This window comes from Streptomyces sp. NPDC086080 (assembly GCF_044540255.1).
Classification (GTDB): Bacteria; Actinomycetota; Actinomycetes; order Streptomycetales; family Streptomycetaceae; genus Streptomyces.
Genome location: NZ_JBITRU010000049.1, coordinates 1 through 42,379, shown reverse-complemented (window position 1 = coordinate 42,379; position 42,379 = coordinate 1). Strand labels below are relative to the sequence as shown.

Annotated in this window: 41 protein-coding genes and 2 pseudogenes; 26 read left to right on the top strand and 17 right to left on the bottom strand. The window is 72.7% G+C overall.

What is annotated here, in order from left to right; all coding sequences use genetic code 11:
• The first annotated feature begins 741 nt into the window (after window positions 1-741).
• Window positions 742-1,506 carry a GAF and ANTAR domain-containing protein gene (locus ACIF9R_RS34990; RefSeq protein WP_399986612.1) on the top strand — a complete coding sequence of 255 codons (765 nt, stop codon included), beginning with the start codon at window positions 742-744 and terminating at the stop codon, window positions 1,504-1,506.
• Window positions 1,507-1,532: 26 nt separating this feature from the next.
• Window positions 1,533-1,808: a hypothetical protein gene (locus tag ACIF9R_RS34985; protein ID WP_399986610.1), complete on the top strand. Its 276-nt coding sequence runs from the start codon at window positions 1,533-1,535 to the stop codon at window positions 1,806-1,808.
• A gap of 5 nt (window positions 1,809-1,813) precedes the next feature.
• Here ACIF9R_RS34985 and ACIF9R_RS34980 read toward each other — a convergent pair whose 3' ends face one another.
• On the bottom strand, window positions 1,814-2,641 hold the full coding sequence (locus tag ACIF9R_RS34980; protein WP_399986608.1) for a hypothetical protein: 828 nt from the start codon (window positions 2,639-2,641) through the stop codon (window positions 1,814-1,816).
• A 299-nt stretch (window positions 2,642-2,940) separates the two neighbouring features.
• Here ACIF9R_RS34980 and ACIF9R_RS34975 point away from each other — a divergent pair, with 299 nt between their 5' ends.
• Together ACIF9R_RS34975 and ACIF9R_RS34970 are read left to right on the top strand one after the other, a co-directional pair.
• Window positions 2,941-3,924, top strand: a complete 984-nt coding sequence (locus ACIF9R_RS34975; RefSeq protein ID WP_399986606.1) for a nucleoside hydrolase — start codon at window positions 2,941-2,943, stop codon at window positions 3,922-3,924.
• 147 nt (window positions 3,925-4,071) lie between these two features.
• Window positions 4,072-5,775: a glycoside hydrolase family 13 protein gene (locus ACIF9R_RS34970; RefSeq protein ID WP_399986604.1), complete on the top strand. Its 1,704-nt coding sequence runs from the start codon at window positions 4,072-4,074 to the stop codon at window positions 5,773-5,775.
• 336 nt (window positions 5,776-6,111) lie between these two features.
• Here ACIF9R_RS34970 and ACIF9R_RS34965 read toward each other — a convergent pair whose 3' ends face one another.
• Window positions 6,112-6,483 carry a DUF6479 family protein gene (locus ACIF9R_RS34965; protein ID WP_399986602.1) on the bottom strand — a complete coding sequence of 124 codons (372 nt, stop codon included), beginning with the start codon at window positions 6,481-6,483 and terminating at the stop codon, window positions 6,112-6,114.
• A gap of 1,344 nt (window positions 6,484-7,827) precedes the next feature.
• On the opposite strand from ACIF9R_RS34965, the gene ACIF9R_RS34960 reads away from it, so the two are divergent.
• From ACIF9R_RS34960 to bla, 4 genes are all read left to right on the top strand, one after another.
• Window positions 7,828-8,208, top strand: coding sequence for a MerR family transcriptional regulator (locus ACIF9R_RS34960; RefSeq protein WP_399986600.1), 381 nt, complete (start codon window positions 7,828-7,830; stop codon window positions 8,206-8,208).
• Between the two features lie 241 nt (window positions 8,209-8,449).
• Window positions 8,450-8,653 (top strand): cold-shock protein, encoded by a 204-nt coding sequence (locus ACIF9R_RS34955; RefSeq protein ID WP_004985680.1) that lies wholly within the window; start codon window positions 8,450-8,452, stop codon window positions 8,651-8,653.
• A gap of 188 nt (window positions 8,654-8,841) precedes the next feature.
• The gene (locus ACIF9R_RS34950; protein ID WP_399986598.1) at window positions 8,842-10,482 is read left to right on the top strand and encodes a penicillin-binding transpeptidase domain-containing protein; all 1,641 of its coding nucleotides are present in this window, start codon (window positions 8,842-8,844) and stop codon (window positions 10,480-10,482) included.
• Window positions 10,483-10,524: 42 nt separating this feature from the next.
• Window positions 10,525-11,457 (top strand): class A beta-lactamase, encoded by a 933-nt coding sequence (bla, locus tag ACIF9R_RS34945; protein ID WP_399986596.1) that lies wholly within the window; start codon window positions 10,525-10,527, stop codon window positions 11,455-11,457.
• A gap of 56 nt (window positions 11,458-11,513) precedes the next feature.
• Here the strand turns inward: bla and ACIF9R_RS34940 are convergent, their stop codons facing one another.
• A complete protein-coding gene (locus tag ACIF9R_RS34940; protein ID WP_399986594.1) occupies window positions 11,514-11,834 on the bottom strand; it encodes an antibiotic biosynthesis monooxygenase family protein in 321 nt (106 codons plus the stop codon).
• 55 nt (window positions 11,835-11,889) lie between these two features.
• Here ACIF9R_RS34940 and ACIF9R_RS34935 point away from each other — a divergent pair, with 55 nt between their 5' ends.
• From ACIF9R_RS34935 to ACIF9R_RS34910, 6 genes are all read left to right on the top strand, one after another.
• Window positions 11,890-12,012, top strand: coding sequence for a hypothetical protein (locus ACIF9R_RS34935; RefSeq protein WP_399986593.1), 123 nt, complete (start codon window positions 11,890-11,892; stop codon window positions 12,010-12,012).
• An 87-nt stretch (window positions 12,013-12,099) separates the two neighbouring features.
• Window positions 12,100-13,044, top strand: a complete 945-nt coding sequence (gene sigJ / locus ACIF9R_RS34930) for an RNA polymerase sigma factor SigJ (RefSeq protein WP_399986591.1) — start codon at window positions 12,100-12,102, stop codon at window positions 13,042-13,044.
• Between the two features lie 105 nt (window positions 13,045-13,149).
• Window positions 13,150-14,463 (top strand): NAD(P)/FAD-dependent oxidoreductase, encoded by a 1,314-nt coding sequence (locus ACIF9R_RS34925; protein WP_399986589.1) that lies wholly within the window; start codon window positions 13,150-13,152, stop codon window positions 14,461-14,463.
• Between the two features lie 257 nt (window positions 14,464-14,720).
• Window positions 14,721-17,015, top strand: coding sequence for a histidine kinase (locus ACIF9R_RS34920; protein WP_399986587.1), 2,295 nt, complete (start codon window positions 14,721-14,723; stop codon window positions 17,013-17,015).
• Window positions 17,012-17,695: a response regulator gene (locus tag ACIF9R_RS34915; RefSeq protein WP_399986585.1), complete on the top strand. Its 684-nt coding sequence runs from the start codon at window positions 17,012-17,014 to the stop codon at window positions 17,693-17,695. Before ACIF9R_RS34920 ends, ACIF9R_RS34915 begins: the two co-directional genes overlap by 4 nt.
• 291 nt (window positions 17,696-17,986) lie before the next feature.
• A complete protein-coding gene (locus ACIF9R_RS34910) occupies window positions 17,987-18,331 on the top strand; it encodes an SCO4225 family membrane protein (RefSeq protein ID WP_399986583.1) in 345 nt (114 codons plus the stop codon).
• A 22-nt stretch (window positions 18,332-18,353) separates the two neighbouring features.
• On the opposite strand, the gene ACIF9R_RS34905 is transcribed toward ACIF9R_RS34910, so the two are convergent.
• The 3 genes from ACIF9R_RS34905 to ACIF9R_RS34895 form a co-directional block, all read right to left on the bottom strand.
• Window positions 18,354-20,447: a SpoIIE family protein phosphatase gene (locus ACIF9R_RS34905; protein ID WP_399986581.1), complete on the bottom strand. Its 2,094-nt coding sequence runs from the start codon at window positions 20,445-20,447 to the stop codon at window positions 18,354-18,356.
• A 237-nt stretch (window positions 20,448-20,684) separates the two neighbouring features.
• On the bottom strand, window positions 20,685-21,269 hold the full coding sequence (locus tag ACIF9R_RS34900) for a TerD family protein (protein ID WP_399986579.1): 585 nt from the start codon (window positions 21,267-21,269) through the stop codon (window positions 20,685-20,687).
• A 136-nt stretch (window positions 21,270-21,405) separates the two neighbouring features.
• Window positions 21,406-21,981, bottom strand: coding sequence for a TerD family protein (locus ACIF9R_RS34895; protein ID WP_399986577.1), 576 nt, complete (start codon window positions 21,979-21,981; stop codon window positions 21,406-21,408).
• A 336-nt stretch (window positions 21,982-22,317) separates the two neighbouring features.
• Between ACIF9R_RS34895 and ACIF9R_RS34890 the strand changes: the two genes are divergently transcribed.
• Window positions 22,318-23,829, top strand: coding sequence for a phosphatase PAP2 family protein (locus ACIF9R_RS34890; RefSeq protein WP_399986616.1), 1,512 nt, complete (start codon window positions 22,318-22,320; stop codon window positions 23,827-23,829).
• 185 nt (window positions 23,830-24,014) lie between these two features.
• On the opposite strand, the gene ACIF9R_RS34885 is transcribed toward ACIF9R_RS34890, so the two are convergent.
• Complete coding sequence (locus tag ACIF9R_RS34885; RefSeq protein WP_399986575.1) at window positions 24,015-24,788, bottom strand: polysaccharide deacetylase family protein; 774 nt, start codon at window positions 24,786-24,788, stop codon at window positions 24,015-24,017.
• A gap of 526 nt (window positions 24,789-25,314) precedes the next feature.
• Here ACIF9R_RS34885 and ACIF9R_RS34880 point away from each other — a divergent pair.
• On the top strand, window positions 25,315-26,586 hold the full coding sequence (locus ACIF9R_RS34880) for a peptidase (protein WP_399986573.1): 1,272 nt from the start codon (window positions 25,315-25,317) through the stop codon (window positions 26,584-26,586).
• Between the two features lie 186 nt (window positions 26,587-26,772).
• Here ACIF9R_RS34880 and ACIF9R_RS34875 read toward each other — a convergent pair whose 3' ends face one another.
• Complete coding sequence (locus tag ACIF9R_RS34875; protein ID WP_103543168.1) at window positions 26,773-26,943, bottom strand: hydrophobic protein; 171 nt, start codon at window positions 26,941-26,943, stop codon at window positions 26,773-26,775.
• A gap of 141 nt (window positions 26,944-27,084) precedes the next feature.
• Between ACIF9R_RS34875 and ACIF9R_RS34870 the strand changes: the two genes are divergently transcribed.
• Both ACIF9R_RS34870 and ACIF9R_RS34865 read left to right on the top strand, forming a co-directional pair.
• Entirely contained in the window at window positions 27,085-27,258 is a 174-nt protein-coding gene (locus ACIF9R_RS34870) for a CsbD family protein (protein ID WP_399986571.1), read from the top strand.
• A gap of 310 nt (window positions 27,259-27,568) precedes the next feature.
• Window positions 27,569-27,904, top strand: coding sequence for an SRPBCC family protein (locus ACIF9R_RS34865; protein WP_399986569.1), 336 nt, complete (start codon window positions 27,569-27,571; stop codon window positions 27,902-27,904).
• Window positions 27,905-27,946: 42 nt separating this feature from the next.
• On the opposite strand, the gene ACIF9R_RS34860 is transcribed toward ACIF9R_RS34865, so the two are convergent.
• Genes ACIF9R_RS34860 through ACIF9R_RS34850 form a run of 3 tightly spaced genes read right to left on the bottom strand, consistent with a single transcriptional unit; the run spans window position 27,947 to window position 30,807 of the window.
• Window positions 27,947-28,639 carry a response regulator gene (locus ACIF9R_RS34860; RefSeq protein WP_399986567.1) on the bottom strand — a complete coding sequence of 231 codons (693 nt, stop codon included), beginning with the start codon at window positions 28,637-28,639 and terminating at the stop codon, window positions 27,947-27,949.
• A gap of 3 nt (window positions 28,640-28,642) precedes the next feature.
• Complete coding sequence (locus ACIF9R_RS34855) at window positions 28,643-29,884, bottom strand: sensor histidine kinase (protein ID WP_399986614.1); 1,242 nt, start codon at window positions 29,882-29,884, stop codon at window positions 28,643-28,645.
• A gap of 53 nt (window positions 29,885-29,937) precedes the next feature.
• On the bottom strand, window positions 29,938-30,807 hold the full coding sequence (locus ACIF9R_RS34850) for a lysostaphin resistance A-like protein (protein WP_399986565.1): 870 nt from the start codon (window positions 30,805-30,807) through the stop codon (window positions 29,938-29,940).
• A gap of 282 nt (window positions 30,808-31,089) precedes the next feature.
• On the opposite strand from ACIF9R_RS34850, the gene ACIF9R_RS34845 reads away from it, so the two are divergent.
• The 5 genes and pseudogenes from ACIF9R_RS34845 (at window position 31,090) to ACIF9R_RS34825 (ending at window position 36,931) form a co-directional block, all read left to right on the top strand.
• Window positions 31,090-31,425: an ArsR/SmtB family transcription factor gene (locus ACIF9R_RS34845; protein WP_399986563.1), complete on the top strand. Its 336-nt coding sequence runs from the start codon at window positions 31,090-31,092 to the stop codon at window positions 31,423-31,425.
• A complete protein-coding gene (locus ACIF9R_RS34840) occupies window positions 31,422-31,703 on the top strand; it encodes a hypothetical protein (protein WP_399986562.1) in 282 nt (93 codons plus the stop codon). Before ACIF9R_RS34845 ends, ACIF9R_RS34840 begins: the two co-directional genes overlap by 4 nt.
• 192 nt (window positions 31,704-31,895) lie before the next feature.
• A pseudogene (locus ACIF9R_RS34835) lies at window positions 31,896-32,096 on the top strand (hypothetical protein); the annotation flags it as partial.
• A 237-nt stretch (window positions 32,097-32,333) separates the two neighbouring features.
• On the top strand, window positions 32,334-34,307 hold the full coding sequence (locus ACIF9R_RS34830; protein ID WP_399986560.1) for a YncE family protein: 1,974 nt from the start codon (window positions 32,334-32,336) through the stop codon (window positions 34,305-34,307).
• A 170-nt stretch (window positions 34,308-34,477) separates the two neighbouring features.
• The gene (locus tag ACIF9R_RS34825; RefSeq protein WP_399986558.1) at window positions 34,478-36,931 is read left to right on the top strand and encodes an SCO7613 C-terminal domain-containing membrane protein; all 2,454 of its coding nucleotides are present in this window, start codon (window positions 34,478-34,480) and stop codon (window positions 36,929-36,931) included.
• Window positions 36,932-37,307: 376 nt separating this feature from the next.
• On the opposite strand, the gene ACIF9R_RS34820 is transcribed toward ACIF9R_RS34825, so the two are convergent.
• Window positions 37,308-38,141 (bottom strand): PIG-L family deacetylase, encoded by an 834-nt coding sequence (locus ACIF9R_RS34820; RefSeq protein ID WP_399986556.1) that lies wholly within the window; start codon window positions 38,139-38,141, stop codon window positions 37,308-37,310.
• A 332-nt stretch (window positions 38,142-38,473) separates the two neighbouring features.
• Window positions 38,474-38,668, bottom strand: a complete 195-nt coding sequence (locus tag ACIF9R_RS34815; protein WP_399986555.1) for a winged helix-turn-helix transcriptional regulator — start codon at window positions 38,666-38,668, stop codon at window positions 38,474-38,476.
• Window positions 38,669-38,673: 5 nt separating this feature from the next.
• Here ACIF9R_RS34815 and ACIF9R_RS34810 point away from each other — a divergent pair, with 5 nt between their 5' ends.
• Window positions 38,674-38,982 (top strand): enoyl-CoA hydratase/isomerase family protein, encoded by a 309-nt coding sequence (locus tag ACIF9R_RS34810; RefSeq protein WP_399986553.1) that lies wholly within the window; start codon window positions 38,674-38,676, stop codon window positions 38,980-38,982.
• A 133-nt stretch (window positions 38,983-39,115) separates the two neighbouring features.
• Here ACIF9R_RS34810 and ACIF9R_RS34805 read toward each other — a convergent pair whose 3' ends face one another.
• Together ACIF9R_RS34805 and ACIF9R_RS34800 are read right to left on the bottom strand one after the other, a co-directional pair.
• Complete coding sequence (locus ACIF9R_RS34805; protein ID WP_399986551.1) at window positions 39,116-39,547, bottom strand: ester cyclase; 432 nt, start codon at window positions 39,545-39,547, stop codon at window positions 39,116-39,118.
• A 199-nt stretch (window positions 39,548-39,746) separates the two neighbouring features.
• A complete protein-coding gene (locus ACIF9R_RS34800) occupies window positions 39,747-39,935 on the bottom strand; it encodes a hypothetical protein (protein WP_399986549.1) in 189 nt (62 codons plus the stop codon).
• Window positions 39,936-40,264: 329 nt separating this feature from the next.
• On the opposite strand from ACIF9R_RS34800, the gene ACIF9R_RS34795 reads away from it, so the two are divergent.
• Together ACIF9R_RS34795 and ACIF9R_RS34790 are read left to right on the top strand one after the other, a co-directional pair.
• A complete protein-coding gene (locus ACIF9R_RS34795) occupies window positions 40,265-40,696 on the top strand; it encodes a DUF6973 domain-containing protein (protein ID WP_399986547.1) in 432 nt (143 codons plus the stop codon).
• Complete coding sequence (locus tag ACIF9R_RS34790; RefSeq protein ID WP_399986545.1) at window positions 40,693-41,139, top strand: hypothetical protein; 447 nt, start codon at window positions 40,693-40,695, stop codon at window positions 41,137-41,139. Before ACIF9R_RS34795 ends, ACIF9R_RS34790 begins: the two co-directional genes overlap by 4 nt.
• 80 nt (window positions 41,140-41,219) lie before the next feature.
• On the opposite strand, the pseudogene ACIF9R_RS34785 reads toward ACIF9R_RS34790, so the two are convergent.
• Together ACIF9R_RS34785 and istB are read right to left on the bottom strand one after the other, a co-directional pair.
• Window positions 41,220-41,520: pseudogene (locus ACIF9R_RS34785) on the bottom strand (transposase); the annotation flags it as partial.
• A gap of 76 nt (window positions 41,521-41,596) precedes the next feature.
• Window positions 41,597-42,379: IS21-like element helper ATPase IstB (gene istB / locus ACIF9R_RS34780; RefSeq protein WP_399986543.1), on the bottom strand; the 783-nt coding region annotated here is incomplete at its 5' end.

Sequence of the window (42,379 nt, the reverse complement as noted above, 5' to 3'; positions counted from 1 at the left end):
GCTCCGACGCGTCCCCGCCTCAGCTGTATCCGCTCCGACGCGTCCCCGCCTCAGCTGTATCCGCTCCGACGCGTCCCCGGCCCAGCTGTATCCGCTCCGACGCGTCCCCGGCCCAGCTGTATCCGCTCCGACGCGTCCCCGGCCCAGCTGTATCCGCTCCGACGCGTCCCCGGCCCAGCTGTATCCGCTCCGACGCGTCCCCGGCCCAGCTGTATCCGCCCCGACGCGTCCCCGCCTCAGCTGTATCCGCCCCGACGCGCCCCCGGCCCAGCCTCAGATGTATCCGCCCCGACGCGCCCGCCCCCTCCGAAGATCACCCCGCCGGGCCCGCCCCCCCCGGCTCCGGACGCGGCGGGCCGTGCACGGCGGCGGCTCGCCGAGGCACCCGGCCCACCCCCGCGCGGCCGGTTCGCGGTCGTGCGGTGGGATGCAGCGGCGGGTCGGAGCATCTTCACCCGGGTACACCTGGCGCTCCCGCTACCCAGGCGTACCCGCCGGTCCCGCTCCCGCTGCTTCGGTCGGCTCGTTCGTGCCGGGCTGCATCGGGTTCCGCTCCGGCCGACCTGCCCTCGGTCGGCTGCGGTGGGACGGCGCGGCAGCGTGGGAGCGTCCTTGCCCGTGCAGCCGCCGCCCCCGCATCTGCTCCCGCTTCGTCTTCCGCCCACCCCGGGCCGGCGGGCGGACGTGTTTCGGAGGTGGGGCGGAGGGTAGTCGGGGCGTCTTCGGAGGTGGTGGGAGGCGGTGGGTGTGCGGCCCGGGGACGACCCTGGGGGTAACCCGGACGACCCGGGCCGGCGCGCCGGCAGCGGTGCGTACGAGCAGGTCGCCGAGGCGATCGCGGCGGGACTGCGCGGGGCCGTGCCCGCCGCCGTGCCCGGACGGCTCTGCGCGGTGGCCGTCGCCCTGCTGCCGGTGAGCGGCGCGAGCGTGTCGCTGCGCGGCGACGGCATGCCCGTGCACCTCGCCGCCTCCAGCCCGTACGCCGCACATCTTGCCCAGCTCCAGGCGACGTTGGGCGACGGCCCCTGCCGGAACGTGCTGCAGACCGGTCGCCCCGTGCTCGCCCGCGACCTCGCCGCAGCCGACTGCGCCCGTCGCTGGCCCGTCTTCGCCCAGCAGGCGCTCGGTGCGGGTCTCCGGGCCGTGTACGCACTGCCCCTCGGCAGCGACGACACGTGCGTCGGCACCCTCGACCTCTACCGTGACATGCCCGGCGGACTCACCACGGGCCAGCGCCGCACGGCTCGCCTGGTCGCCGGTGCCATGACCGTGGCGCTGATGGATCTGCCGTACGGCGTGCCCGACGGGGACGAGCCCTGGCTCAGCGGGCTGGCCGCCGACCACGACCGCGTCCACCAGGCCATCGGCATGATCATGGTCCAGCTCGGCATCGGAGCCGACGAGGCCCTGGCCCGTCTGCGCGGCGACGCCTTCGCCCGCGGCCGTACCGCTCTCGAGGTGGCCCTGGACGTCGTCTCCCACCGCCGCCGCTTCGACTCGCCCTGACCGCACGGCACTTACCCTTGGCGACCATGGACACAGCCATTCTCCTGCTCACCTGCCTCGTGGTGCTCGGCACGATGACGCTCCAGAACCACCTCTCCCGGGTCAACCGCCGTGCCGCCCGCGTCGAGCGCAAACTCGACCTGATACTCGGCCACTTGGGCATCGAGGAGGAGATCCCGAGAAGGGATGAGATCGTCGGCCTGGTCCGCCAGGGCAAGCAGGTTCAGGCGGTCAAGCTGTACCGCGAGTCGACGGGCGCGGACCTTCTGGAGGCCAAACAGGCGGTGGACCGCATGGTCTGAGTCGTTCAGACCTGCGCCCGCCCCTGGCGGGCGACCTCCGCCAGGCGGTCCGCGCCGAGTTGGGTGACGGCCCGGGTGACCTCCGGGAGGACCGCGCCGAAGCCGGCGTTGGTGACGATGAGGGTGTCCTCGCCGACGCGGACCGCCGCGAGGTCCACGGTGAGGGCGGTCCGTGCCCCGTCGGCGGCCTCCCCGGTCATCCGCAGGCGCAGACCGGACCGCGCGTCGCCGGCCTCAGGCAGCGAGAGCCGGGTCACCTCGACGAGCTGGGTGCCGGCCCGCGTGGTCGTCGCCTCGAAGCGTTCGCACTCCTCGGGGAGGGTGCCCAGCCAGTCCAGGACGCGGTCCACGTCGGCCGGACGGTACGCGGCGACCTGGTAGCGCAGCTGGGTGTCGTTGGAGGCGTCGTCGAGGGTGGCCGTGGCGCGCGGCCCGGCCGGGGTGCCGAACAGTTCCTCCGTGTAGAGGGTGTCGAGGAGGCGGTGGCAGTCGGGGTTGGTGGTGGTCGCCTTGAGCACTCCGTCCCGCCAGGTCGCCGTGCCGCGGCTGGTCATCCAGGGCTCCCCCAGGTCCGTGTCCGTGATCAGCGCCTCCCGCAGCTGCGCCTCGCTCAGCGAGGGCGGGGAGGGCGTGGCCGGCCGCTCGGTGGCGGAGGTGGCGGCGGAGGTGGTGGCGGACGGGGACAGCGGCGGCGGCGGAGGCTGGGAGACGCCTTCGGGCAGGGGGCGGGGTACGTTCCTGTCGTCGGCCATGCACCCCGCCGCGGTGAGCAGGGCCGTCACGGACAGCACGGAGACGAGGAGGGCGCGGGCGGCGGCCGGGGCATGGGTCATCGGGGTGCCTCCTCGGGGGACCGGGCCGTCCACGAGCGGACGTGCTCTTACGGCACCACCGGGCCGGACACCCCACCAGCGCGGCGAGCCGTCCGGGTGAGCCCACCCGCCCGGGCGGGCGGCGGCCGCGTCCCGAGCGGGCCGGAACGTCCGGTCCGGCCGGGCCGCCGTCCCGGCCCGTGGATTCCGCCGCCTCGATCCCCCGCACCACGACGCGGTATCCGGCCGGCGCCCGACGGACCCGTCGCACCCTGCGTAAGGTCGATGCGCAGCCCCGCCTCCCCCGGAAGGAGCGCCCCGTGCCGCACGGCCCGACCGTCCCGGTGATCATCGACTGCGACACCGGTGTCGACGACGCCCTGGCCCTGCTGTTCGCCGTACGCCACCCGGGGATCGACCTGCGCGCCGTCACCTGCGTGGCCGGGAACACGGACGTGGACGGCGTCGTACGCAACACGCTGACCGTGCTGGAGCGGGCGGGCGCGCCGGACATCCCGGTCGCCCGGGGCGCCGAGCGCCCGCTGATCGAGGCACCGCGCTCCGCCCGCCATGTCCACGGCCACGACGGCATGGGCGACCTCGGCCTGCCCGCGCCGCGCCGTGCCCCGGCCGGGGTGGACGCGGTGACCCTGCTGCGCCGGGAGATCCTCGCCTCCCCCCGCCCGGTCACCCTTGTGCCCACCGCACCGCTCACCAACATCGCCCTGCTGCTGCGGGCCCACCCCGAGGTCACCCGCAACATCGAGCGGATCGTGTTCATGGGCGGCGCGGCGGGCGCGGGGAACGCCACGCCGGTCGCCGAGTTCAACGTGTGGCACGATCCGGAGGCCGCCGCGATCCTGCTCACCGCGGGCGTGCCGATCACCATGTACGGCCTGGACGTGTTCACCCGGGTCGTCGTCCCGGGCACGGAGGTGCGACGGCTGCGTGCGAGTGCCGAACCGGGCACCCGGCTGGCCGGTGACCTGCTCGCCCACCGCCCGGCCCACCCGGGCAGCCGCCCCGGCGATCCCGCCCAGGACGCGGGCGGCCTCGGCGACGCGGGCGCGCTGTGCGCGGTCGCCGACCCGGCGGGCCTGACCACCCACCGCCTCCCGGTCGAGGTGTCCCTCGCTCCAGGACCGGCCCGTGGCCAGACCGTGGTCGACCGCCGCCCCCGCGCCGGCGAGTCCGAACTCCACGAGGGCGTCCGCGAGCAGCCCTTGGTGGACGTCGCCCTGGACGTGGACGTGGAGCGTTACGTGCAGCTGTACCTGACGGCGGTCGAACGCACCGCCGTGTAGTCGGACATGCGTTCGCCCCTGGTGGGAGGGCCGAACGTGCCGTCCGCCACACCCGCCGGGAATGGCTCCCCGCTGCCGGTGCGTGCGCTTTTACGGTGTTCCGGACAGATTCTCCACCGGTACCCGCACGCACCCAGAGGAGATCGCGTGACCGACCGCCCCACCACGCCCGACGCCCGGCCGCCGCACCCCGCACCCGACGCCACGCCCGACCTCTCCTCCCGGGACCCCGACTGGTGGCGGCAGGCCGTCGTCTACCAGGTGTACCCCCGCAGCTTCGCCGACGCCGACGGCGACGGACTCGGCGACCTGCGCGGCATCACCCGGCGCCTCACCCACCTCGCCGCCCTGGGCGTGGACGCCCTGTGGCTGAGCCCCTTCTACCCCTCCGAGCTCGCCGACGGCGGATACGACGTCACCGACCCGCGCGACGTCGACCCCCGCCTGGGCACACTCGACGACTTCGACGCACTGGTCCGCGAGGCCCACCGGCTCGGCCTGAAGGTCATCGTCGACATCGTCCCCAACCACACCTCCCACCAGCACGTCTGGTTCCAGGAAGCGCTGCGCGCCGGCCCGGGCTCACCCGCCCGCGACCGCTACGTCTTCCGTGACGGCCGGGGTGAGCGGGGCGAACTGCCGCCCACCGACTGGCAGTCCGTGTTCGGGGGCAGCGCCTGGCAGCGGGTGCCGGACGGGCAGTGGTACCTGCACCTGTTCGCCGCCGAGCAGCCCGACCTCGACTGGGGGCACCAGCAGGTCCGCGACGACCACCGCACCACCCTGCGGTTCTGGTCCGACCGGGGCGTGGACGGCTTCCGGATCGATGTGGCGCACGCCCTCGCCAAGGACCTGAGCGAGCCGCTGCGCGACCTCGGCGACCACGCGCCGGGCGGTGAGGCCGCCCTCGCCGATGTCCCGCCCGGCACCCACCCCTTCTACGACCGCGACGAAGTACACGAGATCTACCGCGACTGGCGCAAGATCCTCGACGCCTACTCGCCACCCCGGATGGCCGTCGCCGAGGCCTGGGTCCCCGGGGCCCGCCGTGCCCTCTACGCCCGCCCCGACGAGCTGGGACAGGCCTTCAACTTCGAGTATCTGCAGACCCCGTGGGACGCGGCGGAACTGCGCCAAGTCATCACCGACTCCCTCGCGACCGCCCACGCGGTCGGTGCCTCGGCGACCTGGGTGCTCTCCAACCACGACGTGGTCCGGCACGCCTCCCGGCTGGCACTCCCGCCGGGCACCGACGAGAACGCCTGGCTGCTGTCCGGCGGCCGCGCCCCCGCCGTCGACCCCGACGCCGGGCTGCGCCGGGCCCGCGCGGCCACCCTGCTGATGCTGGCCCTCCCCGGCTCGGCGTACGTCTACCAGGGGGAGGAACTCGGCCTGCCCGAGGTCGCCGACCTGCCCACCGAGGTACTCCAGGACCCGATCTGGGAACAGACGGGACATGTCCGCAAGGGACGCGACGGATGCCGGGTGCCGCTGCCGTGGACCACGACCGGCCCGTCGTACGGCTTCGGGGCGGCCGGTGCCTGGCTGCCGCAGCCGGCCGGCTTCGCCGCGTACGCCGTCGAGGCGCAGGACGGGGTGGAGGGCTCGACCTTGGAGCTGTACCGCACGGCCCTGCGGCTGCGTCGCAAACTGCTGGACGGCGAGTCGCTGACCTGGGCGGAGGAGACCCCGGCCGGGGTGCTGCAGTTCGAACGCGGCGACGGCTGGCGCTGCGTGACCAACCTGTCCCCCGACCCGGTCCCCCTCCCGGCCGGCGAGATCCTCCTGACCAGCGCACCCTTGCGGGACGGCCGCCTCGCCCCCGACACCACGGCGTGGCTCGGCCGCTGACCGGGCCCCGCCCCGTGCGCGGTGTTCGGCGCCGGAGGAGAGCTGCCGGTGGGGGCGGCCTGTGCCAGTGGTCCGGCGGCCGTGGCTGGGTTCAGGTGCGGCGGTGCGGCGGTGCCGGCTCGGGCGGTTCACGCCGCCGTACGCGGTGTTCCGTCCCGGAAGGGGTCCGCGGACGTGACGTCTCAGAATCCTGCTTCCTCGGCGGCCCGGGATGCCGCCGAGGAAGCGGGCGGTCCGGCGCCGTCCCCGTCGCCGGTGCAGCCGGCCACCGTGCCCACGAGCAGCGCTGTCAGCGCGGCCGCACCCGCGGCCGCGCGACGCCGTCGCCCCGCCCTGTCAGACGTGCCCCGGTCCTCCGCTGCCGAAGGCCCCGCTGGACCCGGGCAGCCAGCGCTTGCGCTGCTGGTCCTTGCCGGTCCTGGACCCGGAGTGATGGATCTCGTAGGGCATGAGCCGGGATCCGGACCGCGCCACCTTCGGCATCTCGTCCGGCTCGCGCATCTCCCGCATCTCGCGGACCGCGCCGCTCTCCGGCAGCTTCGGTTGTTGCTCGGGGGTGGGGCGGGGGGACTCCTGGTCCATGACCCGCATCCCGACACGTACGGCCCAGATCAGCGCGCCGGCCACGATCAGCCCGCCGATGAAGGCCGCGGTCAGGTTCCACACCTGCTGACTGACGGCCAGAAGTTCATACGTTGCGGTGCTCATACGTCCGAGTATGGACGAGGAAATGAGATAAAGCGCCTGGAATGTCCGAATCTTTGGCCAAGGGTGGCGGGCCGCCCGGGAGGCGACCTCCCGATCGGCTCGTCCCGGCGGGCGGTCGGTCCCGTCGCGTGGCAGATTTCGGCCCGAGGGAAGGCCGGGACGGGCCGTCGCGTCCCCACGTGTGCAGCTCGGGGCCCGGCCCGGCCTTCCCGCCTTCCCGCCTTCCCGCCTCCGCGCCTCCGCGCCTCCGCGCCTCCGCGCCTCCGCGCCTCCGCGCCTCCGCGCCTCCGCGCCTCCGCGCCTCCGCGCCTCCGCGCCTCCGCGCCTCTGCGTGTCCGCGCCTTCCTGCCTCCGCGCCTTCCCGCCTCTGCGCCCTTCCGCCTCCGCGCCCTCGCGCCCTCGCGCCTTCCCGTCTCCGCGGCTCCGCGCCCTCGCGTTTTCCCGCCTCCGCGCCCCGCGTCCGCGGGCGTGTCCGCCCCTGTCGGCGGCGGCGTGACGCGCGGTGCGGCGGCCGGGGCGTCTCGTGGAGTGCGGCCGGGGCCGTCTCGTGGAGGCGGCGCTCGCCGTCCGCGCCGGGTGGTGGGGGGCGGCGCCGGGAGGACGGGGCCGCGCGCCCGGGCCGGAGTCGGCGATGCGGCGCTCCACCGGCGCTTCCGCACCCGCGCCGCCCTCGTCGACGCGTCTTCCGCGGCCGGCCGACGGGCAACGTGGCGGTCACCGGGGGCGTGCCCGCACCGCGCCGGAGGCGGACGGGGCTGCTCCCGGTCCACGCCGAGTTCGTCACCCTGGCGGCCGACCGGGGCGCCGACGGCCTCACGATCACCCGTTCGCCCGACACCGAGTGCCTTCAGGACCGACCATGCCCACCACCGCCGGACCGCGGACATCCCGCACGACCGGGCCCGTGACCAGGGCATCGTGCGCCCGGACCGCACCACCGGGGACCCGCTGCCCGCGCCCGTGCCGCCCCGGCCGCGCCGTCCCGCCCCTCACCGCGGCCACCACCCCGACGCGCGGCACCGCCGTCCGGCCCCGCTTCCCCGGAGTTTTCCGCGTCGCCCCGCAGCGCCCCTCCCGGACCGGGCTCCCGCCGAGCCGAACTCGGGGACGTACGCGGCGAGAAGGGGCGGCAGCGCCCCTGCCGGGCCGGCGCTGCGAGGGCGAGAGGGCGCGCGGCGACCGGAGGGGGCGCGAGGTGCACCCCCGCCCTCCCCTCCGCGAGCACGGCCGGCAGGACATCTGCCTCAGCCGCGACAGTTTTTCCGTCGGGGCGACTAGAGTTCCCTTGCGGGGAACCCGTCCCCGTGGCGGACCGTGCCCGCTGTGGTCCGCGGAAAGGTGCGCATGACCCCGGAAAGTCAGCCGTACGACGACGGCAGGCAGCCGGACCGAAACCGGCTCCCCGTCGCCGACCGGCTCGACGACGACCATTTCCCGGCCTACACCATGGGCAGGGCCGCCGAACTGGTCGGAGCCACACCCGCGTTTCTCCGGGCCCTGGGCGAGGCGCGGCTGATCACCCCGACGCGCTCGGGGGGCGGCCACCGCCGCTACTCGCGCCACCAGCTGAGGCTGGCCGTCCGGGCCCGCGAGCTCGTCGACCAGGGCACCCCCGTCGACGCCGCGTGCCGCATCGTCAGCCTCGAGGAGCAGCTGGAGCAGGCCGAACGGGCCAACGAGGAGCTGCGCCGGCAGGAGTCCGGCGCGTCCCAGGGGCACCGGTGAAAATCTGTTCCCGCCGGAACAGTATTTCCGCTCCCGCCGTGGAAAATGTCTTTCCCTAAACACGCCGTCGGGGTTTTATTCCAGTGATTTTCCTCGCTTGCCGCGGATATGGATCGTGCTAGGCTGACGCCAGTTGCAGTTGTGGTTGCCAGTTTGCTACCGGTTCTCCGGGCAGGTGATCATCGCGACGATGTAGGGATTCGTAAAGTGCGAGTTCCGACACTGTCTCAGGAGATTTGATATGGCCACCGGTACGGTGAAGTGGTTCAACTCGGAAAAGGGCTTCGGCTTCATCGAGCAGGACGGCGGCGGCGCTGACGTGTTCGCCCACTACTCGAACATCGCCACCTCGGGCTTCCGTGAGCTCCAGGAAGGCCAGAAGGTGACCTTCGACGTCACCCAGGGCCAGAAGGGCCCGCAGGCGGAGAACATCGTTCCCGCCTGACCTGTACGCAGGGATTCATGAGCAGGGGCTCGCACTTCGGTGCGGGCCCCTGTTCATTTTCCGCAAGAGCCGCACAGCACTCCAGGTGCCGCATCGGATCCACACCCCGTCATCACATCGGGTATTGATCGGTCCACGATCGACAGCGGACTTGGACGGACGGTCCTCACCGCTGCTGTCCTGCGGACATGAACTCCTCCCACCCCTTTCTCGACATCCCGCCCGGCGGCGGCCCCCACCGTCGGCGCCCCCGCGGAGCGGTCAGGTCCCTCACCGCCGTGGCCGCCGTGGCCGCGCTCGCCCTGGGTGGGGCGTACGCGGCGGGCCTCGGCCCCTTCGAGAGCGACACCGGACCCGACCCCGAGGCGGTGGCCGCGGCCCGCGCGTTCCTCGCCGACTGGGCAGCCGGACGACTTCCGCAGGCCGCCGCCCGTACGACCGGTCCCGACCGGGCGGAGCAGGTGCTGGCGAGCTTCACCACCGGACTCGACCTCGGGACACCACGGCTCATGGCCGGGGAACCCGAGGAGTCCGGTGCGGGCGACGGCACCCTCACCGTCCCGTTCACCGCGAAGATGCCCGTCACGGGCCTCGGCACCTGGACCTATGCCTCCGAGCTGCCGCTGCGGAAGCAGAAGGACGGTGCCTGGAAGGTGGAGTGGACACGGTCGCTCGTCCACCCGAGGCTCAGCGGCACCGAGAAGTTCCGCCTGGAACGCGAGGAGACCGCGCCGGTCGAGGCCACCGACCGCTCCGGCGAGACCCTCTCCGCCGCCACCCACCCCCTGCTCACCCCCGTCCTGGCCCAGCTGGCCGAGGGCGGCGGCGGCCCGCGCGGCGCGGTGCTGCTCGTCGACCGGGAGACCGGCGAGGTGCTGCGCACCGAGGCGTCGTTCGGCGGCAGGGGCACCGGTAAGGGCGACAAACCCGTCCGCACCACGCTCCACGCCGGCTGGCAGTCGGCCGCGGAACGCGCCCTCGCGCGGGCCGGCGGCAAGAACGCCGCGCTCGTTGCCCTGCGCATCGACGACGGAGAGATCCTCGCCGTGGCCAACGCGCCCGCCTCCGGTTTCAACCGCGCCGTCTCCGGCACCTACGCGCCCGGCTCCACCTGGAAGATCGTCACCAGCGGCGCCCTGCTGCTGAAGGGCGCGGTCGCACCGGACGACGTGGTGGACTGCCCCAGGTACCAGACGGTGGGCAAACGGTTCCAGAACGTCGAGACCTCCGCACACCCCGGTGCCACCTTCCGCGAGGCCTTCACCGAGTCCTGCAACACCGCGTTCATCGGCCTGCGCGGCCGACTCGGCGAGGGCGAGCTCGGGGATGTGGCGAAGCAGTACTTCGGGGTCGGCCAGACCTGGCACGTCGGCGTGCCCTCGTACGACGGCTCGGTACCCGTTCCGCGCGACGCGACGGAGAAGGCCGCGTCGATGATCGGGCAGGGCCGGGTCCAGGCCAACCCGCTGATCATGGCGTCGGTGACCGCCACGGCCGTATCGGGCACCTTCCACCAGCCCACGCTGGTCCGCGGCGCCGAGGACACCACCGACACGACCCCGCTGCCGCCGGAGGTCGCGCACCGGCTGCGCGCGCTGATGCGGGCCACCGTGACCGAGGGCACGGCGCGTGTCCTGGCCGGCCTGCCCGGCGACATCGGCGCCAAGACCGGCACCGCGGAGGTCTCCGACGACCGGGACAACAACGGCTGGATGGTCGCCCACCGGGGCAATGTGGCCGTGGCCTGCGTGGTCGAGGAGGGTGTCACCGGGGCCGGTTCGGCCGGGCCGGTGATCCGTGCCCTGCTGTCCGCGGTACCCGACTCCTGACCGAACCGTCCTGACCGAACCGTCCGAAAGGGAGCCTCACCCGTGACCTCACGCCCGTCCCGCCGCGCCTTACTGCTGACGGCGGTGACCCTCGCCCCCGTGGCCGGATGCGCCACCGACGACGCACCGGCGCGCGCACGCGGCCAGGGCGGTACGGCGACACCCGCGCCGTCGCCTCCGCCCTCGCCCTCACCCGTCACGATCCGGAGTCTCACCGATCTCGAACGCGAGTACGACGCCCGCCTCGGGGTGTACGCCCTCGCGACCGGCACCGGGGCAAGCGTCGTCCATCGCGCGGACGAACGCTTCGCGTTCTGCTCCACCTTCAAGACGCTCGCCGCGGCCGCCGTCCTGGACAGCAGGCCGCTCGCCCGTCTGGACGAACGCGTCACCTATACGCGGGACGACCTCGTCGACTACTCACCCGTCACCGAGAAGCACACCGCGATCGGCATGACCGTCCGTGACCTCTGCGACGCCGCCGTCCGGTACAGCGACAACACGGCGGCCAACCTGCTGCTGCGCGACCTCGGCGGCCCGCGCGCCCTCACCGCCCACCTGCGCGGACTCGGTGACTCCGTGAGCCGCCTGGACCACCGCGAACCCGAGCTGAACGGCAACCCGCCCGGAGATCCGCGCGACACCACGACCCCCCGGGCCGTTGCCTCCGACTACCGGGACGTCGTGCTCGGCGACGCCCTGCCCGCCGCGAAGCGGAACCTGCTGAGGGACTGGCTGGTCCGGAACACCACCGGCGACCGGCGCATCCGGGCCGGTGTCCCCGAGGGCTGGACGGTCGGCGACAAGACCGGCACCGGTGCATGGGGCCGGGCCCACGACGTCGCCGTCCTGTGGCCCCGCCGGGGCGCACCGCTCGTGCTGGCCGTGCTCACCGATCGTCCCGACCGCGACGCCGATCCCAGGGACCCGCTGATCGCCGAGGCCACCCGCCGCGTCCTGGCCGCCCTGGGCTGAGCCGTCCCCCGGCCCGGCCGTCCCCCGTGGCCGGGCCGGCGGGGCGCTCCGGCCGGTCAGCCCTGCTTGGGCGCGGCCTGCTGGACCACCTCGAAGGACCACAGCGTGGCGTCGGTGGCCGCCGGACGGGGCTTCTCACCCTGCGCCCCGTCGTGCGCGGCCTGGCCCCGGCCGGCCATCCAGCGCTGGAAGTCCTCCTCGGTCCGCCAGCGGGTGTACACGAGGTAGGTGTCGGTGCCCTCGACCGGCCGCAGCAGCTCGAACCACTCGAACCCGTCCGAACTCTCCACCGCCCCCGCCCGCGCGGCGAACCGCTGCTCCAGCGTCTCGCGCTGCTCTTCCGGGACGGTGAGTACGTTGATCTTGACGATGCTCATGTCTCGATTGTCCCGCAGCACCGGCAGGGGACGACCGGGGGGTCAGCCGAGGCAGATGACCAGCAGACAGAGCTGGGAGGAGTCCGGTTCGGCGGCGGGCGGGGCGGTGGAGGGGGCAGGGTCGGGCCCGGTGCTCTCGCCCTGCGAGGACACGGCGCTCGCCGAGGGTGACGCCTGACAGCGACGCCTGACGGCGGCCCGTGGTCCGTAACGCGTGGTCGGTCATCCACGGCCGTCCCGCGCCGTCGGCGTTAGGATCCGGGGCATGCCCCTGAGCGCGAGCGACGTGGAGCGGTTCATGGCCTCCAAGCCCCGGCTGGAGGCCATCGCCTACCGACTGCTCGGCTCCGCGAGCGAGGCCGAGGACGCCGTGCAGGAGACGTTCCTGCGGTGGCAGGGCGCCGACGTCGGGCGCATCCGGGTCCCCGAGGCGTGGCTGACGAAGGTGCTCACCCACCTCTGCCTCAACCAGCTCACCTCGGCCCGCGTGCGACGTGAGACCTACGTGGGCCGATGGCTCCCCGAACCGCTGATCGCCGGCGACCCGATGCTCGGCCCCGCCGACACCGCCGAACAGCGCGAGTCGGTGTCGTACGCGGTCCTCGTCCTGCTGGAGCGGCTCGCTCCGAACGAGCGGGCGGTGTACGTCCTGCGGGAGGCGTTCGACTACCCGCACCGGGAGATCGCGGAGATCCTCGATCTCACCGAGGCCGCGAGCCAGCAGATCCTCCACCGCGCCAAGGAGCACATCGCGCAGGGCAGGACCCGTACGGACATCGACGAGGCCGCCGCCCGGCGGATCGTCGACGAGTTCCTCGCGGCCGCCACCAGCGGACGGACCGAGCCGCTGGTCCGGCTGCTCACCGAGGACGCCGTCGCGGTCGGTGACGGCGGCGGGAAGGTTCCGGCGCGCGCCAAGGCGTTCGAGGGCGCGCTCGCGGTCGCCACGTTCATGCGGGGTCTGTTCACCCCGGGCAAGGCCAAGCGTGCCCTGGTCGGCGGCTCGCCCGGGATCTACGCCACGACCGCCAACGGCGATCCGGCGCTGGTCGCGGTCGTCGACGGCCGGGTCGTCGGCGTCCTGTGCCTGGAGGCCACCGCCGACGGCATCGCGGCGATCCACGCCCAGGTCAACCCCGACAAGCTCGGGCGTCTGACCGAGCGCTGGGCGGCCGAGGACCACGGAGAACCCCTGCTCCACGCCTTCTGACCATCATGTGACGTACGTCACATCGCGCTCCTGTCAGGAAACGGCGGGCTGCCCGGTTCAAGGGGCGGAACCGCAGGCGAAACCCGCAGACGACAGGAGCAGGCCATGCAGCACCGCATCATCGTTCTCGGAGCCGGTTACGCCGGAGCCGTTGCCGCCGGACGCCTGGCCAGGCGGCTGCGCCGCGAGGACGTCGCCATCACCCTGGTCAACGCCGAGCCCGACTTCGTCGAGCGCGTCCGCAACCACGAGCTCGCCGTCGGCCACCGGCTCAAGCACCGCCCCCTCGCCGGCATGCTCGCCGGCACCGGAGTGGACCTGCGGGTCGCGCGGGTCACCGGCGTCGACGTCGACCGCAGGGCCGTCGCCGTCCGGGACGCCGACATGACCGCCGACATGACCGCGGATATGACCGCGGGCATGACCGCGGACGGGGACGGCGACGGGGGTGGCGACAGTGAACTGGAGTACGACACCCTCGTGTACGCCCTCGGCAGCCGCTGGGACGACCAGGGTGTCCCCGGAGCCGCCGAGCACGCCCACGAGATCGCCGGCCGCCCGGGAGCGCTCCGGGTGCGCGAGCGGCTCGCCGTGCTGGACGCCGGACAGCCCGTGGTCGTGGTCGGCGGCGGTCTCACCGGCCTGGAGGCCGCGACCGAGATCGTCGAGGCCCGCCCGGACCTCGACGTCGCCCTCGCCGCCCGCGGCGGCCTCGGCGACTGGCTCTCCCCCAAGGGCCGCCGGCATCTGCGCAAGGTCGTCGACCGGCTCGGCGTCACCGTGCACGAGCACGCCGACGTCACCGCCGTCGGGGCCGACCGGGTCACCACCGCGGACGGCGCGTCCCTCCCGGCCGCGCTCACCGTGTGGACCACCGGCTTCGCCGTGCACCCGATCGCCCGGGCCACCGCGCTGGAGACCACCGGGACAGGACAGATCGTGGTCGACGCGACCATGCGCTCCGTCTCGCACCCCGAGGTGTACGCCATCGGCGACGCGGCCAGGGTGACGGGCCCCGGCGACAAGCCGCTGCGGATGTCCTGCGCCTCCGGCGTGCCCACCGCGTGGCAGGCCGCCGACACCATCGCGGCACGCCTGACCGGCGGAAAGCTCCCGAACATACCGATCCGCTACTTCAACCAGTGCGTCTCGCTGGGCCGCAAGGAAGGACTCATCCAGTACGTCACCGCCGACGACCGCGCCGTCGGCACCGCCCTGACCGGACGGCTCGCCGCCCTCTACAAGGAACTGGTCTGCAAGGGCGCGGCCTGGGGCGTGGCCCACCCGACGCTCGGCATGCCGACCCGGCGCCGCGCCGTACGCACCCCTGCACCCGGGACCCCGACGACGGACCAGGCGACCCCGACGACGGACCAGGCGACCCCGACGGCGGACCCGGCGACCGAGGCGGCGGCCTGACCCACACACCGGCGCGGGGCCCGGGACCGCCGGGAACAGGGAGGGCCGGCCGGTGAGTTGGCACGGGGCGGCGCGGCCAGAACGCCGCGCCGCCGTCCTTCGCCTCCTCGCCGTCGCCCGGACGCACCCGGTCCGGGGCGGGAGAACGCCACCCGGGCGTCCACCCTCCCCGGACCGTCTGCACCCCAGGTAAGAGGACGGAATCCCTCTTCAGCCGGAGCCGGGGCGCTCACCCGCGGCCATAGCCTGAACGCGTCATGAAGCGAATCGACGACCGGCTGCTCCCGGTCCTGCTGCTGTGCGCCCAGGCCGTGGTGTGGCCGGGCGTGCCCCTGGTGCGCGGCGATGTCCCGGCCGCCTCCGCCCTGCTCGTGGCGGTGCTGATCACCGCACCCGTCACGGCCGTCCTCTCCCTGCGGCGTACCCGCCCGGTCGTCACCCTCGTCCTCGTCGCCGCCGGGTGCGCGCTGGGCGCCGGGCCGCTGCCCGCGGGGGCGACGGCGGTGCTCGGCACGGCGGGTGTCGCGCTCGCCCTGTTCACCGTGGCGACCGAACGCGACACGTTCACCACCGTGTTGTGCGTGGTGGCGCTCGCGCTCTGGCAGCTGGTGTACGGGATCACGCTGCACCGGATCAGCGACCGCGACGGACTCGACCTGGTCCTCACCGCCCTGCTGTACGCCGCCACCTGCGGTGTCGGTCTGCTCGTCCGGCGGGCCCGTGGCGCCCGCCGGGCGTCCGAACGGCTGCTGAAACGCGCCGAGTCCGAGCGGCACCGGCTCCCGGCGGTCGAACGTCGGCGCATGGAAAGGGAGTTGCACGACGTCAGCGCCCACCATCTGACGGCCGTGGTGGTCACGGCGGGCGCCGCCCTGGGCCTGCGCGACCGCCGCCCCGAACTCGCCGACGAGGCACTGCGGTTCGCCGTCGACACCGGTCACGAGGTCACCCGCGCGCTCGGCGCGGTACGGGCCCCGGCGCCTTCCGGCGAGGACCTGCCGTCACCGGAGGAACGGCTGCTCGACCTGGTCGCCGGGTTCCGGCGCCTCGACCAGCGGGTGGACTGCGAGATCGACCCGCTGCCGGACGGCGCCGTCGCGGACGCGGCGTACGGCATCGTGCGCGAGGCGCTGACCAACGTGGCGCGGTACGCCCCCGGCGCACCCACGCGGGTGCTGTGCCGGTACGGCGACGACCGTACGGACGTCGTGGTCACCAGCGGCGCACCGCTCCCCGGCACGCCGGCGCACGGCGCGGGCCTGGGCGGGGGACGCGGCCAGGGCTTTCTGCGGTCCCGGGCACGGGAGGCGGGCGGCACCCTGACCACCGGCCCGACGGCGGACGGCGGCTGGGAGGTGCGCGCGGTCCTGCCCGGCCGCAGCGCCACCCTGGTGGAGCGGTCCGGATCACGCGGCTACCGCGCGGCGCAGGTGACGGCGGCCGTCGGCCTCGTGTTCCAGCCGCTGCTGCCGGTCCTGATCATCCGGGCGGAGACCGTGGAGCCCGGGTCGCAGGTGTCGGCGGGCCTGCTCTTCGCGCTGCTGGCCACCGCGCAGGCGGTCACGCTCCTGTGGCTGCGCCGGGCACCGCGCACCGTCCACGGCGTCCTGTTCGCGCTGGCCGCGCTCTGGCCGGCGGCGATGGCCGTGGGCGACTACACGGGGCCGGTCGTCCTCCCGCCGGCGCTGAGCATGCTCGCCACCTGCTTCGCGCTCGCCGCGGACGCGACCGGTCCGGCGGCGGGGGAGCGCCCGCGGGCGCTCCTGGCGGCCACCGCCGTGGCGGTGCACGCGGCGGCCCTGTCCGTCGCCGTCCTGGACCGGGGCACGACGGTGCCCGTCTGGGCGGTCGTCGCGGGGGCCGCGGCCGGGGCGTCCCTGGCGGCCGGCGCGGCCCGCCGGTACGGCGCATCGCGCGGCCGCCGTGAGCGGGCCACCCGGGGCAGCCGGGAGAGACGCCTCGCCGCCTGGACCGAGGAGGCGGTCCGGGACGCCTGGGCGGAGCGCCGCCGGATCGCCGGTGGTCTGGAGACCACCGTGCTGGCGCGCACCGCCGACATGGTCGCGGAGGCGGAGGCGGGCCGGCTCGACGCGACCGCGGAACGCGCCCGCGAGGCGCTGGCCGCGATGCGCGCCCTGCTCGACACCGTCCGGGAGGGCGAGGCTGAGCGCGCACTGCACCCGCAGCCCACCCTCCAGGCGCTGGACCTGCTCGCCCGCCAGTGCCGGGCCACCGGCCGCGAGGTCGAGATACGGCTGTCCGACCGGGTGCCCGAGCGCCTGCCCACCGCCGTCGACCTGGCCGCCTACCACGCCGCCGAGACCCTTCTCGCCACCGGGGGCGATCAGCCCGCGGTGCTCGAACTCGACACCGCGGAGGATACGTTGACGATCACGGCCACGGGGATAGCACCCGCCGCCCACCCGGCCGTACGGGAGCGGCTGGCGGCCCGGCTCGCGGCGCTGGAGGGCACCCTGACCACCGGGCCCGCGGACACGGTCCGCCTCCGGCTGCCGCTGACCACGGGTGGCGGGGAGGAGAGGGAACGATGAGTCTCAGGGTGCTGGTCGCGGACGACCAGGGCATCGTACGGGCGGGATTCGCCGCCGTGATCGACGCCGAGGAGGACATGACGGTCGTCGGTGAGGCGTCCGACGGCGCCGAAGCGGTGCGGCTGGCCGAGGAGCTGGCGCCCGACGTGGTCGTCATGGACGTACGGATGCCGGAACTGGACGGCATCGCCGCCACCCGGATCATCACCGGCCGTCCGGACGCCCCGCGCGTGCTGGTACTGACCACCTTCGACCTCGACGCCTACGTGTTCGACGCGCTGCGGTCCGGTGCGTCCGGCTTCCTGCTCAAGGACGTGTACGCCGCCGAACTGCTGCAGGGCATCCGGGTGGTGGCCGCGGGGGAGAGCGTTCTGGCCCCGTCCGCGACCCGCCGTCTGATCGGCCACTACGCGTCCGGTGCGGTCGGCGTGGCCCGGGGGGAGAGGACCTCCGGCGCACTGGACAGCCTGACCGACCGCGAGCGGGGCGTCCTCGTCCTGGTCGCCTCCGGACTCAACAACGGGGAGATCGCCGCCCAGCTGGGCATCACCGTCGGCACAGTGAAATCCCACGTCAACGCGCTGCTGCGGAAACTGGGGCTGCGCGACCGGGTCCAGGCCACGATTCTCGCCTACGACCACGGACTCACCCGCCCGAACCCACCCGGCTCCCACCTCTGACGGCCCGCCCCCGCCGGACCCCCGTCCCGGACCCCCGTCCCGGACCCCCGTCCCGGACCCCTGGCACCTCCCCGGCGCTCCCGCGCCTCCTTGACCACCCGTGCTCGTCCGACGCCGGAACCCTGCCACCACGCACCCGTTTCCGGCAGCCGGGCGTGCCTGCCCGCCCCCTGATCCGTCCGCCCTGGAAGCCTGCCCGCCATGACCGGCCCACCCACAGAGCCCACCGCCATGACCGGCCCACCCACAGAGCCCACCGCCATGACCACCATCCCCAAGGAGTCCACTGCCATGACCAGCACCCCCGAGAAGCCGACCGCCGTGCCCGAGCCCGGACGGTCCTTCGGCCGCCGTGTGTGGTACGTACTCGGCGACATCGCCGCCCTTGCCTACCTCGGGCTCATCGCCGCCCTGGTCATATGGGTGCTGGTGGACAGCACCGTTGAGCACGAGGACGCGTCCTTCGCGGGTGTCGTCCCGCTGCTCGCCACCTTCCCGGGCAGCTTCCTCGTGCTCGTCCTCCCGGAGCACCCCGCGATGTTCTTCCTCGCCATCGCCTTCGCCGCACTGGTCAACGCGGCGATCATCGGCTGGTGCTCCCGGCGGCTGCGCGGAGGCGGCCGTGTGGCCTCGTAGGGCCGTCGGCCGGCCGGGTCGTTCACAGGTCCTCCGTGCCCGCCAGGTCCATGACGTCCGTCACGGCCGGGCGGCCGGAGGCGGCCCCGCCCAGCAACTGCTCGGACCAGATGGTCTTGTCGCGGCGGCTGTGCCGTACGCCCCAGTGGGCGCTGAGCCGCATCACGATGTAGAGGCCGCGGCCGCCCTCGTCGCTCACCCGGGCGTGGCGCAGGTGGGGGCTGACGCTGTTGGCGTCCGTGACCTCCGCGAGCAGCCGCTCCTGGTCGTGGATGAGCCGCAGCCGTACCGGGCCCTTGCCGTAGCGGATGGCGTTGGTGACGAGTTCGCTGACGATGAGTTCCGTGGTGTAGGCGGCGTCGTCGAGGTGCCAGACGGCGAGCTGCTGTCCGACGAGCCGGCGCGCGGTGCCCACGACCGAGGCGTCGGGGGGCAGGGTCCAGTCCGCGACTTCGTCCGGCGGCAGGACGCGGGTGCGGGCGAGCAGCAGGACGGCATCGTCCGTGCGGGAGGGCGCCATGCGGTACACGCAGGTGTCGCACAACTCCCGCAGGGGCCGGGTGGGTACGGCGAGTACGTGCGCGAGGTCCCGTCGGGCGGCCGCCTCGTCCTTGCCGCCGGAGGTGAGGAGAGCGTCGGTGCCGAGGGCGAGCAGGCTGCCCGGGGCGAGCTGGAGCACCGCCGGGGTGAACACCTGTCCGCCGCCTGTGCCCAGGGGCGGTCCCTGGGGAACGTCCACGTCGAGCGGTGCGCCGTCGGGGTCGACGACGGCGGGGGCCGGGTGTCCCGCGCGGATCATGACGCAGCTGCGGGAGACCGGGTCGTAGACGGCGATCGCGCAGGTCGCCACGTGAGGGTTCGCGGCTTCGGTGTCGGTGACCGGCAGCTGGGCGGCGACCTCGTCCAGATGGGTCAGCAGTTCGTCCGGCTCCAGGTCCTGCAGGGCCAGCGTGCGCAGGGCGACCCGGAGCTGGCCCATGGTGGCCGCCGCCTCGATGCCGTGACCGGCGACGTCGCCGACGACCAGGGCGACGCGTGCGCCGGAGAGCGGGATGACGTCGAACCAGGCGCCGCCCGCGCCCTCGGGCAGATACACATGGGCGGTGTCCACCGCCGAGAGGCGCGGGCTCTCCCCGGGCTGCAGCCGGCGCTGCAGCGTGGCGGCCACGGTGTGCTCGCGGCGGTAGCTGCGCGCGTTGTCCAGGTGCGCGGACGCGGTGCCGGCCACCTGCCGGGCGATGTCCAGATCCGCCTCCTCGAAGAGGTCGGCCCGGCTGCGGTACAGGGTCAGCAGACCCAGCACGGTGTCCCGCGCCATGAGCGGGGCGACGATCATGGAGCGGATGTTCGCCTTGATCAGTGGGGTGAGGTTGTTCCGGTCGGCCGAGAGCCAGGGGTCGTCCGCGGTGACCCGGACGAGGCGGGCCTCGGTGTCGTTGAGCGCCTGGGTGTACGGGGTGGGGTACGGGAAGGGACGGCTGTCGTCCTGCTTCCTGCTCGTCTCGACGGTCGAGGGTGTGAAGGCGACGCGGCGCAGCGGGACGTCCGACGGTACGGGACCGGTCTGGCGCAGACTTCCGGGGGGAGAGTCCTCCAGCAGGTCGACGCTCGCCGCGTCGGTGAACCCGGGCACCAGCGCATGCACCAGTTCCTCGGCCGTGGTGCGTACCTCCAGGGTGGTGCCGACGGTGGCGTGCACCGTACTGAGCACGGCCAGGCGGTCCGCCGAGGCCTGTCTCTCGGTCACGTCCTCGACGACGCCCACCAGGCCGGGGATGCCGCCGTCCCGGCGGGGCAGCGGAAACAGCGACACCTCGACGGACAGGATGCGCTGCGGGTCCGCCGGCGACGGTCCGCGCAGCAGCCTGCCGCGCAGTGGCTCGCCGGTCGTGAGGGCGTCGTCGATCAGCTTCCTGAGCTCGCCCCCGCCGAACCCGGGGACGAAGTCGTCGACGAGGTGCCCGATGATGTCCCCGGCGGGCAGGCCCCGCATGCCCCGTCCGGAGGGGTTGTAGCGGGTGACCCTCTGCTCGGCGTCGATGACGAACAGACCCTGGGGCGAGTCTGCGAACAGCGCGTTCAGCACCGCGTTGTCGTCTACGGGACAGCCGGTCACCGCAAGCTCCCTTCGCGGGTCTCCTTCCTTACTGTCCCGCATCGTCTCCGCACGGCAACTCGGCCGCAGAGGCGAATCCCTGTTCGGTTCGGCGGCCCCGGAGCCGTCGTCCGGTCGCTCCTGTGCCGGCCGGCCGGAGCCGCGCCGGGCGGGCAACGCGTGGACAGGACGCGCGGCGGCCGGCACAGGAGGCATCCCGGACGACGGGACAGGCGTGAACGGTGACTCGTCGCCCTGCTACTTGGTGACGGCGAAGCGCATCAGGGCGTGTTCGTCGCCCTGCTTGATCTTGCCCGTCTCGTTGATCACCTCCAGCTTCCAACCGCCGCCGACCCGCACCGCCTTGGCCACGGCACAGCCGTTGTCCTGGCTGAGCAGGCTGGGCCAGATGTCGGCGACCTGCTGGGTGCTTCCGCCGCTCGCGTCGTAGACCTTGAAGCTGATGTTGCGGGCCTTCTGGAAGTTGCTGCCCTTCTTGTAGGCGGCGGCGACGAACACGATCGACGTGATGGCGCCGGGGAGCCGGGAGAACTCGACGGTCACCGTCTCGTCGTCGCCGTCCCCGTGCCCGGTCTGGTTGTCGCCGCTGTGGAGCAGCGAGCCGTTGCCCATGGGGTCGAGCGAGTCGAGACCGGCGAGACGCACCGGGTCCGAGCCCTGCATGGCGACGGCGATCAGGTCGAGGTCGGTGCCGGTCTTGCGGCGCAGCTTGCCGAGCACCCCGCCGCTGCTGCCGGCGGTGGGGTCCCAGGAGACACCGATGGACAGGTGGGTGACCCCGTCCAGGTCCGCGGGGCCGTCTTCCTTGGTGAGCGTGATCATGCGTGAGTCATCCTCCGTTGTGGAACTACAGGCCCAGAGTCTGCCGGGTGCCGCGAAGATCCGATATGGCGGGTCTGTCACGGCCGCGGCGGGCGGGAGCGGGAGCGGCGGGCGTCTGCCGCCGGGGCGAGCCGGTTCAGACGTTGACCCCGAAGTCGGCGGCGATCCCGGCCAGGCCCGAGGCGTAGCCCTGTCCGACGGCCCGGAACTTCCACTCGGTGCCGCCCCGGTACAGCTCGCCGAAGACCATGGCCGTCTCGGTCGAGGCGTCCTCGGACAGGTCGTAGCGGGCGATCTCCTTGTTGTCGGCCTGGTTGACGACCCGGATGAAGGCGTTGCGGACCTGGCCGAAGCTCTGGCCGCGGTTCTCCGCGTCGTGGATGGAGACCGGGAAGACGATCCGGTCCACCGTGCCGGGCACGGCGGCGAGGTTCACCTTGACCGCCTCGTCGTCGCCCTCGCCCTCACCGGTGAGGTTGTCGCCGGTGTGCTCGACCGAGCCGTCCGGGCTGGTGAGGTTGTTGTAGAAGACGAAGTGCCCGTCCGAGAGCACCTTGCCCGAGGCGTCGAGGAGCAGCGCCGAGGCGTCGAGGTCGTAGTCGGTGCCGGTCGTGGTGCGCACGTCCCAGCCCAGACCGACCAGCACGGCGGTCAGGCCCGGTGCCTCCTTGCTGAGCGAGACGTTGCCGCCCTTGGCCAGAGAGATTCCCATCGCGTACTCCTTCTCGGCAGGTGTGCTTACGGTGTCGGTCCCGACCCTATCTTCTACATGCGTGTAGAGGACATGGGGTACGGGTGGCGGGCACGGAACCCGGGCCGCGCCCGCTTCGTCTTGTTTCCGTCCGACCGTTTCTCGCGGGGGGACGGGGAGGGAACGGTTCCGGCCGGAAGATGGGACGATGCCCGCTCCGACATGAGCACCATCGAACAAAGCTGACAGAAGTTGAGACACATACCGCCGCCGAGCCTTCCGCCCGTACGAATACCTGAGGAATCCGAGGGATCCGCGTCCACCGCGCGGAGCCGGCCACGGACCGTCCTGTGGACCCTGGCCGCCCTGGTGACCCTCGGATTCCTGGTCGCCCTGGAGATCGCCGCGCGTCATTACGGCACGCCGGGACCGATCACCACACAGGCGCGGGAGGTGATCCACGCCCCCAAGTCGGGCGGCATGCTGTACGCCGCCATGGCGTTGATGATGGTGGTGCTCACCTGGCGGCAACGGATCATCGCGCTGGCCGCAGCGATCGGCATCGACCTCGTCTTCCTGGTGGTCCGGTGGGCGGTCGACGCCGACACGGGCGGCGGCCACCTCTTCGGAAACGGCGCCCTGTGGGTGATCCTCGGCGTCGCGGCCGTCGCCGTCACCCGCCGCACCGGCCGGGAACGAGTCCTCCTGCTCAAAGGCGTCGGCCTGGCCCTGCTTCTGATGGCCGGCCGCAAGACGGGCGACACCTGGCTGCTCATCACCTCGAAGACCCGCCCGATGGTGCTCGACCAGTACGTGGCCGCCGCCGACCAGGCGCTCGGCAACCCGTCGTGGCTGGTGGGCCGGATCGTGGAGGCCAGTGGCCCCGTCGGCTTCAACTCGCTCGACTTCGTCTACGGCAATCTCGCGGTCGCCGCGGTCGTCGCCGCGCTGTACCAACTGCGCCATGTCGCGGTCGAGCGCCGCTTCCCGCGCCACCACCTGGTGCGCACGTTCCTGGTGATCGGCCTCGTCGGACCGGCCTTCTACATGATCTACCCGGTGGTCGGGCCGCTCTTCGCCTACGGCACCGGAACCGAGCACTGGTCGGCGGTCAGCCTGTGGGCCCCGGACATGCCGGCCACCGCCCCCTGGGCCGTGGCCGAGTTGTGGCCGGGCACGCTGCCGCCGATCGGCACCCCGCAGCCCATGCCGTTCGACGAGATCACCCCGCGCAACTGCATGCCCAGCCTGCACACCGCCTGGGCGACCGCGATCTTCATCCACTCCCGCAAGGGCCCCCGCCCCCTGCGCTGGGCGGGCACGTTCTGGCTGATCGCCACGCTCTGCGCGACGCTGGGATTCGGCTATCACTACGGGGCGGACCTCCTCACCGGTGTGATCTTCACCCTCACGATCGAGGCGGCCCTGCGCACGTACGACCGCGGCTGGGACCGCTCGGGGCTCCTCCTGGTCGCCTACGGCACCACGGTCTTCACCGCGCTCCTGCTCTCCTACCGCTGGCTGCCCCTGCAGTTGGCCCACCACCCGTGGGTGGGCGGCCCTCTGCTCCTGCTGGCGACGGCCTCGGTGATCTACGGCTACGTACGGACCACCGGGCGGTGGACGCGGGACACCGTGCCGGCCCACCTCCCCGAACCCCGGCCAGAACCGGCCGCCGCGGACCGGCGAGCCCCCGCCCAGGAGGCCGGCGGAGCCGAGGCCGACGAGACCCACCGGGTCCCCGGCCCGCGCAGCGAGACCGGTCGGGCCGACACCCCTTCCGGTGCCGGCGGCGAGCCGCGGCTCGCCGGACGTCCCGCCGCTGCCGCCGATGCCGGGGCCCCGGGAGAGACCGACGCGGCATCCTGATCGCAGCGCCCACGCCCGCCGGCCCCGCCATGGGCCGGGACCGCCGAGCACCCCTGAAGGGGGTGTCCGGCGGATCATGCCGGGGGCGTGGGGCCCGGCACGCTCATCCGCGACGCACCGAACCCCACTCGGCCCAGCCGGCCGGATACCGTCGGGCGCCTCTGACCCGATCCGCCGGGCACCTCCTAGCGCTCCGGGAAACCGAAGGAGTAGCCCTGCTCCTTGAGCCAGGGGAGTACGCGGCGCAGCGCCTCGACGGTCTGCGCGCGGTCGCCGCCCGCGTCGTGGAAGAGGATGGTCGGCCCGTTGGGCAGCTCCCGCTCGACGGTGGCGACGATGGCGTCCGCGCCCGGCTGCTCGAAGTCCTTGGTGTCCACGTTCCATCCCAGGGGCCGCATGCCCCGGGACGCGGCCAGCGACCGGCTGTAGGGAGTGAAGGCCCCGCCGGGCGCCCGGTAGTACATCGGCCGTACTCCCCCGGACGCCTTGGTGATCATGCGTTCGGCGTCGAGGATCTCCTGGGACTGGTAGGCCTCGGGCTTCCTGTCCATGGTGGTGTCGTGCGACACCGAGTGGTCGCACAGCCGGTGCCCGGCCGCGACCACGTCCTTCACCAGGTCCGGGTGGGCCTGCGCCTGCGTTCCCGTCATACAGAACGTGGCCTTCACCTCGTGCTCGCGCAGCAGGTCGAGTACCTGAGGAGTCCACGCCGGGTCGGGACCGTCGTCGATGGTGATGTTGACGCCGCGCGGCCCCGCGTCGGAGGCGTGCGCGATGGTCGCCGACACCCGCTCGACGGCACCGGCCGGCTTCGCGGAAGCGGACGCCTGCGGCGACGGGCCGCCCACGACGTCGGCCTGCGCGGTCCACACCGAGGCACCCACGGCCAGCGCCGTCACCCCGAGTGCCGCCCCGGCCACCTTGCCGTACCAGCCCCGTCCCCCACCGTGCCGTGCCATGCCCGCCCCGCTTCCGCCTGGTTGCCCGTCCGTCCCGCCCTCTCGGGCCACCTGGCATGACGGAGAACGGGCGCCCGTGGATGCGTCCGTTACCGATCACGGACAAACCCGTGGGAGTTCGCGGACAGGATCCCGGAACGCGCCCATGGCGTGCCGTCGGCTCCGGTGGGCCCCGGGCATGCGGGACCGCCGTGCGGACCTCGCGCGAAGTCCCGTCCCACAGAACCGATGTGGGTGACCTCTGCCGCAGCGGCGGGTGCAGGGAAGGGTGTTGTCCGCCTCGCGGGGAGTGTGTCCGTGGGTGCGAGGCCATGAGATGGCTCACAGATGATCGCGGCCTCCGTAGGCAACTGCCCGGTACACGCTGTTTGTTCACGCGTTGTGGGGGCCCGCGCGGCAGCGGGGCCGGAAACCCCCTGTGGGCCTGATCATGGAGCGCCTACGATCGCCGGGGCGTCGTACGGCGTGCGCACTCCGCCGGTGCGATGCCCCTCACTCTGTTCCGTCACCCGACCGGGGGTCCTTCGTGAAGATTCGCCGCGTTCTCGCCACTGCCGTAGCCGCCGCCGTGACCACCCCGGTCGTTCTCCTCTCGGCGGCGCCGGCCTTCGCCGACGAGCGGCCGTCCGTCCGGACCCGGCAGGCCGCGCCGACGATCGAAGAGCTGGAGCGGGCCGTCGACCTCGCGCAGAAGGAGTACGACGCCGCGGTCCTCGCGGTGAAGGACGCCATCGCGTTCTTCGAGGAGGACATGGAGGAGGACACCTACCCGACCAGGGCCGCGGTCATCGAGACCCAGAAGGCCGCCGAGGCCGCCGCCAAGGCCAAGACCGAGGCCGACCAGGCCGTCGCCGACGCCCGGGCCGCGCTGGACGCCGCCACCACCGACGAGGAGAAGGCCACCGCGCAGACGGTGTTGGACGAGGCCGAAAAGGTCGCACTGGAGGCGGCCGAGGTCAAGGAGGCCGCCGACACCGAGGCCGCCGAGGCACAGACCGCCCACGACGACGCCCGGGTGGCCCAGTCCCGGAAGATCGGCGTGCTGCGGAAGGCGCAGGACGAGGCCGAGGAGAGACTGGACGCCGCGAACAAGGCACTGGCGGACGCCCTGGCCGGCGAGGACGAGGAGCCGGGCGACGAGTGCGTCCCCGAGCCCAGGCTCACCACCGTCGTCAGGGGGCTGCCGGACAAGGTCGTCGGCGGCACCACGGAGACCTTCACGCTCCGCGTCACCAACGGCACCACCAGGACGATGGACGAGGTGTACCCGTACACGGCCGTCCACGCCTTCGGCGACAAGCACTTCAAGGAGCTCGACTCCTACCTGGACCTGGAGTGGTCCACGGCCGCCGACCACAAGTGGCGCGACGTCGGCCTCGGCAAGGGGTTCTCCGTCGGCGCCCTCAAGGCGAGGACCTCGGTCGACGTCAAGCTGCGCCTGAAGGCCGACGCGGACGTCCCGGCCGGTCAGGGCATGGCGCTCGTCACGGCCGACTACATCAACGAGGACGGCTCCTGCGGCGGATCCCCGGACTTCGAGCAGTACGAGTTCCGGATCCTGGCCAAGGGAAGTGACCCGGGCAAGGTCAAGGATGCCGAGGGCAAGCCCGGCAGGACCGACAACACCACCCCGCAGGGCGGCACGTCCCCGACCCCGACCGGCGGCACCGGAACGCTCGCCGCCACGGGTACGAGCGACGTCGTGCCCCAGGCCGCACTGGCGGGCGGCGCAGCACTCGTGCTCGGTATCGGCGCGATGGCCGCCGCCCGTCGCCGCGCCGCGGGCGCCGACGCCTGACCCGCACCGTACGAAGCGACCGGGCCCGTCTCCGTGGGGAGGCGGGCCCGTTTTCGTGGGGAAGGATCCCCCGGTCCTGCGCGCCCGGTCCTGCGCGCCCGGTCCCGCGCGCCGGGCCGCACAGGCCGCAGGGCCCGGCCGCCGTGGCGGCCGGGCCCTGCGAGACGTACGCGGCGTCGGGACGTATCACCATCGATACCAGCGACCGCGGCCTCCGCCGGCCGAGGTGGAGCGCATGACGAAGCCGAGCAGCCAGAGCACCAGAACGGCGATGGCGACCCACCAGAGGACCTTCACGGCGAAACCCGCGCCGAAGAGGATCAGGGCAAGAAGCAGAACGAGTAGCAGGGGAACCATAGTTATCAACCTCCTGGACCACCGATTGCCCCCAGTCGGCGGCACCATTCATCGATGTCACCTTGTTTGTGAAGGAAAGGTGGGGGTACCTGGCCGGCACCCGCCACGACAGCGGTTGAACGCTACGAGGAGGCGTGTTCCATGAGTGCCGGCGAGAAGGCCAAGGCGAAGACCGAGCAGGCTCAGGGCAAGGCCGAAGAGGTTCTGGGAAGCGCCGTCGGAAACGACCGGATGGCCGCCGAGGGCCAGGCCACGAAGAGCAAGGGTGACGCCCGGGAGGCCAAGGAGAAGGCCAAGGACGCCTTCAAGCACTGAGCCGCCACGGCGCAGGAGAGGGGGCCGTCCCGGGGTGATCCCGGGGCGGCCCCCCTCGCGTGTCCCGACTCACCCGCCTGGAGCCCTCGGACTGTGCACGGGGTGCGATCGGTACGACGCTGGGAGCCAAGCCCGTGGGACGGCCCGCCGCGCCGGACGTCCCCGTCCCGGGGACGCCATGACCGGGGTGCTGTGACCGGGGTGCCTCCGTGCCGCCCTCCTCCAGGAGCGTGATGACGGCCCGGAACCGCTGTCTGATCCTGAGCTCGCCGTCCGAGGTCTGGCGCCTGCTGTCCAGCAGGTGCTCGCGGTGGACCCGCACTGGCCGGACGTGGGCGCCCGGCTGAACGTCCGCGTCGGCGCCGGCCGTCCGACCCTGGACGACATCTGCGTCGTCCGCATCACCGAATCCCTGCGCCGCCTGGAACTGGAGGCCAAGGCGGATCCCTTCGGTGCGGCCCGCATCGCCATGAGGCTGACCCCATGGGGCGAGAGCACCCTCTTCACCCTCGATTGGCACCCCCTGCGGGGTCCCGGCACCCGGATGCACGGGCTCTCCGTGGACTACTTCGTCGCGGTCCGCAACGGCATGATGCTGACGAAGCCGGCCCGGATCGCGGTGCGCGAGCGTGCCGCGAGCGTCTGACACACCTTCACGCCCGCCCCGTCCGCGCCCGTGGTCGCGGTCTTACGAGGTGCCCGACACCAGTCCCACCCGGTAGGCGAGGACGACGGCCTGGACCCGGTCGCGCAGGCCGAGCTTCGCCAGAATCCGCGACACATAGGTCTTGACCGTCTCGGGGGTGATGAACAGTTCCGCCGCGATCTCCGCGTTCGACAGCCCTTGGGCGATCTGCCGGAGCACGTCCAGCTCGCGGGGTGTCAACGCGCGCACCAGGTGCTCCCGGTCCGGCCGGGCGGTGTCGGCGGGGCGCAGGTGTTCGGCGAAGTGCCCGATCAGATGGCGGGTGACGGCAGGCGCCAGCAGGGCCTCGCCCCGGGCGACCGTCCGGATCCCGTTCACCAGTTCCGCCGGAGGCGCGTCCTTGAGGAGGAATCCGCTGGCTCCGGCCCGCAGCGCGTCGTAGACGTAGGCGTCGACGTTGAACGTGGTGACGACCAGCACCTTCGGGGGAGCGTCGGCGTCGGGGCCGGCCAGTTCGCGGGTCGCCTGGATGCCGTCGAGCAGAGGCATCCGGATGTCCATCACGATCACGTCGGGGCGCAGTCGCCGTGCGGCCCGCACCGCCTCGTGCCCGTTGTCGGCCTCGCCGACGACCTCCATGTCGGACTGCGCGGAGAAGATGGTGACGTAGCCGGTGCGCACCAGCGCCTGGTCGTCGCAGACGAGTACGCGGATGGGCCGCGGTGCGTCGCTCACGGGTCACTCCTGAACGGGCTCGGACGGAAGGACGGCGCGCACCTCGAACCCGCCGTCGGGCCGGGGCCCGGCCTCCAGGGCGCCACCGAGCATCCGCACGCGTGCGTCCAGCCCGGCCAGCCCTCGCCCACCCGCCGGGCCCGGGTTCGGGTTCGGATTCGGCGCGAGTGGTGCCGGGGCCGGAGTGACGGCCGGTCCGTCGGTGGTCACCGTGATCTCGATGCGCTGTGCGACGTACCGGACCAGGACCCGTGTCGGCTGCCCGGTCGCGTACTTCATCGCGTTGGTGAGCGCTTCCTGCACCACGCGGTACGCGGCCAGTTCCACCGCCACGGGCTGTGGCCGACGCCCGCCCCGCTCGTCGAACTCGACCGGCTGGCCCGACCTGCGGGCCTGTTCCACCAGATCGCCCACCCGTCCCAGGGTGGGCGCCCGGTCCGCCGACGCCGGATCGACCACCGCGGAATCGCTTGTCGCCTCCAACACGCCCAGAAGGTACCGCAGTTCCGTCAGCGCGCGGCGGCCGGTGTCGCTGACGGCCGCCAGTCCCTCTCCGGCCTTGTCCGGCGCGGACGGAAGCAGGAACTGCGCCGCGTCGGCCTGGACCACCATGGCCGTCACGTGGTGGGTGACCACGTCGTGGAGCTCGCGGGCGATGCGTGCCCGCTCGGCGGCCGTGGCCACCTCGGCGGACAGCCGCCGCCGCTCCGTCTCTTCCGTCCGCCGTGTGCGCACCATGCTCCCCACCAGCCAGATCGTGGCCAAGATCAGATAGAACGCGAGATAGTCCGGGATGCCCTGCGGTGAGCCGAGACGGTGCAGGACCACGGCCAGGACGGCATAGCCCGCGCTCACCGCGGCGGCCAGGCCCCGGCGGAAGCGGACCTGGTGGGCCCCGGCCGAGTAGAGGGCCAGATAGAGTCCCAGGCTCGCGAACGTCGTCGCGAAGCCCAGCGCCTGATGCGCGGCGAACGCGCAGGCGACCACGGTCAGACAGGCGGCGGGCCACCGGCGGCGGGCCGCCAGCGGCAGGGTCTGGGCCAGGACCAGCCCGACGCCCGACGGGTTCAGCGGCCGCTCGGGCAGATCACCGATCTGCGCCCCGACATTCGACAGGGTCGGTATGAGGGTCAGCAGGGAGAGCAGCAGGGCGAAGGCACTGTCCCTGAGGAGGGCGTCCTGCTCCCGCCACCAGCCGCGCGCCGTGCGGAAGCTGTCCGAGCGCCAGGGTGCCTGACGGGGTATCACATCTGTCCCTCCAGTTCGTGCCGGTCTCCGTGCCGGTCTCCGTGCCGGTCTCAGCGCCGGGCGCGTCGTCGGGGCAGCAGACCGCCGCCGCGGCGGGCGAGAACGAGCATCGGTACGGTGAGCAGCACACTGATGAGGACGGGCACGATCGACGTCTCCAGGCCGAAGTCCCCGCCGGTGAGCAGGGCGGACCCGTGGGTGTCGACGGTGAAGAGGCCCTCGGGGGTGTGCCCCGAGACCGGGATGCCGAGCAACTGCTCCGCGGTGTTCCAGGCGAAGTGCAGACCTACGACGAACCAGATGCTACGCCGCCACAGGAACGCGGCGCCGAGCATCACGCCCGCCTCCAGGGCGATGGCGATCGCGCTCCAGACGGAGGCTCCCGGTGTGCCCAGGTGCGCGACGCCGAAGAACAGCCCGGTGACCACGAGGGCGACCCGGCTGCCCCACAACTGCTCCAGCGCCTGCAGGGCGAGGCCGCGGAACAGAAGCTCCTCCGTCACCGCGGCACCCAGTTGCACCATGACCGCGGACCAGACGACCGCCACGAAACCGTTGCCCGCCCAGGAGAACGAATAGCCCCCGAACGCGCTGATCAGCGAAGCGGAGACGAGGATGAAGCCCAGGCCCGTCGCGCCGCCGAGCAGCGCCTGCCGGCCGGCCCCGGCACGGGCGGTCTCGGGCGTCGAGCGCCCGGCGAGGCGGCGCATGACCAGCCCGTACACGGCCACTGCGGCGGCCGCGCCCAGCACCGGCACCGGACCGGGGCCCGTCGCGGTCAGGCCGGAGATCAGGCCGACGCCGGCCATGCCGGTCAGCATCCAGCCGAGCGGAGAGCGGAGAATCCGGCCGAGTCGGCCGTCTCGCCCCTTGTCCGGGCCGGGGGCCCGGTCCTGCTGCGCGGCGTCGATCGTGCCCATCACGGCCTCCCTTGACGTGGTGGCCGCCCCCACGGCGACCTGCCCACAACGCTAGGAATCCGCCGCCCCCCGCGAGTCACCCCCACAGGGACAACTCCTGTAGCTCTCACGGGGGATGCGCCGCACCCACCCGCCTACCGGGCGGCTGCGGCAACCCCGTCGGGCTGCTCTCGCCACGTCGCGTCACTACGGTGGCAGCGCTCTTGCACCTGCCTACTCTTCAGAGCAGTTGACAGCCTGTCATAGCACCTGCAAGTATTTCTTTGCAGATGGAGGAGGGTCATGGAGCTTTCCGAAGTGACGGGTGACCGGCTGGTGCAGATCCTGGCCACGCTCGCCAACCCGCACCGGATGCGCATCCTCGCTGCCCTGGCGGGCGGCCAGGAGTACGTGAGCCGACTGGCGCGCGAACTGGGAATCAGTCGCGCTCTGCTCCAGGTCCACTTGCGCAAGCTGGAAGCAGCAGGGCTGGTCACCTCGAGGCTCGTGCTGTCCGAGGACGGCAAGGCCATGAAGTACTACGACATCGAGCCGTTCTCGCTGCACCTCACGCCCGAGGCCCTCGCAGCGGCCGCGCTCTCACTCACCGCCGACCGAAGTCAAGGAGACCCACCATGAGCCCTGTGCAGCTGGCCGCCGACAGTGACGGCATGATCTGGTCCTTCGGGTCCATGGGATTTATCCTCGTGTGCGCCCTGCTGGTGATCTGGCCCACGATCGCGGTATGGCGGGCCAAGTCCATGATGTCCAGGGAGAGCGACTTCAGGAGCATCGCCGAGAAGGCGGTGACGGCCCAGCAGGACATGGAGCGTGAGCTGGTCGAGGTGCGCCTCCAGCTCAACGACATGAGCGACCGCGTGAAGTCCGTCGAGCGGGTGCTCAAGGACGTCGAATGAACCGGCGCCGCCCGGCGGCCCGCCCTGAGAACCCGCCCGGGGCCCGTACCTCCGTCCCACCACAGCGCGCATCGCCCGATCTGAGACCCACTGGGTGTCACCTTGGCATCGTCCTGTCACCGCAGGAGGCTGACAGCCCGACCGGCTGACGGTCACGCGCCCGGCAGGCAGGATTCTGGGCACGGCACGGCCGCCCGCGAGCGGCTGGTGGGACGGGAACTGGGCTCGGAGCAGGAGCTGGAAGGAAGTGTCCGCAAGGCACGGCTCCTGGACCGCCGGGCGCCCGCAGGGACCGTGCGCGTCGCGACCGACGGACGGGGTGTCGACATCGCGCGGGAGGTGGTGACCGCCACCGGTTGGGCCGACCGCCCGCACATCGCCCGCAGACCGTGATCCCGGCCGCCGGCTGCCGTGCCGTGGTGTGCCGCACACCGACCGGGTGAGAGCGGCCTCCCCGCCGGCCCCTCGCTCGCCAAGTCGCTTTAATCGAATGCGCAGTTGTCACTGGCGTGTCATACGCTGCGTATCTGGCAGCGCTCGGACACCCGTCGTCGGGTGAGGGGGGACGCGCGGCCTCTTTCCTTTACGTCCGGTGACCACCGGGCTTCTTCTGTGGGGGTTCACATCACTGTGCGCAGGCGCAGCATCGCGACCGCGACGGCACTCGCGGTCGTCCTCAGTTCCGCGGCCCTGGTAGGGGTCGTGGCGGGTCCGGCATCGGCCGACTCCGCAAAGATCCTTCCGGTGTCGTCGGTCGGCGACATCGTCGTGGACGGTGTCCACCAGCGGGTCTACCTCTCCGACCCGACCAGCGGCAAGATCGTCGTCACCGACTACAACGGCACCGTGAAGGCGACGCTGACCGGCCTTTCCGGCGTGAGCGGCCTGGCGCTGTCCGCCGACTCCGGGCAGGTGTACGCGGCCGTGAAGGGCCGCAACGGGATCGTCTCGGTGGAGACGAGCACGTACACCGAGACGGCTCGTTACCCGTTGGGCGTGGCCCCCGGCGATCTGGAGGTGGTGGACGGCCGGATCTGGTTCGGCTACGGCGCGGACCTCGGTTCGCTGGACACCTCCGGCCCCGAACCCGTCGTCCAGCTCGCCCAGCGGGGCGACGTCGACTTCTACGCCGGCTCCGGGCCGTCCCTGGCGTCCGACCCGGCCGTCCCGGGTGTCCTGGTGGCCGGCAACGGTGGCCGGCTCGCCGTCTACGACGTCTCGGCGGACGGGGCCGCACTGCGGGCCAAGGGCGCCATGGACACGGGCGCGGAGCAGCTGGACCTGACGCCCGACGGCAAGCAGGTCCTCACCTCGTGGGGCCGGAGCCAGGGCTACGGCTACAGCATCGGCGCCTACTCGACCGCCGACCTCACCGAGCAGTCGGGCTACCCCATCGAGGCCTACCCGAACGCCGTGCGGGTCGCGCCGGACGGCAGCATCGCGGGCGGCAGCAACTCCTCGTACGACCCCGACGTCCACATCCACCGCCCCGGTGACCCGGTGCCGGTGCGGCAGTACGACTTCCCCAACACCGGCAACAGCAGCGGCGCGGACCTCCTCGTGCCCGGAGCGCTCGCCTGGGCGCCGGACTCGAGCCGGGTCTTCGCGGTCTCCGTGAACACCTACGGCACGTACACCCTGCGCGCCCTGACCGACCCCACCAGGGAACTGCCCGCCCTCAAGGTGTCGGCCCCGGCCAAGTCGGAACGGGCCAAGAAGCTCACCGTCACCGGCAAGCTCACCTCCAAGACGCCGCTCCCGGCCGGGACCAGCCTGAAGGTGACCCGTACGGACGTCGAGTCGCCGAAGGGCAAGGCGCTGGCCGCCGTCAGGACGAAGACGGACGGCAGCTTCTCCTTCACGGACACACCGCCCGCCGGCGGCAAGGTCACCTACAAGGTCTCCTACGCGGGCGACGCCACCCACGTCCCGGCCTCCGGCTCGGACACGGTGAACGTCTCGCGCAAGGCGACCGCGCTGAGCCTGAACAACAACGGCAAGGTGTACGCGTACGGCAAGAAGGTCACCTTCACCGCACACCTCGGCACGACGTACAAGAACCGCACCGTCTCGATCTACGCGGACCCCTTCGGCGCCGACAAGCCGAGGAAGCTGCTGCGGACGGCCAAGGTCAACTCCAAGGGCAACCTGTCGGCGGCCGTCACCATGACCCGCGACACCACCGTCTCCGCGGTCTTCGCCGGTGACGCCCGCTACGCCTCGAAGACCGTGAAGTCCACCGGATACGCCAAGGTGAGGGTCTCCACCGGCGTCTCCAAGCACTACAAGACGGGCAAGATCGGCTCCACGAAGTACTACTACTTCCGCAAGAACACCGACCCGGTGTTCACCACCACCATGAACTACTACAAGGGCCGCCAGCAGCGACTCCAGCTCCAGGTCCACTACCAGGGCAAGTGGTACGACACCGCTTCCGAGTACTTCGCCCTGGGCACCAACGGCAAGTCGGTCGTGCGCCTGGAGGCACCGGGCGAGTCCGGCATCCGTGCCCGCATGCGCTCGTCGTACATCAACGGTTCCTCCGGCGACTCCGTCAACTCCACGACGCACGGCGCCTGGAAGTACATCACCTTCACCAAGTAACCGTCGTAGCCGTCCCCGCCCGTCGGCGCGGCCCCGAACCCCACGGGGCCGCGCCGACAGCGGGCACGTCGCGGAGCGACAACGCGCGCGGGATCTGAATCGGGATCTGAGTACGGACCTGAGTACCCTCACCCATGCTCCGCGGCATGATGCGCGCCACACTCCACGGTATGTCCCACCTACCGCCACCGGCCGAGGAGTTGCGGATCCTCGACGCGGAGTTGTGGCAACTCGACGCCCGCCGCGCCCACTTGCTGGCCCGCCGTGCCCAGCTCATCGGTCTCCTCCAGTCGGCCGTTCCGCCCGTTCCGCCCGTTCCGCCCGTCCCGCCCGCTCCGCCGGTGCCGCGGCGGGCCGAGACCACCGCGCCCCGTGTGCAGAACGTGCTCCTCGTCCTCGGTGGCATCCTGCTGACCGTCGCCGCGATCGCTTTCACCCTGGTCAGCTGGGGGCACCTGGGGATCGCCGGGCGGTCCGTGGTGCTCGCCACGGTGACCGCGGCGGTGCTCGGTGCTCCCGTGCCCCTGCTGAAGCGTGGGCTGCGCTCGACGGCGGAGGCGCTGGCGGGCCTCGGTCTGGCGCTGACGGTGCTCGACGCGTACGCGCTGCGCGAGGTCGCGCTGACGACCGCCGACGGCACGGGATACGCGGCCGTCGCGGCGGCGGTCCTGGCGGGGGCGTGGTGGGGATACGGCAAGGGGCTCGGTTCCCTGCGCATCCCCTTCCCCGCCGCGCTGGCCGCGGCCCAGTTCCCCCTGGTGCTGTGGGCGGTGGCGGCCGACGCGGGCCCGTACGCGATCACGGCCGCGCTGTTGCTGACGGCCGCGTTCGACACGGTCGTCGCGCTCCGGACCTCCGCGAGGCCCGCGCGCGTCGCCGCCGCCGTCGGCACGTTCGGGACGGGCGGCTGGGGCGTGCTGCTGGCCTGCGCGCTCTCCTGGCAGGCCGACGGCCCGAGCGCCGCGGCCCGTGCGACGGCGCTCCTCGCCCTTGCGGCGGCGATCGCCCTGGGCGCCGCATGGCGCGTCCCGCGGCCGGGCCTTGCCACCGGCGCCGCGGTGACCGGCGGGCTGCTCCTGGTCGCGGCGCTCGGCGGAATCCCGCGCGCGTCGCTGCCCGGGGTGTGGACGGTGCCCGTCCATCTGGCCTGCGGGATCGGGCTGTTGGCGGCCGTCCGCGATCCGCTCCCCGAACCCGTGCGGCGCGGTGTCGCCCGGGCGTCGGCCTCCGTCCAGACCCTGGCGGTGGTGTGGGCAGTGCCCCTCGTCGTCGTGGCGCTGCTGGGGCCGGTCGGATGGACGGGACGGGTCTGGTCCGGGGCGCCTTCGGACCTGCGCGCCGCGGTGACGGTCTGGACGCCCTGGCCGGCGGACGCGGAGGCCGCGCCGCTGGTGCTCGCGGTCGTCGCGGCGGTCCTGGCCGTGACAGCCCGCGCCACTACGGCGAGCGCCGCCACAGCTAGTGCCGCCACAGCTAGTGCCGCCACAGCTAGTGCCGCCACGGCCCACGCCGCCGCCACGGCCTGGCGCGACCGGGCCGCGGCCGGTGCCGTGGTCCTGGTCTGGTCGAGTGCGCTCGTCCTCCCCGCCGCCTGGCGACTCCCTTACCCGGCGGGCCTGATCTCGCAGGGGCTCGCGGTCGTGGCGGCGCTGGCCGTGGCGGCGTACGCGCGTTGGACGCCGACGTACCGCACCGCCGTCGTCCTCTCCCTGCTCACCGCGGCCGGACTCGTGCTCCTCTCGCTCGCCTCCCAGGGCGCGACCCTGACCGTGCTCGCCGCGCTGACGGGGATCTTCGCGGTGGCCGCCGCGCACCGGCGTCTGACCGCCGTCTGCGCGAGCGCGTCCCTGGCCGGTGCGGCGGGTCTGGCGTGCGCGGTGGGTGCCGCCGCCGACCGGTCGCCCGCGCACACGGCTCTGCTGGTCCTGATCGTTCCGGCCGCCGCGGCCCTGCTCGCGGCGCGGGTCCCGCGGACCTCGGTTCCCATCGAGGTCACGGGCGCCGTCGCGGGGCTCCTGTCCATCGGGCTGGCCGTCACCGACGCACCCGTGCTGGCCGTTGTACTGGCCCTGTGCGGGGTGATCGCCGCGGGCACGGCCGTGCGCGCGGACCGCCGATGGGCCGGGTACGTGGCCGCCGCGCTGTTCGTGTCGGCCACCTGGGTGCGGCTCGCCTCGTGGGACGTGGGCACCCCGGAGGCGTACACCCTGCCGGTGACCGTCCCGGCACTGGTCGTGGGCTTCCTCCGGCGCCACCGGGACCCCGAGGCCTCGTCGTGGACGGCATACGGTCCCGGGCTCTCGGTGACGCTCGCGCCGAGCCTGCTCGCGGCGTGGGCCGACGCGGACTGGCCGCGCCCCCTGCTGCTCGGCGCGGCGGCCCTCGTCCTCACCCTGCTGGGTGCCCGCCACCGGCTCCAGGCGCCGCTTGTCCTCGGCGGAAGCGTGCTCGTGCTGGTCGCGCTGCACGAACTCGCCCCCTACCTGGCGCCGTTGGTGGGTGCGCTCCCCCGCTGGCTGCCTCCCGCACTCGCCGGGCTGCTGCTGCTCGTGCTGGGCGCGACATACGAACAGCGGCTCCGGGACGCCCGGCGGCTACGGGAGATGCTGGGACGCATGCGCTGAGGACCGACGACGGCATCCCCGCCCGGCCCGTGGGCATCGGTTCGAGCCGGGTGGGATCAGTGCCCGGCTGACGGCCCACCCGGCGGTGCGCGAGGCCGTGGTGGCGGTCCGGGACGAGCGGCTGGTCGCCTGTCCGGTGACGGAGGGGGAGGCGCTGTCGGCCAACGACCCGCGATCGTCGCGGGCGAGGTGTGCCGTCGCCCTCCGGCTCTCCCCGGGAACGGTCCGGCACCCGGACGGGGCCTGTGCCGCCGGCCCGGCCGGTCTCCGTCGGCAACGGGACTACGCACGGACGCGACTCCGTGTGCCCCTCTCGACTGCGCCGTGCGCTTCCGGCGGCCGATGCCTTTTCCCGGCCGCCGGCCGGACGGGTGGATCAGCGCAGTCCGGCGAAGAGATCGTTCTCGGGCACGGCGTCGCCGGTGGCGCCCCGGACCCGTACGAAGGTCTCCGTGCCCATCAACTCACCGAACCGCTCCTTGCCCATCTTGAGGAAGAAGATGTTCTCGCCCTGACTGGAGTGCGCGGCCAGCGCATCGAACTTCTGACCGCTGAACGCGGTGGTGTCCACCCATGTGGTGATCTCGTCGTCAGGGAGGCCGATCTCGGCCATCGCGGCAGCCTCGGCGGGATCCGGCTCCGGCATGTCCGGATGGAACTCGCGCACGATCTCGCCGAACCGCCGCATCGTCGAGCGGGGCATCGTGGTCCAGTACACCTTCGGCGTCAGCGTGGTCATCTCCAGCGCCGCCATCGTGATGCGGTGGGCCTGGATGTGATCGGGGTGACCGTAGAAGCCGTTCTCGTCGTAGGTGACGACCACATCGGGCCGGTAGTGCCGCATGAGTTCCGCAAGCCGGGCGGCGCCCTCCTCGACGGGGGTCCGCCAGAAGGACCCGGGGGCGTCGTTGCTCGGCCAGCCCATCATCCCGGAGTCGGCGTAGTCCAGCGTCTCCAACTCGCTGATCCGCAGGACGTCACAGCTCGCCTTGAGTTCCTGACGGCGCATCAGGGCGATGGCCACCGGATCATGCCCGGGATCGCCCGGCTTGACACCCCCCGGCCCGTCACCGCAACCGCCGTCGGTACACGTCACGAGAACCGTGCGGACACCCTCCGCCGCGTACCGGGCGAGGACCCCTCCGGTTCCGGTGGCCTCGTCGTCGGGGTGGGCGTGTACTGCCATGAGTGTCAGGGGCCGGTCAGTCACGAAGCAGTCCTTCTGCAGAGAACATCTTGGTCCTGGCTGCGCGGCGGGCGTGCCGCGATTCCGGGGCCGGCGCCCGGTGGGGCGGACGAGCGTGTGTTCCCCCGCGTCCCCGCCCACTGCGGCTCCGGCACCTCGGTCGGTGCAACAACGCGTCCCGGCCCGGCTGTTCCCGCCATGGCCGCTGGATCCGCCTCGGTCAGGCGCCGGAATCCGGTGGGCGCCCGCTTCCGCCCCGCAGTTGGAAGCGGGCGCCCGTGAGCCGTGGTGCCCGGCGTGCGGTCACCGGGCCGGGCGGGCGCCGCTCGCTCCGGCCCGGCCTCGTGGTCGTGGAGTCAGCGCGGGGCTCGCTGGTCGTAGTCGCGCTGCCGTGTCTGGATCTCTGAGGCGTTCGCGACGGTCCAGTCATAGAGGTGGGCGAACGGCTCGCGCAGCGATGCGCCGAGGTCGGTCAGCGAGTATTCGACGCCGACCGGTGAGGTCGGCAGCACGCGGCGCTCGACCATCCCGTTGCGTTCGAGCCGGCGCACTGTCCGTGGACGCCGAGACGGCCGAGCGGTACGGCTGGGTCAACCGAGCCGTCCCCGCCGACCGTCTCGACGAGTTCGTCGACCGCCTCGTCGGCAACATCGCCGCGTTGCCCGGCGGCGTCGTGGCGGCAGCCAAGCGTGCCATCGTCCTCCGCGATCATTCTCATGGCCTGGCAGAGGAGAACGAGGCCTGGGCCGGGCTCGTGTTCCGCCCCGCCACAGCACAGCTCATGAGCGCCGCGCCGGCCAACGGCGCCCAGACCCGGGACGGCGAACAGGACCTGGAGGGTGTGTTCCGCAATCTCGCCCGGTAGCTGCATGCCGCCTGAAGCCCTCATCCTGCGTCGCCCGGTGTTCCCCGTTGGGGCGTCGCCGGTTGCCAGGGCGGCCGCACTTCGCTGCTGCGCAACTCCCCTGCTGCCAGCCCGTTGTCGGTACCCCTTGCGGTCAGCCGCGCAACTGCTCGGTCAGACCCAGCTGGCTCATGATGCCGCCGGTGTCCAGATAGGCGCGGCCCTCACGGATCTTGCCGTCCTTGACCTCGTAGATGTCACATGCGTGCACCGTGACATGACGCCCCGTGGCGGGCACGGTGCCCGCATGCAGAACCAGGTCCCCGGTCTGGGTCCCGGTGCCCGTGTACTCGACGACCACCGTGTCCCCCTGGGACGTGAGGTGGTCGAGGGTGAATTTACCGTCGGGCATCGCGTCGAACATGGCCTTCGCGAGCCGGGTGAAGCCCTCCGGCCCCTGCAGCGTCCTGCCGCTTCCTTCCTCGATGAGGGTGCAGTCCGGAGCGACGGACCCGGCGATGGAGTCGTAGTCCCGATCGTTCCAAGCCCGGAAGAGGTCACGGACGAAAGTCTCATTGTCAGCCATGGGAACCTCCATGAGGGAAACATCCCTTTCTTCCCATGCTGGCCCGCCGCGTCCGACTGTGCATCCCCTGAGGCGGTTTCCGGGAGCACCGTTCGTGCCCGAGTGCCGCCGACCTGCTGCACCCCGAGGAGGAGCAGGCGGAGCCCGAGGACCGGCCCATCGACACCGAGTACCCGGAGGTCGACGACACCCCGGTGGGCTACCAGGAGTAGATCGGCCCCGAGGCCGTCGAGACGGAGGAGTCCGTCCTCGCCGCCGGCGTCGTGGAGCTCCCCGGCACGGCGGGCCAGGAGATCGTGGGCACGAGCGCGGACGGGACCACCCAGACCGCCGTGACCATGCCCGCGGGTGCCGCCGCGACCGCCGGCCTCAGCGAGACCGGCGTCATCGTCTACCCCAACACGCAGACGGACGCGGACACCCTCGCCATCCGGACGAGCCAGAACGCCGTCGAGACGTTCCACCTGCTGCGGAGCGCGTCCGCGGCGAAGAGCTACGCGTACTCCCTCCAGCTGCGTCCCGGCCAGACGGCCACGCAGGGAGCGGGCAACGTCATCATCGTCTCGGACGAACTGGGCAACCTCACGTTCATCACCGCCCCGATCGCCAGGGACGCCAAGGGCGTCGAGATCCCCGTGAAGCTCACGCTCTCGGGCACCGAGGTCACCGCCTCGCCGGCCGCCGGCCGCCGGCCAGGAGCTCGCCTACCCGGTCCTGATGGACCCGGGCTTCGGCTACGGCAGCGCCACGCCCTCCGAGAGGTCGTACTGCTTCTGGAACCCGATCGACTGCACCGTGGCCTGCGACGCGGCGAACAAGGCGTTCAAGCTGGCGCAGGACTGGTACCCCGACCGCACCCTCTTCCAGGGCACGGGTGACTCCTTCCGGCACTGCTACTGGAACGCGCGGATGGAGATCCGCCTGTCCACCACGGACGCCTACGAGTTCGCGACCCGGCACGAGTCGACGTCCTCGGGCGTTGACAAGCAGATGGACCTGAAGAACAACGCGATCGGCCGGGAGATCGGCCGCAAGCGGACCGGCCAGAACAGCGCCTCGACGGGGGCGCGGGACGATTGCCGCAGCGCCCAGCGGAACGGCAAGCTGTGGATCATCAAGAGCGGCAGGCTTGTGAGGAGCAATCAGTGACCCTTTTCGTCGGGTGGGCCGGTGCCCTGATCCTCGTTCTGGAGGCCTGCTACCTGCTCCTCATGGAGTTGGCCCTTGCGGTGTTCGTGGTGGACACCTCTGAGATCGACCACACGGACGCGGGGGGATACGGCGGCCTCGGCGGCGTCCTCTTCCTCGCCGCCGAAGGGCTGACGGTCCTGCTGCTGCTCTGGGGAGCGGCCGCGCTCGGGCTCGCCTCCTTCGCGGACAAGGGCCCCTCGTGGGCGCGTGCCGCTGGATTCGGCCTCGTGGCCGTCACGCAGGTGCTCGGCGTCTGGGCGGCGACGTCCAACGCGCTGGCGCAGGACGCCGGACCGGACGTGCTGGTCAACGCGGTGATGGTGCTGTTCGCCCTCACCGCCGGCGTCGCCTGTGTCCTGGGGCTCCGCGGCGCGGTGCGGAAGGCGCCTCTCGCGGCCTGAGTGGTCCCCTTCCGTCACGGAAGGCCGGGGCCCCGGTTCGGAAGAACCGGGGCCCCGGCCTTTTTTCGTGTTCAGTGCCGACCGTACTTGCCCCGGTCCACAGGATTCGGACCTGTCAGGTTCCCCTTTCATCGCCCGCATGTTCACCGAGTCGATCGCGCAGCGGGACCAGTCCAGCTCGCCTCGGGCCCCGAGCTCGTCGAGGACCAGGCGGTGGAGCTTGGCTCACACGCGGGCCTTCGTCCACTCCGAGAAGCGCCGGTGGGCCGTTGCTCCTGATGGTCCGAACGACGCGGATGGCAACTGCTGCCACGTGCAGCCCGACGTGGCCACGAACACGATCGCGGCCAGCACCTCCCGGTCGCCATGCCGGCGTCGGCCACTGTCGGCGGCGGTTGAACCGTGACCCAGTCTGGGCGGTTGAGTTCTGACCCTCGCGTCGTCGGTGGTCTCTTGTTCAGTCGTTGTCGGTGGCGGTGGGGACGCGGCCGAGGAGTTCGCGTCCTTTCATGCGGTAGGACTCGCCTTTGAGGGAGTGGACCTCGGCGTGGTGGACGAGTCGGTCGATCATGGCGGCGGCGACGGTCTCGTCGCCGAAGGTCTCTCCCCAGCGTCCGAAGGGTTTGTTCGAGGTGACGATCACGCTGGCCCTTTCGTATCTGTTCGAGATGAGCTGGAAGAACAGGTTTGCGGCCTCGGCCTCGAACGGGATGTAGCCGACCTCGTCGATCACGATCAGCGGGTAGCGGCCGAGCTTGACCAGCTCGTCCTGGAGACGCCCGGCTTGGTGGGCGGCGGCAAGGCGGTCGACCCACTGGGCGGCGGTGGCGAACGCGACTCGGTGTCCTGCCTGGCAGGCCCGGACTGCGAGGCCGGTGGCCAGGTGTGTTTTGCCGGTGCCTGGAGGGCCGAGGAAGACGGCGTTCTCCTTGGCCGCTATGAAGTCCAATGTTCCCAGGTGTGCGAGTTGTTGGCGCGTCAGACCACGCAGATGAGTGAGATCGAGTTCCTCGATGGTCTTGATGGCGGGGAAGCGGGCGGCGCGGATACGGCCCTCGCCGCCGTGGGAGTCGCGGGCGGAGACCTCGCGCTGCAGGCAGGCGACCAGGTACTCGGTGTGGGTCCAGGACTCGGCCCGGGCGCGTTCGGCCAGGCGCTCGGCGGCGTCCAGCAGGGCCGGGGCCTTCATGGCTCGGGCGAGGAAGGCCAGGTCGGCGGCGGTCTGCCGGCCGGTGCGGGC

Bases quoted from the DNA above. Each gene is read 5' to 3' on its own strand.
- ACIF9R_RS34800 (WP_399986549.1), bottom strand. From the start codon at position 39,935: ATGACGCCGGTCTCGCTGAGGCCGGCGGTCGCGGCGGCACCCGCGGGC.
- ACIF9R_RS34920 (WP_399986587.1), top strand. From the start codon at position 14,721: ATGAAGCGAATCGACGACCGGCTGCTCCCGGTCCTGCTGCTGTGCGCC.
- ACIF9R_RS34980 (WP_399986608.1), bottom strand. From the start codon at position 2,641: ATGACCCATGCCCCGGCCGCCGCCCGCGCCCTCCTCGTCTCCGTGCTG.
- ACIF9R_RS34875 (WP_103543168.1), bottom strand. From the start codon at position 26,943: ATGGTTCCCCTGCTACTCGTTCTGCTTCTTGCCCTGATCCTCTTCGGC.
- ACIF9R_RS34985 (WP_399986610.1), top strand. From the start codon at position 1,533: ATGGACACAGCCATTCTCCTGCTCACCTGCCTCGTGGTGCTCGGCACG.
- ACIF9R_RS34900 (WP_399986579.1), bottom strand. From the start codon at position 21,269: ATGATCACGCTCACCAAGGAAGACGGCCCCGCGGACCTGGACGGGGTC.
- ACIF9R_RS34940 (WP_399986594.1), bottom strand. From the start codon at position 11,834: ATGAGCATCGTCAAGATCAACGTACTCACCGTCCCGGAAGAGCAGCGC.
- ACIF9R_RS34915 (WP_399986585.1), top strand. From the start codon at position 17,012: ATGAGTCTCAGGGTGCTGGTCGCGGACGACCAGGGCATCGTACGGGCG.
- ACIF9R_RS34870 (WP_399986571.1), top strand. From the start codon at position 27,085: ATGAGTGCCGGCGAGAAGGCCAAGGCGAAGACCGAGCAGGCTCAGGGC.
- ACIF9R_RS34805 (WP_399986551.1), bottom strand. From the start codon at position 39,547: ATGGCTGACAATGAGACTTTCGTCCGTGACCTCTTCCGGGCTTGGAAC.
- ACIF9R_RS34965 (WP_399986602.1), bottom strand. From the start codon at position 6,483: ATGAGCACCGCAACGTATGAACTTCTGGCCGTCAGTCAGCAGGTGTGG.
- ACIF9R_RS34960 (WP_399986600.1), top strand. From the start codon at position 7,828: ATGACCCCGGAAAGTCAGCCGTACGACGACGGCAGGCAGCCGGACCGA.
- ACIF9R_RS34825 (WP_399986558.1), top strand. From the start codon at position 34,478: ATGTCCCACCTACCGCCACCGGCCGAGGAGTTGCGGATCCTCGACGCG.
- sigJ (WP_399986591.1), top strand. From the start codon at position 12,100: ATGCCCCTGAGCGCGAGCGACGTGGAGCGGTTCATGGCCTCCAAGCCC.
- ACIF9R_RS34910 (WP_399986583.1), top strand. From the start codon at position 17,987: ATGACCAGCACCCCCGAGAAGCCGACCGCCGTGCCCGAGCCCGGACGG.
- ACIF9R_RS34955 (WP_004985680.1), top strand. From the start codon at position 8,450: ATGGCCACCGGTACGGTGAAGTGGTTCAACTCGGAAAAGGGCTTCGGC.
- ACIF9R_RS34795 (WP_399986547.1), top strand. From the start codon at position 40,265: ATGGACCCGGGCTTCGGCTACGGCAGCGCCACGCCCTCCGAGAGGTCG.
- ACIF9R_RS34850 (WP_399986565.1), bottom strand. From the start codon at position 30,807: ATGGGCACGATCGACGCCGCGCAGCAGGACCGGGCCCCCGGCCCGGAC.
- ACIF9R_RS34885 (WP_399986575.1), bottom strand. From the start codon at position 24,788: ATGGCACGGCACGGTGGGGGACGGGGCTGGTACGGCAAGGTGGCCGGG.
- ACIF9R_RS34840 (WP_399986562.1), top strand. From the start codon at position 31,422: ATGAGCCCTGTGCAGCTGGCCGCCGACAGTGACGGCATGATCTGGTCC.
- ACIF9R_RS34935 (WP_399986593.1), top strand. From the start codon at position 11,890: ATGACCAGCAGACAGAGCTGGGAGGAGTCCGGTTCGGCGGCGGGCGGG.
- ACIF9R_RS34950 (WP_399986598.1), top strand. From the start codon at position 8,842: ATGAACTCCTCCCACCCCTTTCTCGACATCCCGCCCGGCGGCGGCCCC.
- ACIF9R_RS34845 (WP_399986563.1), top strand. From the start codon at position 31,090: ATGGAGCTTTCCGAAGTGACGGGTGACCGGCTGGTGCAGATCCTGGCC.
- ACIF9R_RS34895 (WP_399986577.1), bottom strand. From the start codon at position 21,981: ATGGGAATCTCTCTGGCCAAGGGCGGCAACGTCTCGCTCAGCAAGGAG.
- ACIF9R_RS34925 (WP_399986589.1), top strand. From the start codon at position 13,150: ATGCAGCACCGCATCATCGTTCTCGGAGCCGGTTACGCCGGAGCCGTT.